The following is a 57,671-nucleotide window of genomic DNA, read 5'->3' as shown; positions in this document are numbered from 1 at the left end:
CGTTCATGCTCCTGCGTTCCGGTATTAGAAACAGTCTGATAGGTGATTTTTTCTAATTTCGATCTCAAATCAGAAAGTACTTCGGTTTTAAGGATTTGTATTTCGCTCATAATTCAGCAACAACAATAAATAATAACAAGTTTTTAATTTATCTATCTTTGCACAGTTTAGCTTATTGTTTTTCACTTTTAGATTGAATGCAATCAGCAGATATATCAAAAATTAAGACTAAGAGTTACAATAAATGAATTTCGTAGAAGAACTGCGCTGGCGTGGCATGCTGCAGGATATAATGCCAGGTACTGAAGATGAACTCAATAAAGGGATGACTGCCGGTTATATTGGTTTTGATCCAACTGCCGATTCTTTGCATGTGGGGCATCTTACCCAGATAATGACGCTTATTCATTTTCAGCGGGCAGGCCATAAGCCATATGCATTGGTAGGTGGTGCTACCGGTATGGTTGGCGATCCCTCAGGGAAATCAGCAGAGCGGAATTTATTATCCGAGGATATTCTTCAGCATAATGTAAGCTGCCTGGAAAAGCAATTAAGCAAGTTTCTTGATTTTAATTGTGGTAAAAACAGTGCCGAAATGGTTAATAATTACGATTGGTTTAAGCACTTCAGCTTCCTGGATTTTATCCGCGATGTGGGCAAACATATTACGGTTAATTATATGATGGCAAAAGACTCTGTGAAAAAACGCCTGGAAGGTGAAACAGGAATGTCTTTTACAGAATTTAGTTATCAGTTGGTGCAGGGTTATGACTTTTACTGGCTCTGGAAGAATAAAAACTGCCTGGTTCAAATGGGCGGATCAGACCAGTGGGGTAATATTGTTACCGGAACAGAGTTAATCCGCCGTAAGGATGGTGGTTCTGCTTTCGCAATTACTACGCAACTGATAAAAAAAGCAGATGGAACCAAATTCGGAAAAACCGAAAGCGGTGCTGTATGGCTTGATTCTAAAAAGACATCTCCATATAAATTCTATCAGTTTTGGTTAAATACAAGCGATGTGGATGCTAAGAGCTGGATCAGGATATTTTCATTGAAATCGCAAAAAGAAATAGAAACACTTGAAGCTGAACATGATCAGACACCTCACTTAAGAATTCTTCAAAAAGCGTTAGCAGAAGAAATTACACTTCGTACGCATGATGAAAATTCCTTAAAAACTGCACTTAAAACTTCCGATTTTCTTTTCGGAAACGGATCACTTGAATTTTTAAGTTCTTTAAGTGATGAGGAAGTGCTTGAGGTATTTGAAGGTGTTCCGCAATTTGTAATTTCAAAGGAAGAGTTGGCATCAGGATTAAACGCTGCCGACCTTCTTGCAGAAAAATCAAGCGTGTTTTCTTCCAAGGGCGAAGCCAGGAAAATGATACAGGGTGGAGGAGTTTCTGTAAATAAGGAAAAGGTGGCAGATGCTGCAGATGTTTTTGATTCGGGCAGGCTGATAAACGGAAAATTCCTGGTAGCACAAAAAGGTAAAAAGAACTATTTTCTCCTAATTGCGGAATAAGATAGCTATGTCGTCTAAAAAAATAGTTTCTCTGCTTCCTGCCGCCACCGAAATAGTTTGTGCTTTAGGATTGGAAGAACAGTTGATTGGCCGGTCTCATGAATGCGATTTTCCAGAAAACATATGTCTGCTTCCCGTTTGTTCAACTGCTAAATTTACTCCCGGTTCAGATAGTGTAGCTATCGACAGACAGGTAAAAGAAATACTAACTGAGGCGCTTTCCATTTATGATATTGACATTGAACTTATCAGGCAGCTACAGCCCGATATAATTATAACACAGTCTCAGTGTGAGGTTTGTGCAGTCAGCCTGGATGATGTAAGCCGGAAACTGGAAGGACTCCTTGAGAAAGATGTTGAAATAATTTCCCTGGAGCCTCACGTCCTTAATGATCTTTTTAAAGATATAAGGATGATAGCAAAAAGCCTTAATGTTACCGAAAAAGCAGAACAGTTAATTGAGGGGCTTCAGGAGCGCCTGGATTTAATTAAACATAAACTTAAATTTATAGAGCAAAAGCCCCGGGTTGCTTGTGTAGAATGGCTGTCGCCTTTAATGATAGCAGGTAACTGGACTCCGGAATTAGTTGAAACGGCAGGAGGGATCCCGGTACTTGCTGAAAAAGGAAAACATTCTTTTTATATAGATATTGCCTCCATTCAACAGGAAGACCCGGATATATTAATATTAATTCCCTGTGGTTTCTCTATCTCAAGGACACTACAGGAAATTAACCTGCTTTTAGAAATTCACGGATGGAATGAGCTTAAAGCAGTACAAAATAACCAGGTATATGTTGCCGATGGGAATCAGTATTTTAACCGTTCAGGGCCCCGTTTAGTGGATTCTGCAGAGATTCTCGCCGAAATTATTAATCCTAAGCAGTTTGTGTTCGGTTACGAAGGGCAAGGCTGGGTAAAATTTGGAACGAGTTAATTGGTATACTATTAAAATACAACAAACTGATCAATTTGCTGTGTTGTAAATTTTAAAGTATCCTCTTTAAATAAGTTCCCTTCCTCGTTAAACTCTTTATTTATGCTCGGAATATGTAAGCGGAGCGGCATTACATGCAGGTTTATATAATGGCAGATGCCGGTAAAATGATCAATCCCTCTGATATTTCCGTATTTTCCTGAAGATATACCTACCAAAGCAGCTTTTTTGCCATGAAAACTTTCGGGATATTTGCATGCATCAATAAAAACTTTTAATACCCCGGGGAAACTGCCATTGTATTCAGGGATTATAAACAGGAATTTATCGGTAGCGGTTACAATGTTCTGCATGGGCTGGAAATTTTCACGGCTCTTCATATACATTTCGGGATGTATTAAACCTTCAGGCAGGCTTGTTAAGGATAAAATTTCTGCTTCTACACCTTTTATTCTGAGTTGTTTCCGGTAATATTCAGCCAGTTTTAACGTATAACTATTTTCGCGGTTAGTAGCAGAAACTATAGTGATCATTGTTGATAAGATGTGTAAAATGAGCCAATGCAGCTCTCATAAAATTATTTAAAGTTCGTATCTTAGTCGATTATAAAAATCGCTTTAATACGAACAAAAATAATGATTTTGAGTGTTAAAGTCAGCTTAAACATTGATTGCAATTATATTTAGAGGATGAGTAAAATTATTGCGTTAGCCAATCAAAAGGGAGGGGTAGGAAAAACTACGTCATCCATTAACCTGGCTGCCAGTCTTGCGGTTTTAGAATACCGTACCTTACTGGTAGATGCCGATCCGCAGGCAAATTCAACTTCAGGCATTGGCTTTGATCCAAGGGCAATAAAAGAGAGTATTTACGAGTGTATTATCAATGAGTCAGATCCTCGTGCCGCTATTCAAAAAACAGATACACCATTTCTCGATCTGCTGCCTGCGCACATTGATCTGGTAGGTGCAGAGATCGAAATGATAAACCTGAACGACCGGGAGTATAAAATGAAATCGGTATTGAACCAGGTAAAAGATGATTACGATTTTATTATTATTGATTGTTCTCCCTCATTGGGTTTAATTACCATTAATGCTTTAACGGCTGCCAATTCGGTAATTATTCCCGTACAATGCGAATATTTTGCATTGGAAGGATTGGGAAAATTACTGAATACCATAAAAATTGTACAGAACCGTTTAAATACAGAACTCGAAATAGAAGGCATTTTATTAACAATGTACGATGTTCGATTACGGCTGTCAAACCAGGTGGTAGAAGAAGTGAAAACTCATTTTCAGGATCTCGTGTTTGACACCATTATTCAAAGAAATACCCGTTTGAGCGAGGCTCCGAGTTTTGGAGTATCGGTAATTATGCACGATGCCAACTGCAAAGGAGCGATTAATTACCTCAATCTGGCAAGAGAAATAATTAAAAAGAACGGTTTATTAAAACAGGAAACTGAAAATCAAGCTACCGCAAATACATGACGTATCAGAAGAAAACAGGGTTAGGAAAAGGGTTGAGTGCTTTACTTGATGATACGGAAGCTGTCCAAACCCCCAGAGTACAAAGTCCGGCAGAAACAGTTCATTCAATTGGATCTGTCAGCCATATTCATATCAATAAAATAGAGATAAATCCTTTTCAGCCACGAACAGAGTTTGATCCGCAGGCCTTGGAGGATTTAGCGGAATCTATAAAACTTCAGGGATTGATTCAGCCCATTACTGTCCGAAGGCTGGATAATAATGTGTACCAGCTTATTTCAGGTGAGCGGCGTCTCCGGGCATCCAAACTGGCGGGTTTAACGGAAGTTCCTGCTTATATCCGTACCGCCAATGATCAGCAGATGCTGGAAATGGCTTTGATTGAGAATATCCAGCGGGAAAACCTGAACGCCATAGAGGTTGCACTGAGTTTTCAGCGTATGCTGGATGAATGCAATCTGAAGCAGGAAGAACTGGGTGATCGGGTTAGTAAGAACAGGTCGACGGTTACTAATTACCTGCGGTTGTTAAAATTGCCTCCCGTTATTCAGATATCTATTCGGGATAATGAAATATCAATGGGGCATGCGAAGGCGCTACTGGGAGTTGAGGATGCTGATAAGCAGTTATATGTACACCAGCAAATCATCTCAAACGAACTCTCTGTTAGAAAAGCAGAGGAGTTAGTAAGAGAAATTCAAAAGCATGGCGTAAAAAAGAAGGAAAAAAAGCAGGAACCTGTTTCTTTTCAATATCAGAAGATACAGGATGACCTTGCTTCTAAATTTGCTACTCGTGTAAAGCTGAAGGTGCAGGGTAAAGGAAAGGGAGCTATCGAAATACCGTTCATGTCTGAAGAAGATCTCAGCAGGATTTTGGAATTATTAGACTGGTAATGACAGTACCTAAATTTTTACTTCTACTTATTTGTTTGGCAGCAGGTATGCCTGTTTTTGCTCAGACAGACTCAAGTGTAGTAAAAGTTGATACTGCAATGAGAAACCCGGGAACCCCTCAAAAAGTGACTGACTCCACAGCTATCAAAAATGATTCTTTACGGGTATTGCCAAAAAGGATTAAGAGTGCTGAATCTGTAAAGGTGAAATCAAAGAAAGACACCGTATTTAAAGATTCATCCCGGCTTGCGCTTGAAAAACTGCCACGTAAAGCGGTATTGGCTTCTGCAATCCTGCCGGGACTGGGCCAGATACGAAATCACCGGTGGTGGAAAGTTCCGCTAATATATGGCGGCTTTGTAGGAATAGGACTTGCAATTGATTTCAATAACCGCTATTACCATGAATTTTTAAAGGAAGTGCAGTATCGATCGGAGCATAAAGATGAGCCATTGAATCCGAAATATACTGCTTATCGAACGGAGTCCTTAATTCAGGCTAAAGATTTTTACCGTCGAAACCGTGATCTTAGTATCTTAGGCGGAGTTGCTTTTTATGCTGTTCAGATGATTGATGCATATGTAGACGCCAAATTTTTCAGATTCGATATCAGCGATGAAATTTCGCTGAAAATTTCCCCTTCAATAAACACACCTGGTTTTGCAAATGCTTATTTGCCCTCGCCTGGTCTAAAAATAAACTTATCTTTATGAATATAGCTCTTCTTGGGTACGGCAAAATGGGCCGCATAATAGAACGTTTCGCTCTCGACCGCGGTCATGAAATTGTTCTGAAAATTGATGCTTTTACTCTCGATCAATTAACCACGGAAAACCTGCAAAAAGCAGATGTTGCGATTGATTTCAGCACTCCCGATTCTGCTTTATCCAATATAGAAGCCTGTTTTGCTGCACAGGTGCCGGTAGTAGTAGGTACAACGGGCTGGTATGATCACATCACGGAAGTAAAAGCGAAATGCGAAGAAAGTAACAATGCACTATTGTACGCATCTAATTTCAGTGTGGGGGTAAACGTGTTTTTCTTTGTAAATAAAGTGCTGGCGAAGCTCATGAACCGCTACCCGCAGTATGATGTACAGGTGGAGGAAATTCATCATACACAAAAACTGGATTCCCCAAGCGGTACGGCCATCACTATTGGCGAAGGAATATTGGAAAAGATTGAGCGAAAAACCGAATGGGTGAATGACCTGGCAGGTGAAGGGGAGGATGTAATTCCCAAGCCGGAACAATTACTTATTGAATCGCATCGTATAGAAGATGTTCCGGGAACACATACGGTTATATACAGCTCGGAAGTAGACGAAATTGAATTTAAGCACAAAGCGCATAACAGAGCCGGCTTTGCACTGGGTGCCGTACTGGCAGCAGAGTGGCTCAAGGATAAAAAAGGATTTTATTCTGTAGCAGATATGTTTGACTTTAACATATAATCAGTAAAAAATGAATTTGAAATTCTGGAAGAAAGATAAAGACTCGACCAAAACAGTAAAGAAAAAAAGTAAGGGCAGGGAATGGTTTGACGCAATTGTTTTTGCTGTCATAGCTGCTACATTAATACGTGGATTGCTATTGGAAGCGTACACCATTCCCACAGGGTCTATGGAGAAATCGCTTTTAGTTGGCGACTTTTTATTTGTAAGTAAAATAAATTATGGCGCCCGTATTCCGATGACGCCTGTTGCTTTTCCTTTTGCCCATCATACCATGCCGGTGATTGGAACCAAAGCATACTGGGATGGAATTCAATTAAAATATCATCGTCTTCCCGGGTTAAGCGATATTAAACGAAACGATGTAGTAGTTTTTAATTACCCGATGGAAGCAGATTCTCCTTTTTACCGCCCGGTAGATAAAAGAGAAAATTATATAAAAAGATGCGTTGCAATTCCCGGAGATACATTACGAATCATAAATGCACGCGTTTACGTAAATGGAAAGCCTTCAGAAACGCCGCGGTTCGGACAAACGGATTATTATGTTCAGACAGATGGGAATGATTTTAATCCGGATGCGCTCGAAGATCTTCATATCGAAAATCAGCGGGCTTCTGCCGACGTCTATTACTTTACAATGACGGCTGAAGATGCTGAAATGGTAAAAAAATGGGCAAATGTTAAAGTGGTTCAGCCTATGATACGGCCGATGGGAGAGTACGATAGCCAGGTATTTCCGCATAATCCAGACTTCAAGTGGAATGCAGATAATTTTGGTCCCCTAATCGTTCCAAAAAAGAACTGGACAGTAAAATTAGACAGCACAACTTTTCCGCTTTATCAAAGGGCAATAGAAGTGTATGAGGGCAATAAAGTATCTAAAAAAGGACAAGAAATTTTTATCAACGGAAAGAAAGCAGACTCCTATACGTTCAAAATGGATTATTACTGGATGATGGGAGATAACCGGCACAATTCACTGGATTCCCGTTTCTGGGGTTTTGTTCCCGAAGATCATGTGGTAGGTAAAGCATTATTCGTATGGATGAGCTGGGGAAATCACGGAATACGTTGGAGTAGAATATTTATGGGAATACATTAAAATGTCAAGTAGAATAAGATAAGAGTATTCTTATCTTATTCTTTATTAAGCTCTATTTTTTGTAGTCCATAGCTGGCCGGCCCATTCAATACTTCGCCGTTAATGCCATAGCGGGCTCCGTGGCAGGGGCAGTCCCAGCTTTTTTCTACGTTGTTCCAGTTAACAATACATTTTGCGTGGCTGCAAACCGGATTTAATGCATGTATTTCTCCCGATGCGTCTTTATAAACGGCCAGCTTTTTTCCTTCATGTTCAACGACATTGCCACTATCGGGCAGCATTTCCTGCAAGGACTGTATAGAGCGCACAGAAAAACGGTCCGCGATAAAATGATAGGCAACATTGGCGTTTTCCTTTACAAATTCCTGGAATCCGGCAACCGGTTTGATTCGTCCCGGACTGAAAACTTTTTCAAATTCGCTTTCTCCGGTAAGTATAAGGTCAGTTAAAATTTTTCCTGCAATACTTCCATAAGTTATTCCGTTTCCGCTGTATCCGGTAGCTACATATACTCCTTCGTCTATTCCGGGTAGTTTTCCTATATAGGGCAAGCCATCGCTGGGTTCGTAGAATTGTGCTGACCAGCGATATTCAATATAGGCCTCTGGATAAAGTGTTTTTACATATTCCTCCAGGGTTTTAAAGGCTTCGCCTGGGCTGCCATGTCCGGTTTTATGATCGCTTCCACCCACAATCATGTAGCGCTGTTGGTTAATGAGCTGGCAGCGAAAATAATGATACGGTTGTTGCATATCATAAGCAAGGGCTTGTGGAAATGTAGTTTCGCCGGCTTTAAATGCAACAGCATAACTGCGGTAAGGCGCACAGCGGAAATGTAATAGATTAATTCCGGGAGGAATGTGTGTCGCATACACCACTTTACCTGCATTTATAGAAACCGAATCGCTTTTAGCAACATGAAATTGTCCCTCCGTTTTCAGGTCGCGAATAAAAGTATGTTCAAGGATGATACCACCAAGTTTTGCAAACTCATTTGCCAGACTTATGATGTACTTTAAGGGGTGAAATTTCGCTTGTCCTTCGTAAATAATTGCCTTTTTGAAAGGAGCGGGAACAGGTGACTCTGAAACTATTCGTACCGAAACCCCAGCCTGTACTGCAGACTCGTATATTTTTTCAAGCTCCGAGCCCTGATCATCTGTTTCAGCATACAGGTAACCGGGAAGGAACTCAAAATCGCAATTAATATTATATTCTTTTACCAGTTGATAAATCAGGTCAATTGCCTGTTGTGTTGCCTCTGCAACCAGTTCAGATCCCTCTTTGCCAAAATTACTTTCTATAGTTTTATAACTTGTATCTAAAAAAGTATTTATATGGGCGGTGGTGCCTCCTGTTGTGCCGTAACCTAATGTATGCGCTTCTGCAAGAATGCAGTTCTTTCCGGCCTTTTGCAGTAATAAGGCAGTTGTCAAACCTGTAATTCCCCCACCTATAATTAATACATCGTAAATAGTAGCAGGATTGAAGTTTGATGCATTTGAGCTCTCTAATTCCGGAACTCCTTCCTGCCAGATACTTCTTGTACTCGAATCTCTGTCAGTGTTTTGAGTTAACGTCTCATGATTTCTGATGATATTGTTTGAGGTTTCCATAGGATTACTTTGCACCTATTAAACCTTATTTTTATCAGAATAGTTTTAGCGTAAACAGGAGAACTGTAAAGGGGGATTTAACAGCAGCTTACGAATCTAACCGGGGAATATTTAAACGGGCAGCAAGATCATTCAAATCGTTTACTACAGCTTCGTATAAAGGTATTCCCTCTGTTTTGCGAATTTTTTCTGCTTCAAGCTCTGGTTCTCCGGGTATTATTACTTTTTGTTGTGGGTCTATTGGTTCTGCCCTCTTGAATCGCTCTATCCAGGTATCCATGTGGGTCTTAAATTCATCTAAAGGGCGAAATCCGTCAACACGCATTGCACCTAAAAAATGACCTATTCCCTGGCCTACAGGATCTTTCGGCGGTTCCAGAAATGCAACAAAAGGAGGAACCCAAGGGCCATAATTAGCACCCGAAAGTACAGCAGATAAGATATCAACTGTAGCACTTAATCCAAATCCCTTGTGGCTTCCATGCTCTCTATCACTTCCCAGGGGCAGTAAAGAGCCCCCGTTTTTCAAAGCATGTGGATCGGTAGAAGATTCGCCACTTTTAGTTTGAACCCAGCCTTCAGGTATTGATTTTCCTGTCCGCTGAGCTATTTCAAGTTTTCCATTAGCAGCCGAAGAGGTTGCCATGTCAATCACTACAGGAGGATAATTTCCGGCAGGAAAAGCATAACACATCGGATTAGTGCCCAAAAGACGCTCAGTTGTATGGGTGGGCGCAACAAGCGGGCTTGCATTTGTCATTGAAAAGCCAATCATTCCTTTTTCTACCGCTTTTAGTGAGTGATACCCAGCTATTCCAAAATGATTTGAATTTTTAACAGATACCCAGCCGGAACCATATTTTTCTGCTTTTTCAATAGCTATCCTCATTGCAAAAGGAGCTACTACCAGTCCCAGACCGCTGTCGCCATCCACAGTAGCGGTAGTTGGAGTTTCGTGTACAATCTTAATATTCGGGTTCGGATTAATTCTTTTTTTCTCCCATAAACGTACATATCCGCTTAGCCGGGCAACGCCATGCGAGTCAATTCCTCTCAAATCCGATGATAATAACACATCTGCAGCCTGATATGCATCTTTTTCGGGGCAACCTATTTTTATAAATATGGCTTCAGTAAATTTTCTCAGCCGGTCTTCTGAAAAGATTTGATAACTCATTTAGGTTCTAAAATAGTGAATTTAAAATCGAGAGGTTTAAAATATTGAGCAAGCTCGTCTATCAGGGTATCGCCGTACTTTACATAAAAAGAACTAAAATTTTCCGTCCGTTCCTGTAAACTGTTACCTGCGAAATATTTTTTGCGTAGGTTGTCAATTAAAGATAAGCTACCGTCATAATTCCTTTTTTCAGCTTTGATCAATTTTTTCTCGAGATTGCTGATAGCCTTATGCAGACGTACAGCAACAGCTTCTGTGCTTGGGCCAAGTGTCGAGTCAATTTTTGTAGCTTTTAGTTTTGCTTTTTCCAACACATCCTTCAGTTCCTGCCATTCTTCATCCAGGGTAAGTGTTTGAGTGCTGTTTTTTAGTACCCATTCTTTTTTGACTGATTCTGGATCTTTAAAAATATCGGCAAGAGTAAGATCTAAGCGATTTAATTTATCCTGTAATTTATCAGTTGCTATTAAGGCAGAATTACGCAGTACCAGAACAGGAAAGTCTATTCCATAAAAATCAAAATTCTTCTTTAATTGCAGCCAGTAAACAATTTCCGCACCTCCGCCAACGTAGGCTAAATTAGGCAGAATAAGTTCCTGGTAAAGAGGGCGCATAATTACGTTTGGACTAAAACGCTCCGGATGCTGCCTGATTTCTTTCGATAATTCCTCTTTAGAAAATTCAATCTCCGAGTTTAAGACATAATATTTCTCTCCCTCACGAACTATTCGTTCGCGGAAGTTATCGAGCAGGTAGAAAAAGTTTATTTCACGGGCATTAACCTGAGTTTTAAAACCTGCGTTTTCCAGTTCATTACTTGTGTCTGAAATCAGCCGGTAGCTGTTATTTTCTGTAATATCCTTTTCTATAAAAGGCGCAAAAAGCTGCTTTAACTGTTTATTGTCAGCATCGAGTATTATTAATCCGAATTCGCTGAAGAGTGTATTAACAAAATACCGCGTTGCATCTGCTAAATTTTTATGCTGCAGATAAGCTTCTTCTGCGAGTTTTGATAAGCGGGTGGCATTTTCAGAAATTCCCAATAGTTGCTGATATGCTTTTACTGTTGCGCTTATTGTTTCTGTACTTAACCTTCCCGTTGCTCCTGAAACTTCTGCGTCCCAGCTTAATTTTTGCCCTTGTACACTTGTATGATTAATTTCGGCGAAGTCATGATCTTCTGTTGCCATCCAATAGACAGGAACAAAATCTTTATCCGGAAATTTTTCCTTCAGTTCCTTTGCCAGATTAATGGCCGTAACTATTTTAAAGATAAAGTAAAGTGGCCCCGTGAAGATATTAAGCTGATGGCCGGTTGTAATCGTATAGGTAGAATCTTTAAGCAGTAAACTAAGGTTTTGATTTACTGCCTCTGATAGTTTAGAAGTTTTATCAAGCTCTTTATATTGGTCCTGAAGTACTTCAACCAGAACTTTTCGATCGCCTTTAAAGACTCTGTTTTCAATTGCCTGTTTTAACCCTTCAAACGTTGGCTGGTAAGCTATGAAAGGGAAGAGTTGCGGGCTTTGCTGTAAATACTGGATTACAGCAGGAGAAAAATAACCGGTATCTTTATAATCAATACAGCTTGATTTCATTTGCTGACGAAAATAGAATGAAAAACCGGAATTTTTCCAAAAGAGCCATTTATTTTACAATTCGTCCATACAGATCGAAATCTTCAGCTTTTTCAATCGTTACATTTACAAATCCTCCCGGTGGCGCATAATCTTTTGTTGCATCAATTAAAACCTCATTGTCGACTTCAGGAGAGTCTGATTCGGTTCTTCCTACAAAGAAATCTCCTTCTTTTTTATCGATTAATACTTTGAAAGTTTTGCCTACTTTTTGTTGATTAATATTGTACGAAATTTCCTGCTGTACGCCCATAATCTCTTCAACACGTTGTTCTTTTACTTCCTGCGGAACATCATCAATTAAACTGTGTGCATGTGTTTTCTCTTCGTGCGAATAAGTAAAGCAGCCTAAACGGTCAAATTTAGATTCAGCTACCCATTCTTTCATTTCCTGGAAATCCTGTTCAGTTTCTCCCGGATAACCACAGATCAATGTGGTGCGTAAAGCAATACCTGGTACTTTATCACGAATCTGGTTGACAAGATCAATTGTTTTTTGTTTTGTAATTCCCCGGCGCATGGATTTCAGCATTGCATCACTGATATGCTGTAGTGGCATATCAAGGTATTTACAAATGTTTGCTCTTTTATTCATCACATCCAGAATTTCCATTGGAAAACCGGCTGGGTATGCGTATTGTAAACGGATCCATTCAATACCGTCCACATCGGATAAATTGCGAAGAAGTTCATCCAGATTACGTTTTCCATAAATATCCAGGCCATAGTAGGTTAAGTCCTGGGCGATAAGAATCAGTTCTTTCGTGCCTCTGGAAGCAAGTGTTTTAGCTTCTTTCACCAACTCCGAAATTGCTTTCGATACGTGCTTGCCTCGCATTAGCGGAATAGCACAGAAAGAGCAGGGGCGGTTACAACCTTCAGCAATTTTGAAATAAGCATAGTGTGAAGGCGTTGTTAATAAACGTTCTCCAACAAGTTCGTATTTATAATCAGCTCCAAGTGTACTTAGGATATTTTGCAGGTCATTAGTGCCGAAAAATGCATCTACATTTGTAATTTCTGCTTCCAGTTCGGGTTTATAACGTTCAGAAAGGCAGCCGGTAACAATAACCTTTCCTACCTTTCCCTTCTCCTTTAGTTCACTGTATTGAAGAATGGTATCAATAGATTCCTGTTTTGCGTTGTCAATAAATCCACAGGTATTAATAACAATAATGTCGTCTTTTCCTACTTTTTCTGCTTCATGAGCTACATTCATTTGGTTGCCCCGAAGCTGGCCCATCAATACCTCCGAATCATACACGTTTTTTGAACAGCCTAAGGTAATTACGTTTACTTTAGGTTGTTTTACAGTATTCTGATTTAAAACTTTTGTTTTCATGCCTTTACCACACTTTTCAATACTTCCCTACACAGCTTGGGGTCTGTAATTCAATTATTATTTGTTATTAAATAAAGAGTTCACAAACTCTTTCCTGTCAAAAAGTTGAAGATCGTTAATGCTCTCGCCAACTCCGATATATTTAACAGGAATTTTAAATTCGTCTGAAATTCCAATTACCACGCCGCCTTTTGCAGTGCCATCCAACTTTGTTAATGCCAGCGCATTTACATCTGTTGCCTGTGTAAACTGCCTGCATTGTTCTACGGCGTTTTGTCCGGTTGAAGCATCCAATACCAATAGTATTTCGTGCGGAGCACCAGGAACTACCTTTTGCATCACATTTTTAATTTTGGTGAGCTCGTTCATCAAAGCTACTTTGTTGTGCAGTCTTCCAGCGGTATCAATAAGGGCAACATCATCACCGTTTGCAACGGCAGATTGTACTGTGTCAAACGCTACAGAAGCCGGATCTGACCCCATTGCCTGCGCTACAACACGTACACTAACTCGTTCACCCCATAACTTAAGCTGATCTACAGCGGCAGCTCTGAAAGTATCGGCAGCACCCAGCACCACTTTATTTCCAGCTTCTTTTAATTTATGTGCCAGTTTTCCGATAGTGGTTGTTTTTCCAACTCCGTTAACACCTACAACCATAATTACATAGGGCTTATGATTCCCGTATTCGAAATTTTCAAAATCGCTGCTGTTATTTTCGGCTAAAAGATTCTGAATTTCTTCCCGAAGAATAGAATTCAATTCGGTGGTGTTTATATATTTATCCCGTGCAACCCGTTCTTCAATTCGCTTAATTATTTTCAGGGTAGTATTTACACCAACATCAGAAGTTACGAGTATCTCTTCAAGTTCATCCAGTACATCATCATCAACTGTTGTTTTACCTACAACTGCTTTTGTTATTTTGGAGAACAAGCCTTCCTTGGTTTTTTCCAGTCCTTTCTCCAGTGCTTCCTTTTCCTGGGTTGAGGTGTCTTTTTTCTTGAAAAAATCGAATAATCCCATCTTAAATGCAGGTGATAATGTGTAATACGTTAGCAGTGTGCTTATCTACAAAAAAAGCCCTCCTGATTTATCAGGACGGCTCTTAAATATTTTAAGAAGAAAAATTATTGTCCTTCTTTTGCTGCAGCAATAGCATCTTTAACGTGATCGTTGTGTGCGATAGTTTCTTTGAAAGAATAAGCACCTGTTTTAGGTGACTTTACCATAGTGATCACTTTTGAGTATTCTTTGCCTTTACCGGTTTTCAGGGTTGCAATCGCTTTCTTTGCCATCTTATTTAATTATTGATGTTTATGACTAAATGACCGGATTATCTTATTAATCCTATCCTTCAATCACTCACTAATTATTTTATTTCTTTATGAACAGTTACTTTTTTAAGTACAGGGTTGTATTTTTTCAACTCCAGACGCTCTGTAGTGTTCTTTTTGTTCTTAGTAGTAATATAGCGGGACATACCTGGCAATCCGCTTTCTTTATGCTCGGTACATTCTAAAATAACCTGAACTCTGTTGCCTTTCTTTGCCATTTCCTATTTCTTTTCTAAATGGTTTGTATTAAATGTATCCTTTTTTAAGGAATTTACTAATAACAGCGCTAATGCCGTTTTTATTAATAGTTTTAATAGCTGAAGTGGAAACTTTTAAAGTAATCCATCTGTCTTCTTCAGGTATATAAAACTTTTTTACCTTCAGGTTAGGGTAAAACTTGCGCTTGGTTTTAACGTTCGAATTAGAAACGTTGAAACCGTTCATTGGCATTTTTCCTGTTAAATCACAAATTCTCGACATGACTATATAAGTGTATCGTTATTAAACTCTGTTTCTTAAAGAGTTTGCAAATATCTGAAATAATTTTTGATTTTCAAGCTGTTTCTTAAAATAATTATCCTTTTTGTGAACTAAATTTGAGTTTGTCTTTCGGGTTAAAAAATCATTTTCTAATTTACCCCGAAATTACCAATAAACCTAAAATGACCGAATTATATCAGCACGGGGAAAGCTCCGGTAAGAAAGGCCTATGGAGTGTCATCACTGCTTCGTCTGTAGGAACACTGATAGAATGGTATGATTTCTACATATTCGGAAGCCTGGCAACTATTTTATCCAGCCAGTTTTTTCCTAAAGAAAATCCTACTGCCGCATTTCTGTCTACGCTGGCCACTTTTGCTGCCGGGTTTATTGTAAGGCCGTTCGGTGCGTTGGTTTTTGGCCGCCTTGGTGACGTAATCGGAAGAAAATATACTTTTTTACTTACCCTGATTTTAATGGGAGGGTCTACGTTTGCCATCGGACTGATTCCCGGTTATGCTACCATCGGTTATCTTGCACCCATATTGGTGTTGTTGCTGCGATTAATTCAGGGTTTAGCCCTTGGAGGGGAATATGGAGGAGCTGCTACTTATGTTGCAGAACACTCGCCTGCACATAAAAGAGGATTTTATACTTCGTTTATTCAAACTACCGCTACTTTAGGCCTTTTTCTTTCGCTGGGAGTTATTTTAATTACCCGCCAAAGCGTTGGAGTAGAGAACTTTGAGAAAGAGTGGGGTGGCTGGCGGATCCCATTTATTCTCTCTGCGTTGCTTGTAGGAGTTTCCATCGTCATTCGCTTAAGAATGCAGGAATCTCCCCTGTTCTCAAAAATAAAAAAGGAAGGTAAACTATCTTCAAATCCGCTTAAAGAATCGTTTGGGCGTAAGGAGAATCTGAAAATGGTACTGCTGGCATTGTTTGGGGTAACTGCCGGGCAGGGTGTAATCTGGTACACGGGCCAGTTCTATGCTTTGTCTTTCATCCAGAAAACGATGAACATTGATTTTGTTCAATCCAACTATATTATTGCAATTGCGCTGTTACTGGCTACTCCTTTCTTTGTGATATTTGGTTCATGGTCTGATAAAATTGGCAGGAAAGGCATCATGATGGCGGGAATGCTGCTCGGTATATTGCTTTACCGACCTATTTATAAACAGATGTACAGCCTGAGTGATTTATCTTTAAAAACGGAGCTTCCGGAAAAGAAACAACTTTCAAGAACTACTGATCTGATGGATGGAAAACAAAGTGCTATCGTTACTACCACTACTCAGAAGGAATTTTCGGATGGTACCATTTATAAGGAAGAAAGGAAAGAAGTTCTGGCGAATCAGTCGGCAACAGCCGCTTTAAAACCAGAAATAAAAAAATCAATACAATTAAGTACAATTGATTTCTGGATTCTTATTGCTTTAATAGGAGTACAGGTACTGTTTGTAACCATGGTTTACGGACCAATTGCCGCTTTTTTGGTAGAGTTATTTCCAACGCGGATCCGCTATACTTCCATGTCATTACCTTATCATATAGGTAATGGCGTTTTTGGAGGCTTAACCCCTTTTATCGCAATCAGTTTAACTTCTATGTCGGGGGCAAGTCCTTTTGATGGTTTATGGTATCCTATTGGTATCGCTGCAATCAGTTTAATAATAGGGTTAGTATATGTAAAAAATGGCGTTCGTAATACAACGCACGATTAAGGTTATTATAATATGGATTCGATAAAAAAAATTTTGGGTCTTATCTGGATGCTGGCCGGAGCAGGATTGGGAGTATTCCTTCCTTTCAAAGCTATAACTGCACTAAGTACTGCAAATGCTTCTTCAGAAGATTATGTTTTCTGGATTGTCATTGTTGCTATTTTTATTCCGATTGTAGTGGGATTTATTCTTTTTGGCTATTACTCTTTTAAGGGCGAATACAATAGCCTTGAAAGTGGCACAAGGTGAAAGAATGAAAAAATATAAAAGCTATGAAGGTTAATAAGTGTTAATACCTATAGCTGATAATCAATTTGTTAACATATTAAACTAACTAACTAACTAACATATAAGATGAATCTACAGGTTACTTCATTTGAAGAGTATAAAAGGGCATATGATTTTAGTGTGGCGGAACCGGAGAAATTCTGGTCTGAAATTGCAGAAACTTTTAACTGGAGAAAAAAGTGGGACAAAGTTTTGGATTGGAACTTTAAAGAGCCGGATATAAAGTGGTTTTCAGGAGCCAAACTAAATATAACGGAGAATTGCCTGGATCGCCATCTGGAAAATCTGGCTGACAAACCTGCGATTGTCTGGGAACCTAACGATCCCGAGGAACATCACCGTGTTCTAACTTATAAACAGCTGCATGATAAAGTTTGTCAGTTTGCCAATGTTTTAAAGAATAACGGCGTGAAAAAAGGCGACCGGGTATGTATTTATATGCCAATGGTACCCGAACTGGCAATAGCAGTGCTTGCAACAGCACGTATAGGGGCAATACATTCAGTGGTGTTTGGTGGTTTTTCGGCGCAGTCCATCGCCGATCGGATTAAGGATGCGCAATGTGCCTTAGTAATCACCGCTGATGGAGGTTTTCGTGGTACGAAAAATATTCCCCTAAAGGAAGTTATCGATGACGCTTTGGTGCAATGCCCCAGCGTAAAACGTGTAATTGTTCTTACCCGAAGCCGTACTCCGGTATCCATGATCAAGGGAAGAGATGTATGGTGGGAAGATGAAATTAAGAAAGTAGAAACACAAGGAAACCCTGAATGTCCTGTAGAGGAAATGGACGCCGAGGATATGCTGTTTGTTTTATATACCTCCGGTTCGACAGGAAAACCAAAAGGAGTTGTGCATACCTGCGGCGGGTATATGGTGTATTCCGGCTATACTTTTGCAAACGTTTTCCGATATCAGCCCGAAGAAATTTATTTCTGTACTGCAGATATCGGTTGGATAACTGGGCATACCTATATCGTTTACGGTCCCCTATCACAGGGAGCAACCAGCCTGATGTTTGAAGGTGTTCCTACATGGCCTACAGCCGGCCGGTTTTGGGATATTGTGGATAAATACAAGGTTAATATTTTATATACTGCTCCCACCGCTATACGTTCGTTAATGGGATTTGGCGAGGCGCCTCTGGAAGGGAAAGACCTTTCCTCTTTAAATAAACTCGGGTCTGTAGGAGAGCCTATAAACGAAGAGGCATGGCATTGGTTTGATGAAAAGATAGGTAAGAAAAACTGCCCTATTGTAGATACCTGGTGGCAAACAGAAACGGGAGGCATTATGATTTCGCCGATTGCCGGAGTAACACCTACTAAACCCGGATACGCAACGTTGCCTCTGCCGGGAATACAACCGGTACTGGTGGATGAGAATGGAAAAGAAATTGAAGGTAACGGAGTAAGCGGAAACTTATGTATAAAATTTCCGTGGCCGGGAATGATACGAACTACTTACGGAGATCATGAACGCTGCAGACAGGCGTACTTTGCAACCTACGAAAATCTGTATTTCACAGGCGATGGCTGCTTGCGGGATGAAGACGGGTATTACCGTATAACCGGACGTGTAGACGATGTGTTAAATGTTTCTGGGCACCGTATTGGAACTGCTGAAGTTGAAAATGCCATTAACATGCATTCCGATGTAATTGAAAGCGCCGTGGTTGGTTATCCGCACGATATTAAAGGGCAGGGAATTTACGCTTATGTTATATTAAACCAGGCTTCTGCAGATGCAGAACTGACCCGGAAGAATATTCTTCAAACAGTAACACGTTTAATAGGAGCTATTGCCAAACCTGATAAAATACAGTTTGTTGAGGGTTTGCCAAAAACGCGGTCAGGAAAAATTATGCGAAGGATTTTGCGGAAAATAGCTGAAGGCGATACTGCTAATCTGGGTGATACTTCAACTCTGCTTGATCCTGCCGTGGTGGAAGATATAAAATCGGGAGCTCTTTAGTCAACTCCTGATAAAACTTCCGGCAGTTCCTGTTGTTGTAATAACACATCTATTCTTATTATTATGGACAAACTGGAATTAAAAGGTAACTGGAACGAGTTGAAGGGAAAAGTAAAACAAGCGTATGCCGATCTTACAGACGATGATCTTAAATACGAAGAAGGTCAGGATGAAGAGCTTTACGGACGCCTGCAAACTAAAACCGGAAAAACAAGAGAGCAGGTAATCGACTGGCTCAGAAGCTTGTAATTCCTACATTGCAAACAAGTTTTTTAAGCAACAATCTCGTTTTAAAACAAGGATAAATTAGTAATGATTTATCCTTGTTTTTTTTGATACAATTCCTTCAATTTTCAGTACGCAGAAGTTCAGAAGTAGTTCTAAATCCCGCTCTCCGCCATCTTAATTTAAAAGCACCGAAGATTTTTTTGATCATTGTCTGATTCCTCGATGAATAAGAATTAAACTATGAAGTCTTATTTTCTTTCTTGGAAAGCAAATAATAAATACGTATGGAAGATAAATCACGTTTTAAGAAGATTAGAAAAACGTGTTAAAGCCGCAGGAAATTTGCGTTATTTAAAATCGCTAACCTTTAAATATACAATGAAATTAAAAATTAGCATTACCCTTCTGTTATTGTCTTCTTTCAATTGTCTGATTGCAGATCCTATAGACCTTGTGAAATATGTGAACACGCTGCAGGGAACAAATTCAAAGTTTGAACTAACCAGGGGGAATACTTATCCAACTACTGCTTTGCCATTTGGTATGCATACATGGACACCGCAGACAGGAAAGAATGGCGATGGCTGGAAATACCAGTATCAGAGGGATTCTATCCGGGGTTTTCAGCAGGCGCATCAGTGCAGTTCGTGGACAAATGATTATGCTGTATTTTCCCTAATGCCCGTAACAGGAAAACTGGCGGTCGACCAGTATGAAAGAGCAGCAAAATTCAGCCATAGCAATGAGATTGCCAAGCCGAATTATTATAGGGTAAAGCTGGATAATAATATTACGACAGAAATGTCGCCTACCGAGAGAGGAGCCCATCTCCGTTTTTCATTTCCCCGTTCTCGAAGTTATTTGGTGTTGGATGGATATACGAATATGAGTATGGTAAAAATCATCCCTTCCGAAAGAAAGATTATTGGGTATGTTCATAATGGAAGAGGTTTAAAACCAAATTTTAAAAATTATTTTGTCATTGTTTTTGATAAGCCCTTTGTATCCTTTGGGACATGGAATAACCGGAATAATGAAGTTTTAAAAGGTAAACTGACTGATGAAGGAATGGGCAAAGGAGCTTATATTCAATTTAAAGACGGAGAGAAGGTTCAGGCTAAAATTGCTTCTTCTTATATAAGCCCCCAACAGGCCGAATTAACGCTCAAACAGGAATTAGGAAGTTTTAAATCCCTGGAAGATACCAAAGCAGCGGCTGCAAAAATATGGAACAAGCATTTAGGCAGAATACTCGCAGAGGGAGGAACTGAAGAAGAAAAAGCTACTTTCTACTCCTGTTTCTTCCGGGCAAGCTTATTCTCACGCCAGTTTTTTGAATATGATGAAAACGGGAATCCCTATTATTTTAGTCCCTATGACGGGCAAATACATAAGGGTTACATGTTTACAGATACCGGTTTCTGGGATACTTTTCGGGCGCAGTTTCCATTAAATACAATTCTCTACCCTACTATGCATGGCCGATACATGCAGGCTTTACTGGCAGCGCAGGAACAGTGCGGGTGGTTGCCGGCATGGTCCTTTCCCGGAGAAGGAGGCAGTATGATCGGAAACCATGCTATTTCTTTACTGGCTGATGCCTGGGTAAAAGGTATCCGTACATTTGATCCGCAGCAGGCGTTGAAGGCTTATCTTCATGAAGCTACTAATAAAGGCCCTTGGGGGCCTGCCAATGGCCGGGACGGATGGAAAGAATATTTTACCCTTGGTTACGTTCCTTATCCTGAATACAGGGAAGCAACCGCAAAGACTTTGGAATATGCTTATGACGATTTTTGCGGCTATCAGTTGGCAAAGAAAACAAATAATCCATACTACGAACAAATATTTGCCCGGCAAATGTTCAATTACAAAAATGTATATGATTCGTCGAGCAGGTTTATGCGTGGTAAAAATAAAAATGGAGAATGGTCTGCAAATTTTGACCCTGTTGAATGGGGTGGGCCTTTTACAGAAGGAAACGCATGGCACTGGCAATGGTCGGTATTTCATGACATACAAGGATTAATTAACCTGATGGGAGGTGAGAAGAACTTTACAGGAAAACTGGATTCAGTATTTTCTCAACCCAATGTATATAAGCCAGGTACTTATGGAGGGCCTATTCATGAAATGACCGAGATGGTAATGGCAAACATGGGTCAATATGCGCATGGTAACCAACCTATTCAGCACATGATTTATCTTTATAATTATGCTGGTGAGCCCTGGAAAGCACAAAGCCATGTACGTAATGTAATGGCAAAGCTTTATAGTTCCACTGAAAATGGGTATCCGGGCGATGAAGATCAGGGACAAACTTCTTCCTGGTATGTATTAAGTGCTTTAGGTTTTTACAGTGTTTGCCCCGGAACTGATGAATACGTAATTGGAAGTCCCGTATTCAAAAAAGTAACAATTACAATGGAAGATGGTAAAAAATTCGTCGTCGAGGCAAATAATAATTCGAAAGAAAATGTCTATATCCAGTCTGCCCGACTTAACGGGAAAAGTTATTCCCGTAATTATATCCGCTATTCAGATATAGTGAACGGAGGCATGTTGCGTTTTGAAATGGGAGATAAGCCAAACCTTCAGAGAGGAATAAGTAAGGAAGATAAACCTTTTTCGCTCTCGAAAAACTAAAAGCAATCTAGACGCAGCATTAAGACACATTTTCAGTTTTTAAAAAAAATGCAATTAATCCTTCCCACATTCTTTTCGTATTTTCGCCCTAAAAGGAAAAGAAGAATTATTTCGGATGAAGAAAGAGAAACCTGTTATTCTTGTAGTTAATGACGATGGGATTGATGCTCCCGGAATACGGGCATTGATCGGAGTGATGAAAGAACTTGGAAATGTAGTAGTAGTGGCCCCGGATGGGCCGCAATCGGGGATGGGGCACGCCATTACCATTGCAAAACCATTGCGTTTAGATAAGGTGGACTTGTATCCCGATGTAGAGATGTATAAAAGTTCGGGCACTCCTGTGGATTGTGTAAAACTGGCCGTTAACAAAATATTTAAAGGTAAAAAGCCTGATCTCTGCGTTTCCGGAATTAATCACGGCCTCAACCATTCCATTAATATCATTTATTCAGGAACGATGTCGGCAGCTGTAGAAGGAGCCATAGAAGGCATTCCTTCTATCGGGTTTTCTTATGATGATTTTTCATACGACGCTGATTTTTCAAAATGCCTTCCTTTTGTTAAAACAATAGCAAAGCAGGTTCTTGAAAATGGAATCAGCGCCGGTACGCTTCTTAACGTAAACTTTCCGAATGTCCCTCAAATTAAAGGAATTAAAATTTGCAGGCAGGCAAACGCAAAATACGCAGAAGAATTTGATGAGCGGGTAGATCCAAATAACCGCAGCTACTATTGGCTTACGGGTGTTTTTCAATTAAATGATCACGGCGAGGATACAGATGTCTGGGCGTTGAGAAATCATTATGTCTCACTTGTTCCCGTGCAATTTGATATGACTGCTCATTATGCCATGCAACAATTAAATAACTGGAATCTGGATGTTAAAGCGTGATAACGTTTGGTATGGCTTAATTCTGGGGCTGATATTCCCCGGAATTGCTTTTTTTATTGTTGAAGTACTCAAGAAGAACATCCGCGTTCTTCAAAAAGATGACTTGCTCTATATTGGTTGTATTGCGCTCAATTTATTGCTGCTGCGTTTTTTTGTTCGTGGCTATAAGGAGAAAACAGCAAAAGGAATTGTAGCATCTACTTTTGTATGTGCATTTATCTTTTTCTATTATAAAATGCATAAATGAGGTACTATTTAATTGCAGGCGAAGCATCCGGTGATCTTCACGGGGCCAACCTGATGAAAGCATTAAAGGCAGAAGATCAGGAAGCAACATTCCGTTTTCTGGGCGGAGATTTAATGCTGTCGCATGGAGGTGATCTGGTTAAACATTATTCAGAAATGGCCTTTATGGGTTTTGTAGAGGTGTTGTTTAACCTGAAGTCTATCTTAAAGAATCTTAGTCAAACCAAAGCTGATATTTTATCTTATAATCCCGATGCGCTTATTCTGATAGATTTTCCCGGTTTTAATCTTAAGATTGCTGAATTTGCCAAACAGCACGGCATAAAGGTTTTCTATTATATATCACCGAAAGTATGGGCCTGGAACCAGAAACGTGTGCTTAAAATAAAGAAAGTTGTTGATAAGCTTTTCTGCATACTTCCTTTCGAAGTGGATTTTTATAGGTCGTGGGGAATGGAAGTTGATTATGTAGGTAATCCACTGCTGGATGCTATTAAGGAACATCAGCCGGAGGCGGATTTTAAAGCAAATCATCATTTGGAGGAAAAACCTCTTGTTGCATTGTTGCCGGGTAGCAGGAAACAGGAAATTATTAAAATACTGCCCGACATGCTTCAGGTTGCCGATCGTTTTCCTGATTATGAATTTGTAATTGCCGGCGCTCCAAGCTTTAACGAAGAGTATTATAAGCAATTTACCGGAGGCCGTTCAATCAAAGTGCTTTTTAATTCAACTTACGATCTGCTTATTAATTCGGAGGCCGCATTGGTAACCTCTGGTACTGCCACACTCGAAACTGCGTTATTACATGTGCCTGAAGTAGTTTTATATAAAGGGAATCCGATAACCATCGGTATTGCCCGGCTTCTTATTAAGATCAGGTTTATTTCACTTGTAAATTTAATAATGGATAAAGAGGTAGTTAAAGAATTGATTCAGCAGGACTGTAATGTTGAAACAATAACTGCCGAATTGAATGATCTGTTAAATAATAAAAGCTACCGCAATGCCATGCTGTTAAATTATAAAGAATTATCGTCAAAAATGGGAGAGGCGGGGGCTTCACAACGAACCGCAAAATTGATAGTACAAGAACTGACAAACGCTAAGTGAACGCATTTATATTCGATTTAAACGGAACAATGATTGATGATATGACTTTCCACACGGAGGTCTGGTATCAGATCATGGTAAAAGAAAAGGGGGCACAACTCTCAAAAGAACAAGTAAAACAGGAAATGTATGGCAAGAACCGTGATGTACTGAACCGGGTATTTGGAGAAGGGTATTTCCTCGAAGATGAAATCGAAAAAATGTCACTTGAAAAGGAAAGACGTTACCAGGAACTGTACAGGCCTCATTTAAAGTTAATTAATGGCTTGGATTCATTTCTTGAAAAAGCATATCAGTGTGGTATCCCCATGGCAATTGGTTCTGCCGCTATTACATTTAATATAGATTTTGTGCTTGACGGGCTGCAAATCAGAAAATATTTTCCGGTTACAGTTAGTGCCGATGATGTACAGAACAGTAAACCAGATCCTGAAACATTTTTAAAAGCGGCCGCCGGGTTAAAAGCAAAACCGGAGCATTGCATTGTTTTTGAAGATAATCCGAAAGGAGTTTTGTCGGCTTCAAAAGGTGGAATGAAAAGTGTAGTAATAACTACAATGCATACAGAAGAAGAATTTGAAGGACTATCTGATGTTTTATTTTTTATAGAAGATTATACAGATCCCCGATTGCACAAATTGCTTGAATCTATAGTTTAGCTGCTATCATTGCCTGATTAACATTCACATTAACCTATTCAAAAATGATCCCCGAGAAAAATCTGTTTAAACAAACTGTTGATGGAAAAAATACCAATCTGTATATTTTAAAAAATGAACACAACATGCAGGTTGCCATAACCAATTACGGAGGCAGAATTGTTAGCATTCTTGCTCCGGATAGGGATGGTAAGTTGATTGATGTGGTTTGTGGGCATGGATCTTTGGCAGGATACCGTAAAGAAGACGATCCTTATTTTGGAGCACTTATCGGTCGCTATGCCAACCGGATATGTCGCGGAGAATTTGAGCTGAACGGGAAAGCATACCAGCTGGAAATAAATAATGGCCCAAATGCATTACACGGAGGTAGCCGAGGATTTCATGCACGTGTATGGGATGTGAAAGCTGTAACGGAAGATCAACTAGAACTTCATTATTTTTCTACTGACGGAGAAGAGGGTTATCCGGGAAACTTGCAGGTTAAAGTAATTTATACTGTAACAAATGAAAACGCACTGCAAATAGAATATCAGGCAGTAACGGATAAAGCCACGGTGGTCAATTTAACAAATCATTCTTATTTTAACCTGAACGGCGAAGGTGAAAACACTATCCTCGATCATATTTTAATGATTAATGCTGATTATTTCACGCCTATCGACGAAACTTCGATACCCCTTGGAAAACTGCATGAGGTGGCAGAAACACCCTTTGATTTCAGGGAGCCCAGAACCATAGGCGCTTTTATAGGAGACAAAGATGAACAGTTGCTAAACGGCCAGGGTTACGACCATAATTTTGTTTTGAAACACCATGGAAATACATTAGGTCTTTGTGCTACGGCGTATGGCCCCGAGACTGGTATTTTCATGGAAGTTGAAACTACACAGCCCGGAGTGCAGCTTTATACCGGGAATTTTTTAAACGGCAAAAATCAGGATGGAAAAGGAGGTAAAACATATCCTTATCGCTCTGCTTTTTGCCTGGAAACCCAACATTTTCCCGATTCTCCGAATCAACCGGATTTTCCTTCAACCGTTCTTAACCCTGGTGAAACTTTTAACAGCACTACGATTTATAAATTTTCATCACGACAGGTGTAACCTGGTATAAAAATGAGTCGTCATAGTTGCATGAAACGACAAATTTATACCCTGATACTACTTTTTGTTATAACTATCCCGGTTTTAAAAGCTGAAGAAAAAAGGATTCTTACCAGCGATGGTGTAGAACTTTTTGTCACTGTAAAAGGAAAGGGAATTCCTTGTTTGTATATCCATGGTGGTCCTGGTTCAGGAGCCTACTGGCTCGAAGCTTTTAGTGGAAATATGCTTGAACAGCACATGCAGATGATTTACCTGGATCAGCGTGGTGTAAGCAGGTCATCCAGCCCGAAAAATAAAGATTATTCGATGGACAGGATGCTTAAAGATTTTGAAGAAGTACGCAGTGCCTTAAATATTGATAAATGGATAGTACTTGGGCATTCGTTTGGAGGTGGGATACAAACGGCTTACGCAGCCAAATATCCGAATGCGGTGAGCGGGATGATTATGCTGAACACTACCATTAATATAAGTGAATCGTTAAAGGGTACTATCGAATACACAAAAAATCATACGAAGGGCCAGGACTTCTCTTTTGTAAATGATACTACGCTTAAACCCATGCAAAAAATGGGCAGGTGCATGAATTTATTGGGTGAAAACGTATATAAATTATTTTACCGCGAAAAATCATCTTCCGATACGATGGATTCAGTTATGAACCGCATTGAAAACTGGAATGGCGATTTTTCTTCCAGCGTAAATGATTACCCGGAGTACTTTCAAAATTTTGCCCCATTGACAGTTTCAATAAAAGTTCCTGTACTTGTATTTAGCGGTAATACCGATTATGCCATTGGCCCGGAACACTATAAACTAATGAAATTTAAAAAGATGATGCTTTACAAAGCAGATGTTGGCCATCTTCCATTTATTGAAGCTAAGCAGGATCTTGAAACTGCAATTAATGCTTATCTAAAGAAGTATTTCAAAGTTAAATTAACATAGAACAAACGTCTGTAAATCCAGGGCGGTTTCTAACCTGTTCCGGCAAGACTTATATATATAGAAAAAGCGGTATAAATACCGCTTTTTCATTTTAAAAATATAGTATGAACTATTATAACACCGCAATCTTAGTGTCTGCTTTTATAAAATTTTCAACAGCCGTATCTATGTTTAAGTAGGAAGAATTATAAGTATCTGACGGGCCATTAATAAACAAACAGGTATTATCTTTAATGGTATCTATGATCTGGTTTGTAAATTCAACAGGAACAGCCGGACATCCGTAGCTTCTTCCCAGTCGGCCGTGCTGATTGATAAAACCTTGGCTTACATATTCTGCTCCATGCACAACCACAGAACGGTCTAGGGCATTTGTGTTAAAGTTTGTATCCATACCGTCCAGCTTTAACGAACGGCCGTGTTTGCCATAATAAATATCGGTAGTAACATAGAAACCAAGACTGCTTTGATGAGACTCAGCCACATTTGAAAAATCCGTCGCCATATCCTCGCCGCTTCCTTGTCCGTGAGCAACTAAAGTATTAAACAAAAGTTTTTTGTTCTCCAGATCTATGATCCATAAACGTTTAGTGCGGCTTGATCTGTTAAAATCAACAATAGTTACAATTTGTCTGTTCGCTGATAAAAGGTTTTTGCTTTTCAGGTTGTAATATCCCGTTACTGCTTTTCTGAAAACTTTCCCGTCTAAATTGCTGCTGCTTAATCCCGCTTCTGTATAAATATTGTTTATATAATCTGTAAAAAGCTGAAGGTTTGAAGCTTCATGTTTTTTATTAATTTCTGTATTGTTGATAGTAACACCTGTAGTTTTGGTGTTATCGGTTTTATTAAAATCGGCGGGAACCCAGCTCAAAGCTGATACTCCCAGTAAAAACATAGTTGCACAAATTCCTGCTAGTGACTTCCTTCTCATAAATGTTTTACTTAAGTGATTGATAACGTTTTTAATTGGTAGAAAATTATACGTGGGCTGTAGAATTTTGTTATACAAATATACTGAACATCAGGGGTTAAAATATCTGTAAAATGTCAGGAAATCCTTTTATTGAACCAGTAAATTACAGCCCCGGATATCACTGTTATCAAATCGCCCGGATATTTCAAATGTTTTTCCCGTGCATTTTCCTAAGTCCTGAGTTGCTATAAAAGAACAGGAATTGATATTTGCAAGGTCGATAATATTAATCCCGCCCGTTTTGCCTTCTAGCAGAAATGTAAACGGATCGTTAATGTCTCTTACCAGTACCTGCATCCATGGCGGACATTCAAAAATTCCTTTTCCTTTTGAATATGCCTGTGAGAGGAGCTCGGTCATTCCGTATTCAGAATGAATGGCATTAACACCGAAACCTGCACACAATATATTATGAAGTTCTTCACGGATCATTTCTGTGCGTTTTCCTTTCATGCCTCCTGTTTCCATCACAATAAGTTCCAGGAAATCAATTCGAAAGTTTTCAATAAAATCCAGTAGAGCATATGTTACACCGATTAAAATGGTTGGTTTTTTCTCTGTTTTTAAAGTGAGCAGGGTTTGAAAAAGGTCATCGTGATTATACAGAAAATACCCGCTTTTTTGATTTTCGCTTTTCTCAATCAGGTCATCCACCATGTAAATAAGCGACGAACCTTCCCTTTCCTGGTACGAGGGAAGTAAAGCCAGTATGGTATAAGAACGTATATCTCCGTAAAAATATTTAAACCCTTTTCTGAAGCTTTTTTCATAGATGCTTACATCCGCCACCAGATGCCTGCTCTGAGTCATTCCGGTCGTTCCGGAACTGGAGAATACTATTTCAGGTTTATTGTTTTCTGTAATTATATCCTGCGTTTTAAAAAATTCTACCGGAAGAAAGGGGATTTGTGTTATTTCATTTACCGACCATGGATCGATTCTTAGCCCTTTAACAAATTCTTTATACACCGGGCAATTAGATACCTGGTAGTTGAAGACTGATAAGGCTGCTTCTCTGAATTCTTCCGAAGATTTAATTGAAAATACCTGTTCTGTTTCCGCATTCACGGGGCAAATATAAGAAGGATTGGTAATCAATCACGACTGATGGCATTGCGAAAATAAAACCCCGCAAGAGCCGAAAAGCCTGCAGCTACTCCGCCTATAATTCCGGAAATAAGAAGCATAATAATCCAGTTAAATGAAAAATCCGGCAGCATAAACATTTGCCCTACACGATTGGCCAGGATATTTTCATTAGGAAGTGTTTTTACTAATCCCATCACTATCCACAACACAAATATTGCGGAGAAGCCAGATCGAAATGCGTGGGCGCCGTTGTAAGCTTTCCAGGCAGCGAAACCGAAAGCTACCGGCCCTATTATCCACCAGGGTAAAAAGAGCTGGAGAATGAGGGACGCAAAAAGTATTAAAATGAATATCATGATTTTATTTTAATAGTGATAACGACATTGTAGGATGATGATGGAATCATTTTCTACTTTATAAACCAAGCGGTGCTCCAGATTTATTCTTCTCGACCACCATCCGGCAAGATTATGTTTCAGTAATTCCGGTTTTCCGGTTCCTTCAAACGGTGTACTTTCTATTTCTTTTATTAACGAATTAATCTTTTTAAGCAGTGTTCTGTCTATGCCCTGCCAGTATAAATAGTCTTCCCATGCCAGACTAAGAAAAATAATTCTCATTCCTCAATAAGCTTTCTTTCCTGTCCTGCTCCTTTTTCATATTCTTCAATCCCTCTTAATAATCGAATTGCATTTTGAGGATTTTTAAGCAGATAAAAGGTTTCCTGCATGCTTTCATAATCAGACTTAGAAATTACAACCACATCCTCACTATTAGGCCTGGTAACAAAAAGTGGAGTGTGATTTTCAAGCACTCTGTCCAGAAAAGATTTCATTCGCTGTCTGAAAGCGGTATATGTTGTTATTTCCATCGCACTTTTTATAAAGATAACAATAAAAGTACAGAATGTTGTACGTTTATTTTATTTCTTTTGGATGATCCAATGAGTTTTTATTTGCTGCGGCTTTTCATCCGGAGAATGAAGAAAAACAAGCTCGTCTAACTTTCCGTTTGCCCAGGTGCCGATCATGTCGTTATAATAAAAGCTGCCCGGGTTACCCGATTGCCCTCCGGGAAAAATACCAAATCCTTTGGGCTCTTTTCCTAAGGCAACTACCATTCTCCAGGATGGCCCGTTGCTTTCGCCTAATGCATTCACCGAATATTTTGAGCCGCCTATTTTTAAAATTTCAGATCCGAAACCTTTTATTTTTGCCAGATGCGGCACGTTGCTGCCTTTTGCATTTCCCCATTGCCATTCTTTGCTTATTGGTCCGAAACGTCGTTCCAGGCTATCGACAGCAAGTTTAAAAGATGCAAGCACATCATCTTCCTTTGTTTCTTTATGGGGCGTCTTTATATTGTCGAACCAACGTGCGTCCGGCTCATTCAATACCATTTCAACCGTTCTGTCACGCGATGGATAACGCATGGGTGTTTGTTCCGAACCAAATTCATCGTCCCATATCCTCTTAAACAGATCTTTATTCCAGATATCAAAAATACTTGCTCCGATTTCACTTGCATTGAAAAAACGATTCCATTTTTTTATGATATGCAAAGCTTCACGTTCAGAAGCGTTAAGTTTTTCGGGATTGATCGAGCTGATTAAATTTTCAAGAACGTTTTCAGCTAAAACGCTGTAGGCATCATTTTGTAAAATCCGTAAACTGTCGGCAGTAGCTTTACTCATAACAGTAAGTCGGTTATTTATGCGTTTTGCACGCTCATAACCTGAAAATTCCCAATTAATATAATACGGATAAGAAGGATCTGTGGAAGACTGATTGGCAGAACTTACAAAGCCGCGGGGAGGATTTTTTACTGTAGGGTTTTGGTCTGCCGGAATGCGTCCGTGCCAGTCATTTTGAGGAAGGCTTCCGTCAAGGATAAATTTACCCTGATCTTTATATTTTAAGGGAAAATAGCCGTTGGGAGTTATTGCAATATCATTATCAGCGCTTGCAAAAACGAAATTCTGAGCCGGGGCAGTGTAATAGGTTAATGCTTTTCTGTAATCATCGTAGTTTTGAGCCCGGTTTAATAAATAAAAAGTATTCAGATCTTCAGAAGGAAGATGCGCTACCCATTTTAAAGCATCACCAACCGGAACATTTTTAACTTTAGCAAAGTTTTCAGGTTTTTGTTTTTCAAGATACACAATAGGCCCGTGATGGGTGTATAATACCGTATCCTGAACAGTTTTCCCGCCTCTTATGCTAATTGTTTCTATTCGTTTTTTTAACGGATTCCATTTGTTGTTATACCAGTATTCCTGTTTGGCATTGTCTTTAAATTGAACGGAGTACCAATCTAAAACATCTGCTCCAACATTCGTTACTCCCCATGCAACCTGCTGGTTAAATCCTATAATTACACATGGAGCCCCCGGAATGGAAACCCCATATACATTAACACCAGGTGCCGTCATTTGTACCTGGTACCAGATAGCGGGTAATGTTAAGTCGAGGTGCGGATCGTTTGCAAGTATCGGAAAACCAGTTGCCGATTTACTGCCGGCAATTGCCCAGTTATTGCTTCCAATACCTTCTTCTTTTTGTTTTGTTTTGTGATAACTTGTCCTGTCCGGAACGGAAGGTGCTTCCGGGATCGGCAGCGGTTTGAAATTCCATTTAGTGCCGGTAGGAATCACTGGATCTTCCCGAAAAGGATAATCGGGAAAAAGGTCTTTTACTACATCTGCACCATATTTATTCAGCACATTGGTCATGTACAGCTCATCAGAGCCGCTGGTCAACGTGGCTGACATCAGTTTAAGCAGCAGTGCCGTATTCAGGGTTTTCCATTCTTCAGGTTTGTAATCCAGTATTTTAAATTCGATAGGATAATCTTCCGGCTTTAGCGAATGTATGTAGGCATTTACCCCATCAGCGTATGCTTGTGTAATTGCTTCAATTTTTGGATTTCTTTTTAATGCCTCTATCATTTTTTCAGCCCCAAAAGTCATTCCCAGGCGCCTTTGATATTTGTCAAGCTCCAGCGCTTTTTCGCCTACAACTTCCGAAAGTCTGCCCGCTGCAAATCGTGTCTGAAAATCCATTTGCCATAAACGATCCTTTGCAGTAACGTATCCCTGGGTGAAATACAAATCGTAATCATTCTGAGCGAAAATGTGCGGTATACGATGCTGATCGAACAAAATCTTTACGTTTCCCTTTACTTCCGGAATTTCAATTGTGCGTTCATCCTTATTTCCTGATTCTGCATTCTGCCAGAATCCACCGAAGGGATTTAAAAACTTTCCGGCTGGAGGAACACTGCCGATTTTAGTATTTAAAGTTATCAGAAGGCCAACAGCAAAAAGAGCGAATAAAACAGCTTTAGTTGTTTTCATTACAGAATGTGATTTCCGAATCTAAGTAAAGCAAAACTTTTAAGTTGACAAAAGGGGCAGAGACATTCGTTATTTAATTCTGTTTATATCTTTTGTAACTGTGAATAAATTTATACGAATAAAGCTATGCTATTTTGTAGATTTAGTGCTTTAAATTTTGCTGCTTATTGAACATCTGCTGGACGATGAGCTTTAGTATAAGATAAATAATGGAAGAAGAGAAAATTACCGCTGCTCAGGAATTACCCAAACAAGAATTTAGTATAGAAGAATTAGAAGAAGGAATTCAACACGTAAATAATCCGGTTATTGGCTTAAAACCTATAGAGAAGAATTACTTAACCAGTGTTACCGGATACGTTCAGAATAATAACAGTTTCGTTTTTACCGATGGCGAAGCCAAGGTTGCAGTGCGGGTTATCAGTGATGAAATAATTCGTGTGCGACTGGCTCCGCATGGAGTTTTTCTGGAAGAATTTTCATACGCTGTACCGCATCCCGATCAAAAAGTAACCGTGTTTTCTTTTGATGAAGATGCAGAAAGCTACCGGGTAGAAACCAATACAATCACCTGTATCATTAGAAAAAAAGACTTTCATATTTCATTTGCTGATAATACCGATCAGATTATAAATGAAGATGAGGTGCCCATGCATTGGGAAGAGAATGTGGATTTTGGGGGGTATTATGTTTATTGTACCAAAAAATGCCAGCCCGACGAAAGCTTTTTTGGATTAGGGGATAAAACCACTTCTTTTAATTTACGCGGCAACCGGCTGGTTAACTGGAATACGGATACGTACTCCTTTGCAAAAGGCCAGGACCCGCTTTACCGTTCCATTCCTTTTTATGTGGGAATAAATAAAGGTACTTCTTACGGGATATTTTTTGATAATACCTTTAAATCTCAGTTTGATTTTGCCCATCAGGAATCTGATAAAACTAGTTTCTGGGCTGATGGAGGCGAATTACAGTATTACTATATCCATGGGCCTAAGATGATGGATGTAGTAAAAAGGTACCATACATTGACAGGAACTCACCCGATGCCGCCTCAATGGGCGCTGGGTTTTCATCAGTGCCGCTGGAGCTATTATCCTGAAAATAAGGTTAAAACAATTGCTGCCAATTTCAGGAAACGTAATATTCCCTGCGATGCCATTTATCTGGATATAGATTACATGGATGGCTACCGCTGCTTTACGTGGAATAAGAAATACTTTCCCGATCCGAAAAGGATGATGAAAGAACTTTCGGATGATGGCTTTAAAACAGTGGTAATTATTGATCCGGGTATCAAAGTAGATGGAAATTATTGGGTTTTTCGTGAGGGACGGGAGAACAAATATTTTTGCCGCAGGAGCGATGATTATTTTATGGAAGGACATGTTTGGCCCGGCCGGTGCCAGTTTCCAGATTTTACAAACCCTGAAGTCAGAGAATGGTGGGGTGGCCTGTTTAAAGAACTGCTGGAAGCAGGAGTTGCAGGAATCTGGAACGATATGAACGAGCCTGCTGTTTTTGGCTCTGGAACGTTCCCCCTTGATGTGAGGCATCAGTATGATGGCTACAGAGGTTCCCATCGTAAAGCACACAATGTTTACGGGATGCAGATGGTTCGTGCTACGTACGAAGGATTAAAAAAACTTCATAAAAACAAGCGTCCTTTTACTATTACAAGGGCGGGATATTCAGGCGTGCAGCGTTATTCTTCTGTGTGGACAGGTGATAACGTAGCTTCGTGGGAACATTTAAAATTAGGCTCTGTTCAATGCCAGCGACTGGCGGTATCGGGTATTTCGTTTTGTGGAACAGATATTGGCGGTTTTACCGGCGAACCGGATGCAGAACTTTTTACCCGCTGGATTCAATTCGGAGTTTTTTCTCCTTTAATGCGTGCTCACTCTGCAGGCGATACACGGGAACGGGAGCCCTGGAGCTTCGGCCCGGAATGGGAAGCAATTAACAGGAAGTTTATTGAATTGAGATACCGGCTGCTGCCTTATATTTATTCCGCTTTCTGGGAAAATCACCGGTATGGGTTTCCAATTTTGCGCCCGGTTGTAATGATCGAGCAGGAGGAAGTGGCTAACCATCACCGGGAGGAAGAATTTACCTTTGGAGATAAGATATTAGTTTCGCCGGTATCGCAACCGGGGCAAACAAGCAAAGTAGTTTACCTCCCCAAAGGTAACTGGTTTGATTACTGGTCGCACCAGCTTATGGAAGGTGGAAAAGAGCATACCGTAGCAACCCCGATAGACAGCATGCCGATTTTTGTGAAAGCAGGATCTGTTATTGCAGAATGGCCTTTAATGCAGTATGTAGGCGAAAAGGAAATTGATGAACAGATCTTCCAGGTGTATTATTCTGATTACGAAGTCAATTCTTTTTATTTTGAAGATCATGGCGATACATTTGCTTACGAACAGGATATTTATACCGAAAAGAAATTTGTAGTGAACGGAACTGAAAGTTCTATGAATATTCAGCAATCTGCAGAAGGTTTATTTACTCCACGTTACGAAACATACGAGTTAAAAGTGATAGGACTACCTTTTAAACCTTCCAAAGTTATTATCGATAAAAAAGAAACACAACAGGATCTTAATTTCGATGAGCTTGGAAGAGTAAGGATAAAAGCCAACAAGAACTTTAAAGAAATCCAGATACTGAAGTAGGCGTTTTAGCGACCGTTATTAATTTTTAACTGATTCCCCTCCGAAAGAGGGGAATTTCTGTTTATACTTGTTCATAATAATTTATCCAGAACTCATGCTGTAATAAATTGTTACAACTAAACCACCCTAAAACCGGTATCAAATGAAGCGAAAAGAGAAAGTTACTCCTCCTGTAAGTGAAAAACAACCAGTTGTTCCCCTTTCACGATTTACCGAATTTGATATTTTTTTATTTAAAGGCGGTAAACATTACAAGCTTTACGAAAAGCTGGGCTCTCATGTGATGGAACATGAAGGAGAAAGGGGAACTTACTTTGCAGTTTGGGCTCCTAACGCCCAACAGGTTTCAGTTATTGGAAATTTTAATGGCTGGAACAGGAATGAGCATAAACTTTTTGTAAGGTGGGATGGGTCGGGAATATGGGAAGGTTTTATTCCAAATACCGGCAGCGGAGAAGTTTATAAGTATTTTATTTTAACACATAACGGCGAAGAGCTGGAAAAGGGTGATCCTTTTGCATTGCGATGGGAAGAAGCACCGCTTACTGCTTCTATCGTTTGGGATACCTGGTATGAATGGGACGACAAAGAATGGATGCAGACCCGTAAAAATAAGAATGCGCTTGATAAGCCTTTTTCAGTTTATGAAGTACATTTAGGGTCGTGGGCACGAAGCCCGGAATCTCCGGATATATTCCTGAGTTACAAATTCATTGCCGACCGCTTGATCCCGTATGTAAAAGAAATGGGCTTTACGCACGTGGAGTTTATGCCGGTTATGGAACATCCTTTTTATCCTTCATGGGGATACCAGATTACGGGTTTTTTTGCGGCTTCTTCCCGTTACGGAACTCCGCAGGACTTTATGTACCTGGTGGAGGAACTTCACAGAAATAATATAGGTGTAATCCTTGATTGGGTTCCTTCCCATTTTCCGGGTGATGCTCACGGAATTTACAACTTTGACGGTACACATCTTTATGAACATGCGGATGAACGTAAAGGGTTTCATCCCGACTGGAAATCCTATATTTTTAACTACGGGCGAAACGAAGTAAAAGCGTTCCTCATCAGCAATGCGCTTTTCTGGTTAGACCGGTATCATGCGGATGCGCTTCGTGTAGATGCAGTGGCTTCCATGCTTTACCTGGATTATTCACGTAAAGAAGGTGAGTGGATTCCAAATGAACACGGCGGAAGGGAAAACCTGGAAGCTATTACTTTTTTAAAGGAGTTTAATGAAGCGGTTTACAGCCACTTTCCTGACGTTCAAACCATTGCTGAAGAGTCAACATCCTGGCCCGGTGTTACCAAACCCACGTTTGCAGGAGGATTAGGATTTGGTATGAAATGGATGATGGGATGGATGAACGATACCTTGAAATATTTTCAGCAGGACCCTATTTACCGGAAATACCATCACGGGCAGATTACTTTCAGTACTGTTTATGCCTTTACAGAAAATTTTATGCTGCCACTATCGCATGATGAGGTAGTACACGGTAAGAAATCGCTCGTTTACAAAATGCCCGGCGATGAATGGCAAAAGTTCGCCAATCTTAGGCTGTTGTTCACTTTTATGTTTACTCATCCGGGTACCAAGCTGTTGTTTATGGGCGATGAATTCGGGCAGACTTCCGAATGGAATGTGAACCAATCGCTCGACTGGCATTTGCTTGAATATGCTCCCCATATGGGTGTATCTGAATTAGTAAAAAAACTGAATAAGTTATACTGTACAGAACCGGCCCTGTTTGAAAAAAGCTTTTCGCACGAAGGTTTTGAATGGATAGATGTGGGAGACGCAGCAAATTCGACACTTGTTTATAGCCGGAAAGGGAATCTGTCTGAAAATGACCTTGTAATTGTACTAAACCTGACTCCTGTACCAAGAAATAATTATCGTTTTGGAGTTCCTTTTGGGGGGGAATGGAAAGTGATTTTTAATTCGGATGAACACCAGTTCTGGGGCAGTAATTCCGAAACACCTTACAAATTACAGTCAGAACCTGTTCAATGGATGAATAAGGAGAATTCAGTAGCGCTTAATCTGCCACCATTAGCAGGAGTGATATTGAAGAGGGGATATTCTATTTGATTAAAAGATGGTTTTATCCTGCGGAGAAGAAGAGGATAATAGTTTAGTATCTGGATTTATACGAAAAGAGATTCACTATAAATAATACTTACCTATGAAAATACCGGAGAAATACCTCCCGCTAATGCCTTATCTTATTCTGAATAATGCCGCTGCTTTTTCGGATTTCGCAGTAACTGTTTTTAATGCAAAAGTGCAGTTGTTGGTTCCTGGAGAGCATAGTAAAGTAATGCACGGTGAATTACGCATTGGGGAAGCAGTTGTGATGTTTGCCGATGCAACGGAAAAATGGAAAGAAAAGCCGTCGGGAATGTATCTGTATGTTCCTGATGTAGATAGTACCTATAACCTTGCACTCATAGCCGGTGCTGAAAGCCTCATGCCTCCCGGCAAACATGAATATGGATATACAGCCGGTTTTGAAGATCCTTTTGGAAATCAATGGTGGATAGTAGAGCCTGAAAAGGATTAGAACTTTTTCTTAAATTGCTGTCAGCTTTCTACAATCTAAGAATTAATGACAGCATCCGATATTATCAGGCTTCGTTTAATAAATCAGCAAATAGGCGGAACATTATTTCAGAAACCGGCAGAAGTAGTAACCTGGCTGGGTGCAATGCAGGCACAGGAATATGCTATGGCAAAATGGGCAATCAGCCTGCGTTCGCCAAAACTGAAAGATGCAGTTATTGAACAAGCATTTAATGAAGGTGAAATTCTTCGTACTCACCTTTTGCGTCCTACCTGGCATTTTGTAAGCCCTCAGGACATTCGTTGGCTGCTTGCGTTAACAGCTCCCCGGGTAAATGCTGCCAATGCGCACATGTACCGCAAGCTTGAACTTGATACCGAGCTTTTTAACCGCACTAATACGATCTTAGTAAAAGCACTTGAAGGCGGAAATCAGCTTACACGTGAAAAGATACGCATACTATTTGAAGAACAGAAAATCAGTGCTTCAGGAACCAGATTAGCCTGTATATTAATGCGGGCTGAACTTGAGGGAATAATTTGCAGCGGGGCCAGGCAAGGCAAGCAATTTACCTATGCGCTGCTCGAAGAAAGAGTTGCTCCTGCCCCGAGTCTGCATCGAGAAGAAGCTTTGGCAGAGCTTTCAACGCGTTATTTTACAAGCCGTGGGCCTGCAACAGCAGAGGACTTTGCATGGTGGTCTGGCTTAACTGCAAAAGATGCAAAGGCTGGAGTTGAAATGCTCGACTCCAACTTCCTCAATCTAAAAATTGAAAATAAGTCGTATTATTATAAACCACCCTTAGAGGTGTTTAAACCACAGAGTACGTTCTTAATGCCCGATTACGATGAATATGTAATTGGCTATAAAGACCGCAGCAGCGTATTCGAAGAAAATTCAGAAAGAGGAAGGGGTGCAATGATATTTAATCATACCTTGATTGTTGAAGGTAAAAGTGCCGGAACCTGGAAAAAAACAAGTAAAGGTAAAGCTGTGGAAGTGGAAATATTTCCATTTGCTCCCTTAAATAAAACAGGTATTGGAGCTGTGAATAAGGCTATTAAACAGTTTTATGAATTTTGCGGTAATAATCAATCAGCACAATAGGTAATGAAATCACAGGAAGTGGAAAAATCAGCCAGGATAAAAAGAATAGTTACAACCTATAACCAGATCCCGGTTATATTCTGGTCTTTGCTGAATTTAATCCCCTTGGGCTATTTTTGCTATGGTTACATGGATTTAAAGATCCTTTACGTGCTGTTAACAATAAGCATCCTTTCCGGATTCCTTCCTCATTCCTTCTTCAAAGCCCTGCAACTTGGTAAAAGCAGTACTGTTTATAACAGAATAGGAATCAGAATAGTTAAAAAATATACGCAGGACGGGGATCTTGTTAACAAGTTTGTAAGGAGAAAATTTCCAGAATATAAAGTCCTTGATAGCAGGGAATCTCTACGAAAGCCCTACAATAAAACGTACTTTTATGAAAAAGTCCATTTTATAATGTTTCTGTTTTTCCTGTTTGCAAGCGTCTATGCCTTGGTTAAGGGCTTGTATGTCTGGGCTTTGCTTTTAACCGTTAATAATCTTATTTTTAATATATATCCCATATTTCTTCAGCAATACAACAGGATAAGAGTTAACAGAATTTTGGGTAATAATAAGTAAACATGCTTTCATGAAATCCCTGTATCTTTTTTCAATTCTGTTGATTTTTCTGCTTATCGAAACAGGTTGTGCTGTTAAGCCGCCTCATGAAAAAAGGAGTTTACGAGAACCTGACCTGGTAGAACTAATCAAACTGGACAGTACAATAAAACTTGATATTCGATATGCCACTTCAAATAACTTTGCAGGCCGCCCCGTTTATTCTGAAGCCAGAGCTTTCCTTCAGCGTGATGCTGCAGTTGCAGTGGTGCGGGTAAATAAAGAATTGAAATCCCTGGGTTTCGGTTTACTGGTTTTTGATGGTTATCGCCCGTGGAGCGTTACGAAATACTTTTGGGATATTACGCCCAGGGAGAAACATATCTTTGTTGCAGATCCTAAAATCGGCTCGGTTCATAATCGCGGCTGTGCTGTTGACCTGAGTTTATACGAAATTGCTACGGGCCGGGAAGTTCAAATGCCTGGAGCGTATGATGAAATGTCCGAACGTTCTTATTCCGCTTATACCGGCGGAACAGAGACACAACGCAAAATGAGGGATTTGCTACGATCTAAAATGGAAGAGCAGGGATTTAAAGTACTTCCACATGAATGGTGGCACTTTAATTATAAAGATTCTTCAGAATACCGCATTGGAAACATTCCTTTTTCAGATATTAAATAATCTTATCAGTAAAAAGATTTTCCTATCTTCATCTAACCAATTTATCCTGTCGCCGATGATCTTTCGGTCTTTAACATTTGCCTGTGCACTTTTTGCCTGTAGTTCTGCACGGGCACAGTCAGACTCTTTGTACTTTTCATCAGCAAAAGATAACCTTGTTGTGCTTTATACTAAAGCAGTAAACTCCCCATCTCCACTTTATACCGGTTTTGAATACGAAAACCAGAGAAAATCCTACTTAAAAGGCCATCCTTTTTTTAAAAGTGATAAACAGCAAACCGGAAGTGTTTTTTATAACGGCCATCTGTTTACATCCGTGCCTTTGCTTTATGATATGGTACAAGACCAGATTGTAGTAACAAATCCCGCAACCGGTATTCAAATCCGGCTGGTAAAAGAAAAAGTAAAACGATTTTCTATTGGCTCGCATAACTTTAAATACCTCTCCTTCAATGATCTCGCTGTTGCTGATGGATTTTATGAAGTAGTATATGATAATAAAGTGAAAGTGTTTGCCAGAAGATCAAAAATATCACAGGAGAGAACAACAGACATTGGACTGGAAGGAAAGTATGCAGAAAGCAACCGGTATTTTGTATTGAAAAATAATGATTATCAGGAAGTGAGTGACAGAAAAACGCTGTTAAACTGTTTTGAAGACAAGAGAAAAGAGCTGAAGCAGTATGCAAGAAATAGTAATTTGAAATTTAAAAACGATATCGAGACAGATATTGTGAGGCTGGTAACTAATTATGAAACTCTTGTAAGTAACTAAGGTGATTATGGCTCGTTTTTTCCGGTTTGTTTTTTTATTCCAAACTATCTTTTTAAGCCTGAGCGCTTTTGGGCAAAACAATGAGCCTAAATTAACTTTTGATTTCAACCATCTCAAATTTGAGCAGGTAGTGACGGAAATTGAATCAGCAACTTTGTATCGTTTTTATTTTGATGAGGCGCTAACCGACGGCCTGGAAGTAACTATACAGGTAAAAGAAAAAACCTTGCCCGAAATATTGCAGCTTATCTTTAAAAATACAGCTATAAAATTTGCTATTGATGATCAGAGTCGTGTTTTTATCACCAGAGGGCAGGCCCTTTCTCTGAATCTTCCCGGTGATTTTTTTGATACATCCTCCAGTGGGACAGATAAAAATGAGTTAGTGCCCATAGCAGGTAATCCTGCAATAAAAAGATCTAAAAGCACAGCAGAAATAAAACTTTACGAGATTGGCAATAAAGGGAAAGCCGGTAGTAATGCTTACGCAACATTAAGCGGTTATATTAAAAATGCAAATACCGGAGAAAGAATTCAGGGAACTTCGGTTTATACCGAAAACCCGTCTGTTGTAACGGCCAGCAATCATAACGGTTTTTATTCTCTTAAACTTCCTGTAGGCCGTAACGAATTAAAAATTAAAGCAGGCGGACTGAAAAATACAAAGCGGCAAATCATTATTTATTCAGACGGGAGACTGGATATTGAACTCGAAGATGAGGTTACTTCGCTAAAAGAAGTAATAGTGCGTGCCGACAGGGATAAAAATGTAAAGGGAGTACAAATGGGTGTGGAAAAACTTGATGTCAAAACCATTAAACAGATTCCGACTGCATTTGGCGAGAGTGATATCCTTAGGGTTGTATTAACGCTTCCGGGAGTTAAATCGGTAGGCGAGGGCAGTACGGGAATGAACGTACGCGGTGGAGCTGCTGATCAGAACCTTGTTTTATTTAATGGCTCTGCTGTTTATAATCCGTCACATTTATTTGGCTTTTTCTCCGCCTTTAATCCTGATATTATGAAAACAGTGGAGTTATATAAAAGCTCTGTTCCTGCAAAATATGGCGGACGACTTTCTTCTGTGCTGGAGGTAGATTCACGAGACGGGAATAAAAAGAAATTTTCAGGAATGGGAGGAATCGGGTTACTTACAAGCAGGTTAACGCTTGAAGGCCCTATAAAAAAAGACAGAACTTCCTTCCTGATAAATGGACGCTCCACCTATTCAGACTGGCTGTTAAAAATTGTTCCTGATGCTACTTTTAAAAAAAGTGCAGCTTCTTTTTACGATGTCAATGCGCAGATAAATCACGATATCAATGAAAAGAATACCTTGTACATGAACGCTTATTTAAGTCATGATCGTTTTCGGTTGGGAGCCGATACAACGTACAGTTACGCAAATAAAAACGGGATATTAAAATGGAAGCATATTTTTAATAATAAACTTTCCGGTGTTTTTTCCGGCGGATTTACTAACTACTCTTATAACGTGGCCGATGATGATAATCCCGTTACTGCTTCCCGATTAAAATACACTATTAACCAAAATAATTTTTCTGCAAATTTCAATTACTTCCCCAATACAAAACATACGGTTGAATTTGGCCTGAGTGGTATTTTTTATAACATTTCTCCGGGATCAAGAAAACCCCTTGGTGACGCGTCACTTATTGCAACTGATATTCTGCAGAAAGAAAGAGCTCTTGAATCAGCCATGTTCGTGTCAGATCAGATTACTATAAGTCCTCATTTTACCGTATATCTCGGATTACGTTATTCCCTTTATAATGCTTTGGGCCCGAAGGATGTTTATCAGTATTTACCGGGTGCATCTAAAACAGTTTCTACTATTACCGACACGTTGAAATACAGCAATGGAGATATTTTGAAAACCTACCATGGCCCTGAGTATCGTTTTTCGGCTAATTACACTCTTTCTCCGTCATCTTCAGTAAAAGTTAGTTACAATCGCCAGCGCCAATACATTCACATGCTTTCCAATACGGTTACTATGTCGCCTACCGATATCTGGAAATTGAGTGATTCGCACATACGTCCTCAGCTTGGCGACCAAATTTCGTTGGGCTATTATCATAATTTTAAGTCTAATACCATTGAAGCATCTGTTGAAGGTTACTATAAAAAGATGAAGGATTTTGTTGATTATAAAAACGGAGCAGTTTTAATATTAAATCATCACATAGAAACGGATATAATAAATGCAGAAGGAAAGGCTTATGGAGTTGAATTTCTGATAAAGAAATTGACCGGGAAACTGAATGGTTGGTTAGGATATACTTACTCACGTTCCCTGGTCCGGGTAAACGCCGAAACGGCTTCAGATATAATAAATGAAGGTCAGTTTTATCCAAGTAATTTCGATAAACCCCACGATCTTACATTAATAAGCAATTACCGGTTTAATCAACGGTTTAGCGTTTCTTTTAATTTTACATATACTACCGGCAGGCCTATTACCCTGCCGCTTGCTAAATATTATGTAAATAATTCAATCCGCATATTGTATTCTAACCGCAACGAATATCGTGTTCCGGATTATTACAGGGCTGATATTGCGCTTAACCTGGAAGGAAATCATAAAGTGAAAAAACTGGCGCATAGTTCCTGGACTTTAGCAGTGTATAATTTAACCGGTCGAAAGAACCCTTTTTCAGTTTTTTATAAAACGGAAGAAGGTAGGATAAATGGCTATCAGCTTACTATTTTCGGTAAGCCTATTCCAACGTTAACTTATAATTTTAAATTCTGACTTAAATGGATAGTAAAATACTGTATCGGTTTTTATCAGGTTTTATTTTACTAATCTTCAGCTATTGTGTAAGTCCTTATGATGTTGAAGTTGTAAAAACAGATAACAGTTTTTTAACAGTAAACGGTTTTATAAACAGTAAAGGAATTACAGAGATTACGCTTTCGCGGACACTAAACCTTTCTGATAGCGGAAAAGCTACTCCCGAAAGTAATGCACAGGTATTTATTGAAGATGAACAGGGTGAAAAAAGCAGTTTAAACGAAACAGGAGCAGGAACTTATTTGTCAGCTTTATTGACTCTTGATAAAACCCGGAAATACCGTTTGTCAATAAAGACCACTAACGGGAAAGAATACGCTTCTGATTTTGTACCGGTATTGGAAACTCCTGAGATTGATAGCATAAGCTGGAAAGTGCAAAGCGATGGACTTCAGATTTATGTGAACAGCCACGATACAAAAAATGCAACCCGTTATTACAGGTGGGATTATGAAGACACCTGGGAATTTACTTCTCTGTATAACTCCGTTCTGATGTATGTACCCGATACGGTAGTAACCCGGACGGATGATATTTACCATTGCTGGACAAGCGACCGCTCAAATGAGATTGATATAAGTAATTCCTTAAAACTGGAGCAGGATATTATTTCTGAATATCCATTACACTTCCTCCCGTCAAATTCTGTAAAACTCCGGTATAAATACAGTATTCTGGTTAAGCAATACGCTCAAAGCGAAGAAGAATACCAGTATTGGGAAACTTTGCAGAAAAATACGGAAAACATAGGTTCCATGTACGATCCGCTTCCTTCCCGGCTTTTAGGAAATATCCATTGCCTTACCAATCCGGATGAAACGGTTATAGGTTTTACAGGCGCTTACGGAGTTACTGAAAAAAGGATTTTTATTTCAAATGAGCAATTGCCTGCGGAATGGGAATATCAAACAGGGTATGAGGATTGCGACGAGCCTATGAAGATGTTCTTAAGCCAGGTAATGCCTTACATTGAAACCGGTCAGTATATTCCCATTTATCCTTTTTTCTCTCCTGCGCCTTTTTTTGTGTTGCAGGGCTATTATATAGGCACAAAAGAATGTACAGACTGCCGCCTTCGGGGAACGAATGTAAAACCTACTTTCTGGCAATAAAGTATTTAACAAGTGAATAGAAATTTTATCTCAGCAGTAATTAATAAATTCAATCGGAAATCGGTTGGCTGCTTTCTTTTTCTAATTTCTTTTATAGCTTGCCTTGATTCTTTCGGACAGACCGATTCTTTAAAAACTATTGCCGGGAGGTTTAACGATTACCGCAGCAAAGAACTGCAGGAAAAGATTTTCGTTCATCACGACCGACCTTTATACCTTTCCGGTGAAACGGTCTGGCTTAAAATCTACTGCGTCGATGCTACTTTTCATAAGCCATTAACCTTGAGTAAAGTTGCGTATGTTGAAATTTTGGATAAGAGTCAAAATCCGGTTTTACAGGCGAAAGTTGCACTGGATAACGGCTTTGGAAAAGCAAGCTTCGATATACCGGAAGAGTTAAGTTCCGGTTATTACACACTCAGGGTTTATACCAGCTGGATGAAGAACTTTAATCCTCAATTTTATTTTCATTCTACTCTCACCATACTGAATACCACAAAAAAACTGGGGCCCGAATTTAGAAAAGAGGATACTGAGTATGATGTTCAGTTTTTCCCGGAAGGCGGTAATCTTGTTAACGGTTTAACCAGTAAGGTTGCTTTTAAAGTGAGCAATTCCGAAGGTAATGGGGTGGATTTTAATGGCGAGCTGAGAACTAAGAACGGGAAAGTCATAACCGGTTTTAAACCATTGAAATTTGGTATGGGACACTTTTTCTTCACTGCCGTGAACGGGGAAGAGTACCAGGCAATCCTCACATTGCCTGATGGAAAAGAAATAGTAAAAAAGCTGCCCCGCGTTTTTGACAAGGGATACGTTATGAATCTGGAAAACCTGGATAAAACGCAGCTACAGGTAACAGTTCGCTCAAACAATCAAACTCATTTAAACGAACCGGTTTATCTCCTTGTACATACACGTAATGTAATTGCTTTAGCAAAAGGAAATTTATTGGAACAAGGCAAGGCAATTTTTAATCTGAATAAAAAGGATTTAGATGAAGGTATTTCACATTTAACAGTTTTTAATAGTAAAAACCTGCCGGTTTGCGAGCGTTTGTATTTTAAAAGGCCGGCAGAAGTGCTGGCAATTTCCGCTAAAACAGATCGGGTTCAATACAATGTGAGGAAAAAAGTTGTGCTTGATATTGAAACATACGGAAAGCAAAACAAGCGTTCTCCTGCAAATTTATCTTTAGCCGTTTATAAAATAGATTCACTTCAATCGGATGCTTCCGCAGATATAACAAGTTTCCTTTGGTTAAACTCCGATTTAAAAGGGCATATAGAAAACCCGCGATATTATTTAAAAAATTCTTCGCCGCAGGCAGATTCAGCTTTGGATAATCTGATGCTTACGCAAGGTTGGAGCAGGTTTAAATGGTATAATGTGCTTTCCGATAAGAATCCGGAATATGAATTTATGCCTGAAATAAACGGCCATTTAATTACAGGGAGAATTACGGATACGCAAACAGGCAAAGCGGCTCACAATATTACAGCCTATTTGTCTGCGCCTGATAAAAAGATAGCGCTTTATAATTCCACAAGCGACGAAAATGGCATTGTAAGATTTGAAACACAGGATTTTTATGGATTTAAGGAATTGATTGTACAAACAGATCTGCGCAAAGACAGCACCTACAAGATCGAACTATTCGATCCTTTTTCAGAAAAATATAGTAAATACGGACTGGAGAGAATAGATGTAGGAGAAAATCAGAAAGCCTTATTGGTTAAACGAAATCTTGGCCTGCAAACTCAAAACGCTTATTTCAATACATACAAACAGCAGTTTAAGATCCCGGTTACAGATTCCGTTCCTTTTTACGGAAAGCCCGATGAGCGTTATTTTTTAGATGATTACACCCGTTTTAAAACACTTGAAGAAGTGTTGCAGGAATATGTAGAAGGGGTTGAAGTTAGAAACCGGAAAGATGGTTACCACATCTGGGTTTATGACCGGCTGAATAAAAGAAATTTCCTGAATGCACCGATGGTATTACTGGATGGAATACCTGTTTTTAATATAAACCCGCTAATGGCTGTAGATGCGCTTAAAATTCAACGCCTGGATGTGCTTACCAATAAATTTTTTCAGGGAAATGCCGCATATGAGGGTATTGCAAGCTTTAGCACTTACCGGGGTGATCTGGCCGATTTTAAAATTAATCCTGCAGCATTGGTAAAAGAATATGAAGGATTACAATTGGAAAGAGAGTTTTACGCTCCGCAATATGATACTCCCGAATCTTTAAAAAGCCGGCTTCCCGATTTGCGAAACCTTCTTTACTGGTCACCGGAAATTAAAACCAAAGGCGAAGAACAAAAAGTGTCATTTTATACCTCTGATGAAACAGGCAAATACCTGGTAGTTATACAAGGGATAAACGCGGATGGAATGACAGGAGCAACTCAAGCCACGTTTGAAGTAAAATAGCAGAATAAGTATTATTTTTTTAAAAACCCGATAACTGCTTTTGAAAATTCAGGAGTCTGACTGGCGTGATCATGATCACCCGGCGTTGTTTCAATTTCCGATCCGGGGATTAATTCAGAGAGTTCTTTTGCAGAACCATTATCACTATCCTGATCACCGGAAATTAACAGCACCGGAATTTTAATTTTTGCTAATTCTGCGGGAGAGGTGCTGGGTTGTTCCTTTTGCTGAAATGCAAGTGATTGCTGATCTAAACCCCGTTGTTTTATTGATTTTATAAATCCCTCCAGTTCTTTTACAGGTTCGCCGCTCAATGCTTTGTAGAACATAATTCGCCGGGGCCACTGCGGGTCGGTAAAGCCGGTACCCATACCACCAAGCACGGCTTTGTGTACATTGTTGTCAAGCACCAGCACACGGGCAGTAATTATCGAACCTCTGGAGTAACCGACAACATCATAATTTTTAATTTTTAAATGGTTAGCAAGGCCGATGATATCTTTGGCTTCTGCATCATTTTCATATCCCTTAGCACTTGTCGGTTTATCGGATTTTCCATTTCCTCTTAAATCCAGGCTTATTACCTTAAATCCATTAGTAATTAAGTCCTGATATAAAGCGCCGTGTTTCCAGCCCTGGCTTGTCCCGGTAAACCCATGAACCAAAATTACCGGTTTGCCTGTTCCCGCAACTTCATAATAGATTTTTGTTCCATCAAACGAAGTAAAGTAAGCGGTAGTAACTTTTTCACTGGTTATTGCGTTTATAGTTTCAGAAAAACATGCCGAATTAATTATCAGCAGGACGCAAAGAAGAACGATTTTTTCTGGAATAGACTTAAGCATAAAATAAATGTATACATTATTCTGTAATTTCTAAAAATGTCAGATTTATTTAAAAGATGGGGAATCTTTTCTAAGCATATAAGAAAATTCTTATCTTGAAATAATCGGCAATTTGATACATCATGAAAAATATAAAAATAGCAACAGCACAGTTTGAAAATAAGAGCGGAGATAAAGCATATAATTTGCAAGTAATTGATCAGCTTTCAGAAAAAGCAGTAAAAGAGGGTGCACAGGTAATTGCTTTTCATGAATGCTCGGTAACGGGATACACTTTTGCCCGTCATTTGTCTAAAGAGCAGATGCTGGATATAGCAGAATATATTCCTGATGGTGACAGTGTTGCTAAACTTACGGCAATTGCAAAGAAAAATAATATAGCAGTTTTAGCAGGCTTGTTCGAAAAGGATAAAGAAGATAAGCTTTATAAGGCATATGTATGTGTAGATAAAAACGGACTGGTTGCTAAGTACAGAAAACTTCACCCGTTTATTAATCCGCATTTAACTCCCGGCGATCAATACTGCGTTTTCGAACTGCTTGGCTGGAAATGCGGTATATTGATCTGTTATGACAATAATATCATTGAGAATGTACGGGCTACTAACTTGCTTGGCGCTGATATTATTTTTATGCCGCACGTTACTATGTGCACCCCTTCAACACGCCCCGGTGCCGGTTTTGTTGATCCGAAATTGTGGTACAACCGTGAGAATGATTCGACTTCCTTAAGACTCGAATTCGATGGACTGAAAGGCCGCGGATGGCTGATGAAGTGGCTGCCGGCTCGGGCATATGATAATGCCGTGTATGCGGTGTTCTCAAATCCTATCGGGATGGATGATGACCAGCTGAAGAACGGTTGCTCGATGATTCTGGATCCTTTCGGGGATGTTATTGCGGAATGTCGTAAGTTGGATAACGACATCGCGATAGCAACCATTACACCTGATAAATTATACGACGCTGGGGGCTACCGTTATAAAAAAGCAAGACGACCCGAGCTTTACCGTGAAATTATTGGACAGGAACACGAGCCTGAGCAGAAAGTAGTTTGGTTAGAGAAAGAGGAAAAAGAAGAAGAAAAAAATGTCTAAAAGTATTCATTAAACAGATAAAACGTTTTTAAATGATAATGCTTTCATTTTTGCATTTTTAAAATTGTAGCAACCGGATGAAAATAAAACATACCCTTGCAGTAATAATAATCTCCACGTTACTTTTTGCATGTAAAAAAACGGAGGAAATTCCTGATACTCCTCAAAATCTTTTAATAGGTACCTGGAAAATTGACAAAGAGTCTTCTGCAGCAACTGAAATTTCCGGGGAAGAAATAGAGCTTGAAAACAGTGTATTGCCTGCTTATCTTAAATTTACCCGCGACGGGCAGTACCAGGTTTGGGATACCGATCACTGGAAGATATCTGATTACGAATTTGCTGATCCCCATCATCTGAAAGTTGCTTCGTTTTCTGCCGATACGATAACTTATAATATTATATACCTGGACAAGAAAAAGCTGGTTCTGCAAGTTACAAGAACCGGTGTTGGCGGGCAAAGCAATTCACAAACCATAACAGGCTACCGTAAATAATTTTTAATTTTTCCTGGCGGCAATCATCATATGCGGACTTAATGCCAGCAATGATCTGTCGGTTTCGGTCATTCGCAGTAAATTCATTATAAGTTCTTTTTTTGCCGGATCAGAACGGGTTTCGAAATAATTTTTATCAAGCCAGATCATTCCTTCAACCGCAAATATATTGATAACTTCCAGTCCGGATTCTATAAATTCTGCTTCCAGCTCCGCTGGCCTGTGGTAATAAGCTTCCGGTAAAATTCCCGGCAAATTTTCTGGCGCATGGTGCCGACCTGAAATTAATTCCTCTTTACACATTTCAAAAAAAGAAGAATCATGAATAATTCCGTTCAGCAAACCTGCAAGGGTAGAGGCTGTATAATTTATCGAGAAACCCAATACAATGCCACCTTTTTTCAAAACTCGTTTAGCTTCCTTTAAAGCGTCTGTGCGGTCTTTTCTATTTTGCAAATGGTATAACGGGCCATGTAAAATCAGTAGGTCCGCAAAATTATCCGGTAAGTCAAGCTTACGAGCCTCTCCTAAAATGCATTTAAAAGAGTTTTTTAATTTCTCTGCTCTTTTACTTGCTTGTTTTATGTGTTTTAAAACCGGGTCAACGAGGTGTACTTTATATCCTTGTTTTGCCAGCCATTCAGAATATGCCCCCGGCCCGCCACCTACATCAATAATTACACCTTTGGAGGGAAGAAAACGGGTTATCAGCTCTTTGTTTCTTTCAAATTCAAGCGGACCTAACCCGAGCTCTAATCTAATCTCTTCTGATGTTTGAGAATAAAATTCTTCAATTGTATAACTGATTAATTTAGGAGATTTCATCGCTGCAAATGTAGCAAGATAAAGAATCTGTGCTCAAAACGAAGTGCATACTTCTTGTTTAGTGTAACGGGTTACTGGCTCTCCCTGTGGTATCGGTATAAGATATGTTACTTATTTAAAAGGCGCTTCAAATTTTGGCTTCGGAAGTGAAAGGTGGATATGGTCAACTTGATTTTTTTTGTAAAATTCCACAATCTCTTTTTGAACACTTTCATCAGGTAACATATCCTCATGCGAAGCATATTCAACAAGAAGATGCTCAGCGTTTGTAAACGACTTTTTAACTTCTACCGCATTAGATGGAGGCGTATTACTGTCCATGGTGCCGCTAATAAATAATGTACTTATACTGCTGGAGAAGGACTTTCTGAAATTATCTCCCAAATCGATATCCCCAAAATAATTCTTTGTATAAATGTCGGGTGTGTTCATAGAATTTCCTAACAATGCCGTTTTACCTTGTTCTTCTATTACCGCATACCGTTCTTTGGTTGCTCCTGATGCTGTGCGCATTACACCAATACCTGAGCTATAATCACTGTTGAATTGGTTATACCGCTTTTCAACATACTCCTGTAACAAACTATAATTGCCTTTATCTATTCCGTGCAAAAGAGCAGGAAAATAAATGAAGTCATAAGAATCCCCGGCATCAAGTCTCAGTATCATCTGAAGCCCAAACTTGCCAACAGCAATATCAATCATTTCATCAGCTTTCTTGTCTTTAATCTGTACATGTACCGGTTCTTTTTCAAGCTTAGCCAAAACTTTTTTTAATAGTGCTATCATATTGGGTACTTGTTTATTGATAGCGGTATCCTGAGCGGCTAAATCAGAAATTTTTTGAAGCTGTGCGTCATATGCAAAAGGCAAATGGTGCATGTCGTTTAACCCAGATGTGCCAATCAACACCATTTGATTAATGAAGTCGGGATATTTTCGTGCAGCCGCTAGTGCAAGATGGGTTCCATAACTGACTGCAAGCAGATTAATTTTAGGCACACCTAATGCTATTCTTATATCATTCAGGTCATCGGCATTCTGAATTGTATTGTACCCTCTGATATCAATATTTCTTACTTTAAAAGTGTCTGCCCCGGCCTTTGAAATGAGATCCGATACTTGTATTATTTTGTCTTTTGATAAAAAGATATCTTTCTTATCAGACAATGGTACTTTGTAAATCAAAGAAGGTAAAGAACTACCCGAACCGCGTTGATCAAGTAAAATAATATCATGGTCTTGCTGCAATTGAAAGATTAGCTTTTGAAAATAATCCTCCTTTATATAATTGATGCCGGACTGTCCGGGTCCGCCTGCCAGAAATAAAATTGGAAAAGACGGATTTTGGGCTTTTGCTTTTAGTTTAAGAAGGGATAACTGGATAGAACGGGAAGTTGCAGATAGTCGATTCTCGGAGACACTGATTTTAGACAGGCTATAGGTAATGCTGTCACCTGTATATGCCTTCATCTTAAATTCACGAAAGATTAATTTTTGTTTTGAAGTGTCTGTTTGGGAAAAACATAACACAGGTATCAACAATAGAGTAAAAGTAATAAATCTACTAATCATTGGAATTATTGCTGCAATCGGTACAAGCTTGTTTTAGCTAACGGCAAACCTTTACTAATTTAACAGAAAGATCTGAAAAGACATAGAGCTTTACAACCAGCAAATAGTAAGAAGTTGATCTTTTAATTCAATGCACTTATTGCTTAAATCATATCATTCGATACTGGAGGCCTTTTAATTCCATATTTCATTCATCTCGGTCAATATAATTGGTTTGCCGTCGGTAACAACAATGGTGTGTTCGTGTTGCGCCATAAATCCTCCTTTATTACCAACCATTGTCCAGCCATCCTCCAAAGTTTCTGCATAGGTGGAAGTCGTTGAAATAAATGTTTCGATAGCCACCACCGAATTTTTCCTGAATCTGGTAAGATTGAACTTATCTTTAAAGTTTGCAATTTCAGATGGCTCCTCGTGCAAACTTCTGCCTACTCCATGTCCTGTGAGGTTTTTGATTACTTTGTAGCCACGTTTCTTCGCTTCCGTTTCTATCAGATGTCCAATGTCCGAAATACGAACTCCGCCTCTTATATTGAAAATTGCTTTATGCAAAATCTCTTTTGAAGCATTTACCAGTTTTTGGTGTTGATGTATATCTTCGCCAAGCACAAATGAGTTCCCGTTGTCCGACCAAAAGCCGTTAAGTTCGGCTGAAACATCAATATTTACCAGATCGCCTTCCTGTAGTATTCTGTTATTGGAAGGAATGCCGTGGCAGAATTCATTGTTCACGCTGATACAAGTCCAGCCGGGAAAACCATAAGTCAAATAAGGTGCTGATTTTGCGCCAAAATCTGCAAGTATTTTTGCACCGTAGTTGTCTAATTGCTTTGTTGATATTCCTGGTCGAGCATAGTCACTCATTTCCTTCAAAGTGCAGGCAACGGCTTCGCTTGCTGCTTTCATGCCGATCAGTTCCGTTTCTTTTGATATTGACATTTTTGTTTTACCTGTTTGTTTATGTTTTTAGATAGCACAGTTTATTTAATATGCTATTTATATCATGAATACAACAAGGTAGTGATTTAAGTTGTAATAATTGAGGACGAAAACCGCAAACCTCTAACCTGAAAACTGCTGTATCGACAGTTTAAACCTCTATTTACAACTCATTTTTTAGTGTTGACTAAAGAATTCAAGCATTGTTGTCAAGGATTTTTCACTATGCATTGCTTCGCCATTTTCAAGCGATTCTTTTGCTGCGGCTGATGCCCTCTTACGCATAGATGTTTCATAAGCAGATATGGCTTCCTGCAAAGTTTTGTATTTGTCTGACGTTAAACAGTCGCTTAATTCCAATGCGTCACGCATAGCCATATTCACACCTTCGCCTGCAAAGGGTGGCATAACGTGAGCCGCATCCCCAAGCATTGTTAGGTTTGGCAAGGCTTCCCAGGTTTGGTCTAAAGGCATACAATATATCGGACGTGGTACGAAAGGCGTTACTGCGTTTTCAAATAGTTCGTGCCATGAGTTGCTCCATTCGGAATACTCTTTTTTAAACCATTCAAGCAACTGTATTTTATCAGAAAAGTTTAAGCCACTATTTTCCACCCAATTTTCAGCTGCTTTGAAACTTGCATAAAAACCAATTTCGCCATTACCTTTTTGTCCCATTAGTATATTCTTTTTATTCCCGAAAGCCATTATTTTTCCGCCATTCAGTAATGCTGAAATTTTAGGTACCGTATTTTTTGCATCATAAATATTGCCTTCAAGCATTGTTACGCCCGAATAAAAGGCTTTTATGTTGGTAATGTACGGGCGGATTTTTGAGTTGGCTCCGTCTGCTGCAATAACAATGTCTGAGTAAACAGAATTTTTGCTTTTGAAATGTAACAGCCAGCCGCCATTTTGTTTGTCCATTGAAATAAAATGACTATTCCAAACAACTGTTTCGGCTTGTAAAGACTCCAAAAGTATTTTTCGTAATGCGCCCCGATCTATTTCCGGGCGAAAATGAGGGTTGCCAAAATTTTCTTCCACTTTCGTTTCGTGGTCGCTATAAAACACTTCTGCATTTTCATTCATTATTTTCTTTCGGTCTGCTTTTGGCAGAAAGTTGTTTTTGAAATCGTTTAACAGATTTGCTTTAATCAGGGCAGCCAAACCCGAATCGTCGTGTAAATCCAGCGGTGAGCCTTGCACACGTGCATGTTTGTTTAAATCACGTTCATATACTTTTACGTTTGCGCCTTTAAGCTGTAAGAGTTTGGCTAATGTCAGTCCGCCCGGACCTCCACCAACAATAGCTATTTTTTTGTTTTGCAGTTTCATCCCCAATACTTTTTTAACGGCACAAAGCTACTTCGGTGCAAGTGTAGAAAATTGTATAAATCGGTCGTTTTGATTTCGCTTCAGTTCTTTTGGTGAAACACCCGAAAGTTTTTTTACTTCTTTGATAAAATGCGATTGATCAGCAAAATTTTGCTGTGGAAATAATTTGCCGTCTTTAATATGATTAAACGAAGCACGAAAACGAAGAATATTACAATATGCTTTTAGTGAAATTCCAAACTGCTGATTAAAATAACGGTTGATTTGCCGGCTGCTCCAGAACACTTTTTCTGAAAGTTCATTTACCGCCAATGCTCCATTTGATGAATAAATAAGGTCAAAAATTTTTTGTTTTCTGTTATCAATTTCTTTTGGTATCAGCGCTTGAATTTTTCGTGAAGCCTTGTTGCAAAACAGGTCAAAGTCGTGTAAGTCGGTTTCATTAAAATTCCAAAAGTCAACAGGTAAATGCTTTGCGTAGTTCAACAAATTGGAAACTGGATCTTGAAAAATATATTCTGTTGCAAGCAGTTTGAAACTTATAGCAAACATAATTGTCTTAGCAGTCAATGTTGCCTGGTCTGCTTGTGTTTCAAGACCCGAAAGTGTGATATGAAAAGGTTCTGTTGCTGATTGAGAGAAAAACAAGTCAATCCTTCCGTCCGGTAAAATTACAACGTCTTTATGGCTGTCTGAATGATTTTTTAACAGCCAGAAATTTTCTACAAAGTCAGCAAGAGACTTGTCGGGTTTGATGAATTTATATTCGAAATCACTGGCCATTATAAAGCACGTTCGTGTTGGGTTGCACTAATGTAATTAAAAAGCAGAAAACTTCGAGCAGTACGTTACACTGGCAATACAAAGCACTTTTCCGCCATTAAGCCCAAATTGCTGTTAGAGGCGAGTTTTTACTGAGGAATTTTTTCTACCAGTATTTCATTTCCTGCTTTGTCGAAGTATGTACAACTCATTTTGTCCATACAAATTTCCCACCTCTCAATTCCTGTGTCAGCACACATTTTAATGAAAGTAAGAAAGTCTGTTTCTCCTTGTTGATGTGCTATTAACTCTGCTTTAAATTTTTCCTTCTTTGCCGTGTCAGCAATCAGTATCGGGTCATACTTTGCTGGCACTTTTGCGGTATAGCCTTTCGCACCGTAATAGTCAATATGCCCATCTCTAACATAGGCTCTGTAATGCGTAACACCTAACGACTTTATTTCCTTGATGTAAGAGGGAAAGTCGGCACCTGATTTAACCTTGCTGTGAGCAGCTTTGATTTGTTCTACTGTAAACATTGTCTTTTAAATTCGATTTGATAAACGATTTGTTGAATTACAATGCAAAGGTGTAACGTCAAACACACCTGTAATTGTAAAAATTCGTTTTCTATCAGAGGCGTTTGAAATTTTTAGGGGTTTGTCCAGTAAAAATTTTGAAGTTCTTGATGAAGTGTGCCTGGTCAAAGAAATTGTTCTCGAAGCAAATTTCAGTGAGTGATTTTGTTTCGTTCAAATTGTCAAGAACAGTATTAAATCGAATAATTGAGGTAAATTTTTTAGGTGTTGTCCCGACAACCTTTCTAAATCGTTTCTCAAACGGACTTTGACTAATGAATAATTTTTCGTTCAGTTCTTTTATTCTAATTGTGCCTTTACTTTGATAGATCAGCTTAACAGCTTCAACAATTAATTTATCTGTCTGAATGTCTTTAAATTGCGATAGTAAAAACTGTTCAACTACTTTTATTCGTTGCTTGTCTGTGGATGCCATTAACAATTTTTCTTCTACCTGACTTATTTGGGCCTTGCCAAAGATGTCGTCAAGCGAAAGGCTTAAATTAAAAAGTTCATTTGCAGGATTAGAAGAAAAATGCCTAAAACCGATTTCGGTAAAGTAAATTAATATTGTGCCGATGTTTGCCGAACTTTTGAAGATTTTGTAGCTGTCAGAAATACCGGTAATTCCTGCCGACTTTAATTTGCTAATAACCTTGCCTTCAACTGATGAAAGTTGTCCCTTATACTGAAATCCAATAACCAGTCCGGAAGTTGGAAAAACCTTGTATTCGCTTTCAACGTCATTCTCCGATACCACGTAATATTTTATGTAGTCCTTTAATTTCTCTGTCGGAAAATATTTGTCAAATTTCATTTCCGTTTGTCAGTGTGAGTGATCGGTAAAATTGCTTATAACGGTTAGTGTTTAAAGGCTGTTGCGGCATTAATAGCACGTCGCTTCCAAGCTAACACTAATTTAATAGAAAGCACTAAGATAACATAAACCGCGTCAGCCGCAATTGCAACAGAGCCCGTGTTATATGCGGTTTTTCTTCTGTCCTTAGAGTTTGATGGAAAGCTCCAAATGCCCACCTAGTCCCAATTCTACAATTTTTTTTAAAGTCGAAAGTCGCACCTCTTTGATGTTATTTTCAATCTTAGAGATATACCCCTTGTTAGTTCCACATTTTTCGGCAAGCTCTTCCTGGGTCATACCTTTTTCAAGTCTAGCTTGTTGAAGCAGAACTCCAAGCTTAAAAGTCTCAAAGCCTTCTTCAAGTTTATCCCGTTTAGCACTCCCCTTCATTCCGTACTGCTCATCTACAAACTGGTCTAAGGTTTTTAACTTACTTTTCTGTTTCATACTCCTTCTTAATTTTAAGCGCTCGTTCAATTTCTAACTTTGGCGTCTTCTGGGTTTTCTTTTGAAAACCGTTCGTCAGCACCATAAGTTTGCCCTCATCTAAAAAGCAAAATATTCTAAAGATGTCACTGCCAAGCTTTACTCTTATTTCGTAAAGCCCGTCTGTACCCTCCATGTGCTTTAAATACTCTTGGGGTACTTGCTGTATGGTTTCAATGAGTTTAAAAGTCCAGATGATTTTGTCTTTTACCTTTTGTTTCTGTTTGATAAAGAAGTCAGTAAAGTATTCCTTGTACAAAATCACTGTTCTGATTTTCTCATTACTTATATGGAACAAAGATAATCAAAGTTGTCCAAATGAACAACTGCATCTGTGGAGTATGTTTGATAGATGTTGTTTAGTGGCGTTAAAATCGCATATAACGTTGAGTGTTTATATTGTGCCCGCTTAAAAGCACCTCCGTTTCGAGCTGCACTAAAGTAACTAAAAAGCAGAAAAGTTCGAGAACCACGTCACTCGGGCATAATTTAAACATGGTGTTAGCTGAAGTTCTTTTATTTAAGTATTAGTACAGGTATCTCCCCACTGATAAAATAAATCCTATTACTCCAATGATAATCACTATTTTCCACATGTTCTTGGAAGCTAACGGTTCTTTGTCTTTAGCAACTTTTAAATAAAATCCACCTAATATTAATGCAAGTGAAGAAAATGATTCTTTAAGTAATTGTTCGAGTTCTGGCCCCATTTGAATAAGTAATTGAATAAAGATTTAGTTATGAGGTTAGTTTTTTTGGAATTTCAGCTAACGTTTAGGCTTGGTGATTTCTATGATTCAAGCAACTAATTTATTGTAATTTTTTTCATATTTTCTATCTTGTTTTACACAGGCAAATACTCGTAGTATTAGCTTGTTCCTTA

General features: G+C 39.2%; 57 protein-coding genes (1 of these 57 running past the window's edge). 30 read left to right on the top strand and 27 right to left on the bottom strand.

The genetic code is table 11. The features are described 5' to 3' along the window. Positions 1–110 carry the beginning of an NUDIX domain-containing protein gene (locus tag ACLCDL_RS14255; RefSeq protein WP_423149035.1) on the bottom strand. It extends 463 nt beyond the left edge of the window, so only the first 110 of its 573 coding nucleotides appear in the window; the start codon lies at positions 108–110; the stop codon falls past the left edge of the window. Between the two features lie 134 nt (positions 111–244). Here ACLCDL_RS14255 and tyrS point away from each other — a divergent pair, with 134 nt between their 5' ends. Together tyrS and ACLCDL_RS14245 are read left to right on the top strand one after the other, a co-directional pair. Then, a complete protein-coding gene (gene tyrS / locus ACLCDL_RS14250; protein ID WP_423149034.1) occupies positions 245–1,528 on the top strand; it encodes a tyrosine--tRNA ligase in 1,284 nt (427 codons plus the stop codon). Between the two features lie 7 nt (positions 1,529–1,535). Continuing rightward, the gene (locus ACLCDL_RS14245) at positions 1,536–2,465 is read left to right on the top strand and encodes a cobalamin-binding protein (RefSeq protein WP_423149033.1); all 930 of its coding nucleotides are present in this window, start codon (positions 1,536–1,538) and stop codon (positions 2,463–2,465) included. Positions 2,466–2,476: 11 nt separating this feature from the next. On the opposite strand, the gene ACLCDL_RS14240 is transcribed toward ACLCDL_RS14245, so the two are convergent. Beyond that, complete coding sequence (locus tag ACLCDL_RS14240; RefSeq protein ID WP_423149032.1) at positions 2,477–2,998, bottom strand: NADPH-dependent FMN reductase; 522 nt, start codon at positions 2,996–2,998, stop codon at positions 2,477–2,479. Positions 2,999–3,154: 156 nt separating this feature from the next. On the opposite strand from ACLCDL_RS14240, the gene ACLCDL_RS14235 reads away from it, so the two are divergent. From ACLCDL_RS14235 to lepB, 5 genes are read left to right on the top strand one after another with little or no spacing between them, the layout of a single operon-like run. Continuing rightward, a complete protein-coding gene (locus ACLCDL_RS14235; RefSeq protein WP_423149031.1) occupies positions 3,155–3,961 on the top strand; it encodes a ParA family protein in 807 nt (268 codons plus the stop codon). Next, positions 3,958–4,857 (top strand): ParB/RepB/Spo0J family partition protein, encoded by a 900-nt coding sequence (locus ACLCDL_RS14230; protein ID WP_423149030.1) that lies wholly within the window; start codon positions 3,958–3,960, stop codon positions 4,855–4,857. The genes ACLCDL_RS14235 and ACLCDL_RS14230 overlap by 4 nt, the downstream gene beginning before the upstream one ends. Next, positions 4,857–5,570, top strand: a complete 714-nt coding sequence (locus ACLCDL_RS14225) for a DUF5683 domain-containing protein (RefSeq protein WP_423149028.1) — start codon at positions 4,857–4,859, stop codon at positions 5,568–5,570. Before ACLCDL_RS14230 ends, ACLCDL_RS14225 begins: the two co-directional genes overlap by 1 nt. After that, positions 5,567–6,310, top strand: coding sequence for a 4-hydroxy-tetrahydrodipicolinate reductase (gene dapB / locus ACLCDL_RS14220; RefSeq protein WP_423149027.1), 744 nt, complete (start codon positions 5,567–5,569; stop codon positions 6,308–6,310). Before ACLCDL_RS14225 ends, dapB begins: the two co-directional genes overlap by 4 nt. Positions 6,311–6,320: 10 nt before the next feature. Continuing rightward, a complete protein-coding gene (gene lepB, locus ACLCDL_RS14215) occupies positions 6,321–7,415 on the top strand; it encodes a signal peptidase I (RefSeq protein ID WP_423149026.1) in 1,095 nt (364 codons plus the stop codon). Positions 7,416–7,450: 35 nt separating this feature from the next. Here lepB and ACLCDL_RS14210 read toward each other — a convergent pair whose 3' ends face one another. The 8 genes from ACLCDL_RS14210 to rpmB form a co-directional block, all read right to left on the bottom strand. Beyond that, positions 7,451–9,031: an FAD-dependent oxidoreductase gene (locus ACLCDL_RS14210; protein WP_423149025.1), complete on the bottom strand. Its 1,581-nt coding sequence runs from the start codon at positions 9,029–9,031 to the stop codon at positions 7,451–7,453. 88 nt (positions 9,032–9,119) lie between these two features. Further along, on the bottom strand, positions 9,120–10,208 hold the full coding sequence (locus tag ACLCDL_RS14205) for an Ldh family oxidoreductase (protein ID WP_423149023.1): 1,089 nt from the start codon (positions 10,206–10,208) through the stop codon (positions 9,120–9,122). Continuing rightward, a complete protein-coding gene (bshC, locus tag ACLCDL_RS14200; protein ID WP_423149022.1) occupies positions 10,205–11,806 on the bottom strand; it encodes a bacillithiol biosynthesis cysteine-adding enzyme BshC in 1,602 nt (533 codons plus the stop codon). Before bshC ends, ACLCDL_RS14205 begins: the two co-directional genes overlap by 4 nt. Before the next feature lie 49 nt (positions 11,807–11,855). Further along, the gene (gene rimO / locus ACLCDL_RS14195) at positions 11,856–13,187 is read right to left on the bottom strand and encodes a 30S ribosomal protein S12 methylthiotransferase RimO (RefSeq protein WP_423149021.1); all 1,332 of its coding nucleotides are present in this window, start codon (positions 13,185–13,187) and stop codon (positions 11,856–11,858) included. Between the two features lie 57 nt (positions 13,188–13,244). Further along, positions 13,245–14,213, bottom strand: a complete 969-nt coding sequence (gene ftsY / locus ACLCDL_RS14190) for a signal recognition particle-docking protein FtsY (protein WP_423149019.1) — start codon at positions 14,211–14,213, stop codon at positions 13,245–13,247. 104 nt (positions 14,214–14,317) lie between these two features. After that, positions 14,318–14,485 carry a DUF4295 domain-containing protein gene (locus ACLCDL_RS14185; RefSeq protein WP_423149018.1) on the bottom strand — a complete coding sequence of 56 codons (168 nt, stop codon included), beginning with the start codon at positions 14,483–14,485 and terminating at the stop codon, positions 14,318–14,320. Between the two features lie 74 nt (positions 14,486–14,559). Continuing rightward, positions 14,560–14,742: a 50S ribosomal protein L33 gene (rpmG, locus tag ACLCDL_RS14180; RefSeq protein ID WP_423149017.1), complete on the bottom strand. Its 183-nt coding sequence runs from the start codon at positions 14,740–14,742 to the stop codon at positions 14,560–14,562. A gap of 28 nt (positions 14,743–14,770) precedes the next feature. Next, the gene (rpmB, locus tag ACLCDL_RS14175; RefSeq protein WP_423149016.1) at positions 14,771–15,004 is read right to left on the bottom strand and encodes a 50S ribosomal protein L28; all 234 of its coding nucleotides are present in this window, start codon (positions 15,002–15,004) and stop codon (positions 14,771–14,773) included. A gap of 182 nt (positions 15,005–15,186) precedes the next feature. Here rpmB and ACLCDL_RS14170 point away from each other — a divergent pair, with 182 nt between their 5' ends. From ACLCDL_RS14170 to ACLCDL_RS14120, 11 genes are all read left to right on the top strand, one after another. Next, positions 15,187–16,731: an MFS transporter gene (locus ACLCDL_RS14170; RefSeq protein ID WP_423149015.1), complete on the top strand. Its 1,545-nt coding sequence runs from the start codon at positions 15,187–15,189 to the stop codon at positions 16,729–16,731. Positions 16,732–16,743: 12 nt separating this feature from the next. After that, positions 16,744–16,980, top strand: a complete 237-nt coding sequence (locus ACLCDL_RS14165) for a DUF6814 family protein (RefSeq protein WP_423149014.1) — start codon at positions 16,744–16,746, stop codon at positions 16,978–16,980. 105 nt (positions 16,981–17,085) lie between these two features. Continuing rightward, positions 17,086–18,993 carry an acetate--CoA ligase gene (acs, locus tag ACLCDL_RS14160; protein WP_423149013.1) on the top strand — a complete coding sequence of 636 codons (1,908 nt, stop codon included), beginning with the start codon at positions 17,086–17,088 and terminating at the stop codon, positions 18,991–18,993. Between the two features lie 63 nt (positions 18,994–19,056). After that, entirely contained in the window at positions 19,057–19,242 is a 186-nt protein-coding gene (locus tag ACLCDL_RS14155) for a CsbD family protein (RefSeq protein WP_423149012.1), read from the top strand. Positions 19,243–19,599: 357 nt separating this feature from the next. Further along, positions 19,600–21,867 carry a GH92 family glycosyl hydrolase gene (locus ACLCDL_RS14150; RefSeq protein WP_423149011.1) on the top strand — a complete coding sequence of 756 codons (2,268 nt, stop codon included), beginning with the start codon at positions 19,600–19,602 and terminating at the stop codon, positions 21,865–21,867. 115 nt (positions 21,868–21,982) lie between these two features. After that, complete coding sequence (gene surE, locus ACLCDL_RS14145) at positions 21,983–22,762, top strand: 5'/3'-nucleotidase SurE (protein ID WP_423149010.1); 780 nt, start codon at positions 21,983–21,985, stop codon at positions 22,760–22,762. Beyond that, entirely contained in the window at positions 22,749–23,009 is a 261-nt protein-coding gene (locus ACLCDL_RS14140) for a stationary phase survival protein SurE (protein WP_423149009.1), read from the top strand. The genes surE and ACLCDL_RS14140 overlap by 14 nt, the downstream gene beginning before the upstream one ends. After that, entirely contained in the window at positions 23,006–24,121 is a 1,116-nt protein-coding gene (gene lpxB / locus ACLCDL_RS14135) for a lipid-A-disaccharide synthase (RefSeq protein WP_423149008.1), read from the top strand. The genes ACLCDL_RS14140 and lpxB overlap by 4 nt, the downstream gene beginning before the upstream one ends. Beyond that, entirely contained in the window at positions 24,118–24,780 is a 663-nt protein-coding gene (locus tag ACLCDL_RS14130; RefSeq protein ID WP_423149007.1) for an HAD family hydrolase, read from the top strand. Before lpxB ends, ACLCDL_RS14130 begins: the two co-directional genes overlap by 4 nt. Positions 24,781–24,824: 44 nt before the next feature. Further along, entirely contained in the window at positions 24,825–25,886 is a 1,062-nt protein-coding gene (locus tag ACLCDL_RS14125; RefSeq protein WP_423149006.1) for an aldose epimerase family protein, read from the top strand. 30 nt (positions 25,887–25,916) lie between these two features. After that, on the top strand, positions 25,917–26,837 hold the full coding sequence (locus ACLCDL_RS14120; RefSeq protein WP_423149005.1) for an alpha/beta fold hydrolase: 921 nt from the start codon (positions 25,917–25,919) through the stop codon (positions 26,835–26,837). A 112-nt stretch (positions 26,838–26,949) separates the two neighbouring features. On the opposite strand, the gene ACLCDL_RS14115 is transcribed toward ACLCDL_RS14120, so the two are convergent. The 6 genes from ACLCDL_RS14115 to ACLCDL_RS14090 form a co-directional block, all read right to left on the bottom strand. Then, positions 26,950–27,771, bottom strand: coding sequence for a murein L,D-transpeptidase catalytic domain family protein (locus ACLCDL_RS14115; protein ID WP_423149003.1), 822 nt, complete (start codon positions 27,769–27,771; stop codon positions 26,950–26,952). Between the two features lie 129 nt (positions 27,772–27,900). Then, entirely contained in the window at positions 27,901–28,881 is a 981-nt protein-coding gene (locus ACLCDL_RS14110; RefSeq protein ID WP_423149002.1) for a LuxE/PaaK family acyltransferase, read from the bottom strand. 26 nt (positions 28,882–28,907) lie between these two features. Further along, positions 28,908–29,258: a hypothetical protein gene (locus tag ACLCDL_RS14105; protein WP_423149001.1), complete on the bottom strand. Its 351-nt coding sequence runs from the start codon at positions 29,256–29,258 to the stop codon at positions 28,908–28,910. A 9-nt stretch (positions 29,259–29,267) separates the two neighbouring features. After that, entirely contained in the window at positions 29,268–29,522 is a 255-nt protein-coding gene (locus ACLCDL_RS14100) for a Txe/YoeB family addiction module toxin (protein ID WP_423149000.1), read from the bottom strand. After that, positions 29,519–29,773 carry a type II toxin-antitoxin system Phd/YefM family antitoxin gene (locus ACLCDL_RS14095; RefSeq protein ID WP_423148999.1) on the bottom strand — a complete coding sequence of 85 codons (255 nt, stop codon included), beginning with the start codon at positions 29,771–29,773 and terminating at the stop codon, positions 29,519–29,521. The genes ACLCDL_RS14100 and ACLCDL_RS14095 overlap by 4 nt, the downstream gene beginning before the upstream one ends. A gap of 51 nt (positions 29,774–29,824) precedes the next feature. Beyond that, positions 29,825–32,257 carry a penicillin acylase family protein gene (locus tag ACLCDL_RS14090; RefSeq protein ID WP_423148998.1) on the bottom strand — a complete coding sequence of 811 codons (2,433 nt, stop codon included), beginning with the start codon at positions 32,255–32,257 and terminating at the stop codon, positions 29,825–29,827. A gap of 209 nt (positions 32,258–32,466) precedes the next feature. Here ACLCDL_RS14090 and ACLCDL_RS14085 point away from each other — a divergent pair, with 209 nt between their 5' ends. The 10 genes from ACLCDL_RS14085 to ACLCDL_RS14040 all read left to right on the top strand — a co-directional run bounded on the left by ACLCDL_RS14085 (position 32,467) and on the right by ACLCDL_RS14040 (position 46,987). Next, positions 32,467–34,938, top strand: a complete 2,472-nt coding sequence (locus ACLCDL_RS14085) for a glycoside hydrolase family 31 protein (RefSeq protein WP_423148997.1) — start codon at positions 32,467–32,469, stop codon at positions 34,936–34,938. 142 nt (positions 34,939–35,080) lie between these two features. Then, positions 35,081–37,036 carry a 1,4-alpha-glucan branching protein GlgB gene (glgB, locus tag ACLCDL_RS14080; protein ID WP_423148996.1) on the top strand — a complete coding sequence of 652 codons (1,956 nt, stop codon included), beginning with the start codon at positions 35,081–35,083 and terminating at the stop codon, positions 37,034–37,036. Between the two features lie 94 nt (positions 37,037–37,130). Then, positions 37,131–37,508 (top strand): VOC family protein, encoded by a 378-nt coding sequence (locus ACLCDL_RS14075; protein WP_423148995.1) that lies wholly within the window; start codon positions 37,131–37,133, stop codon positions 37,506–37,508. Positions 37,509–37,553: 45 nt separating this feature from the next. Continuing rightward, positions 37,554–38,615 carry a winged helix DNA-binding domain-containing protein gene (locus ACLCDL_RS14070; RefSeq protein WP_423148993.1) on the top strand — a complete coding sequence of 354 codons (1,062 nt, stop codon included), beginning with the start codon at positions 37,554–37,556 and terminating at the stop codon, positions 38,613–38,615. 3 nt (positions 38,616–38,618) lie between these two features. Continuing rightward, complete coding sequence (locus ACLCDL_RS14065; protein WP_423148992.1) at positions 38,619–39,179, top strand: glycosyl-4,4'-diaponeurosporenoate acyltransferase CrtO family protein; 561 nt, start codon at positions 38,619–38,621, stop codon at positions 39,177–39,179. A gap of 10 nt (positions 39,180–39,189) precedes the next feature. Then, a complete protein-coding gene (locus tag ACLCDL_RS14060) occupies positions 39,190–39,843 on the top strand; it encodes a M15 family metallopeptidase (RefSeq protein WP_423148991.1) in 654 nt (217 codons plus the stop codon). Further along, entirely contained in the window at positions 39,767–40,618 is an 852-nt protein-coding gene (locus ACLCDL_RS14055; RefSeq protein ID WP_423148990.1) for a hypothetical protein, read from the top strand. The genes ACLCDL_RS14060 and ACLCDL_RS14055 overlap by 77 nt, the downstream gene beginning before the upstream one ends. 7 nt (positions 40,619–40,625) lie before the next feature. After that, positions 40,626–43,394 (top strand): TonB-dependent receptor, encoded by a 2,769-nt coding sequence (locus ACLCDL_RS14050; RefSeq protein WP_423148989.1) that lies wholly within the window; start codon positions 40,626–40,628, stop codon positions 43,392–43,394. 5 nt (positions 43,395–43,399) lie between these two features. After that, positions 43,400–44,548 carry a DUF4249 domain-containing protein gene (locus tag ACLCDL_RS14045; RefSeq protein WP_423148988.1) on the top strand — a complete coding sequence of 383 codons (1,149 nt, stop codon included), beginning with the start codon at positions 43,400–43,402 and terminating at the stop codon, positions 44,546–44,548. A gap of 12 nt (positions 44,549–44,560) precedes the next feature. Next, positions 44,561–46,987, top strand: a complete 2,427-nt coding sequence (locus ACLCDL_RS14040; RefSeq protein WP_423148987.1) for an MG2 domain-containing protein — start codon at positions 44,561–44,563, stop codon at positions 46,985–46,987. Between the two features lie 11 nt (positions 46,988–46,998). Here the strand turns inward: ACLCDL_RS14040 and ACLCDL_RS14035 are convergent, their stop codons facing one another. Then, positions 46,999–47,832 (bottom strand): alpha/beta fold hydrolase, encoded by an 834-nt coding sequence (locus ACLCDL_RS14035; RefSeq protein WP_423148986.1) that lies wholly within the window; start codon positions 47,830–47,832, stop codon positions 46,999–47,001. Between the two features lie 122 nt (positions 47,833–47,954). Between ACLCDL_RS14035 and ACLCDL_RS14030 the strand changes: the two genes are divergently transcribed. After that, the gene (locus tag ACLCDL_RS14030) at positions 47,955–48,929 is read left to right on the top strand and encodes a nitrilase family protein (RefSeq protein WP_423148985.1); all 975 of its coding nucleotides are present in this window, start codon (positions 47,955–47,957) and stop codon (positions 48,927–48,929) included. A 77-nt stretch (positions 48,930–49,006) separates the two neighbouring features. Then, positions 49,007–49,426: a hypothetical protein gene (locus ACLCDL_RS14025; RefSeq protein WP_423148984.1), complete on the top strand. Its 420-nt coding sequence runs from the start codon at positions 49,007–49,009 to the stop codon at positions 49,424–49,426. 3 nt (positions 49,427–49,429) lie between these two features. Here the strand turns inward: ACLCDL_RS14025 and ACLCDL_RS14020 are convergent, their stop codons facing one another. The 10 genes from ACLCDL_RS14020 to ACLCDL_RS13975 form a co-directional block, all read right to left on the bottom strand. Continuing rightward, positions 49,430–50,251, bottom strand: a complete 822-nt coding sequence (locus tag ACLCDL_RS14020; protein WP_423148983.1) for a class I SAM-dependent methyltransferase — start codon at positions 50,249–50,251, stop codon at positions 49,430–49,432. 111 nt (positions 50,252–50,362) lie between these two features. After that, on the bottom strand, positions 50,363–51,724 hold the full coding sequence (locus tag ACLCDL_RS14015) for an alpha/beta fold hydrolase (protein ID WP_423148982.1): 1,362 nt from the start codon (positions 51,722–51,724) through the stop codon (positions 50,363–50,365). Positions 51,725–52,000: 276 nt separating this feature from the next. After that, positions 52,001–52,765, bottom strand: coding sequence for a type I methionyl aminopeptidase (map, locus tag ACLCDL_RS14010; RefSeq protein WP_423148981.1), 765 nt, complete (start codon positions 52,763–52,765; stop codon positions 52,001–52,003). 177 nt (positions 52,766–52,942) lie between these two features. Then, the gene (locus tag ACLCDL_RS14005; protein ID WP_423148980.1) at positions 52,943–54,103 is read right to left on the bottom strand and encodes an FAD-dependent oxidoreductase; all 1,161 of its coding nucleotides are present in this window, start codon (positions 54,101–54,103) and stop codon (positions 52,943–52,945) included. A 27-nt stretch (positions 54,104–54,130) separates the two neighbouring features. Then, on the bottom strand, positions 54,131–54,886 hold the full coding sequence (locus ACLCDL_RS14000; protein ID WP_423148979.1) for a DUF6597 domain-containing transcriptional factor: 756 nt from the start codon (positions 54,884–54,886) through the stop codon (positions 54,131–54,133). A gap of 128 nt (positions 54,887–55,014) precedes the next feature. Beyond that, positions 55,015–55,404: a DUF1398 domain-containing protein gene (locus ACLCDL_RS13995; protein ID WP_423148978.1), complete on the bottom strand. Its 390-nt coding sequence runs from the start codon at positions 55,402–55,404 to the stop codon at positions 55,015–55,017. A 94-nt stretch (positions 55,405–55,498) separates the two neighbouring features. After that, the gene (locus tag ACLCDL_RS13990) at positions 55,499–56,260 is read right to left on the bottom strand and encodes a helix-turn-helix domain-containing protein (protein WP_423148977.1); all 762 of its coding nucleotides are present in this window, start codon (positions 56,258–56,260) and stop codon (positions 55,499–55,501) included. Between the two features lie 186 nt (positions 56,261–56,446). Further along, the gene (locus ACLCDL_RS13985) at positions 56,447–56,749 is read right to left on the bottom strand and encodes a helix-turn-helix domain-containing protein (RefSeq protein ID WP_423148976.1); all 303 of its coding nucleotides are present in this window, start codon (positions 56,747–56,749) and stop codon (positions 56,447–56,449) included. Beyond that, entirely contained in the window at positions 56,733–57,053 is a 321-nt protein-coding gene (locus ACLCDL_RS13980) for a type II toxin-antitoxin system RelE/ParE family toxin (protein WP_423148974.1), read from the bottom strand. Before ACLCDL_RS13980 ends, ACLCDL_RS13985 begins: the two co-directional genes overlap by 17 nt. Before the next feature lie 262 nt (positions 57,054–57,315). Then, positions 57,316–57,498, bottom strand: a complete 183-nt coding sequence (locus ACLCDL_RS13975; protein WP_423148973.1) for a hypothetical protein — start codon at positions 57,496–57,498, stop codon at positions 57,316–57,318. Between the last annotated feature and the right edge of the window lie 173 nt (positions 57,499–57,671).

The sequence above is a fragment of the Rubrilithobacter danxiaensis genome (assembly GCF_047272945.1).
Classification (GTDB): Bacteria; Bacteroidota; Bacteroidia; order Sphingobacteriales; family Sphingobacteriaceae; genus Rubrolithibacter; species Rubrolithibacter danxiaensis.
The sequence above is the reverse complement of the archived record's forward strand: the minus strand, read 5'-3'. Positions and strand labels throughout refer to the sequence as shown.

Bases quoted from the DNA above. Each gene is read 5' to 3' on its own strand.
- tyrS (WP_423149034.1), top strand. From the start codon at position 245: ATGAATTTCGTAGAAGAACTGCGCTGGCGTGGCATGCTGCAGGATATA.
- ACLCDL_RS14245 (WP_423149033.1), top strand. From the start codon at position 1,536: ATGTCGTCTAAAAAAATAGTTTCTCTGCTTCCTGCCGCCACCGAAATA.
- ACLCDL_RS14240 (WP_423149032.1), bottom strand. From the start codon at position 2,998: ATGATCACTATAGTTTCTGCTACTAACCGCGAAAATAGTTATACGTTA.
- ACLCDL_RS14235 (WP_423149031.1), top strand. From the start codon at position 3,155: ATGAGTAAAATTATTGCGTTAGCCAATCAAAAGGGAGGGGTAGGAAAA.
- ACLCDL_RS14230 (WP_423149030.1), top strand. From the start codon at position 3,958: ATGACGTATCAGAAGAAAACAGGGTTAGGAAAAGGGTTGAGTGCTTTA.
- ACLCDL_RS14225 (WP_423149028.1), top strand. From the start codon at position 4,857: ATGACAGTACCTAAATTTTTACTTCTACTTATTTGTTTGGCAGCAGGT.
- dapB (WP_423149027.1), top strand. From the start codon at position 5,567: ATGAATATAGCTCTTCTTGGGTACGGCAAAATGGGCCGCATAATAGAA.
- lepB (WP_423149026.1), top strand. From the start codon at position 6,321: ATGAATTTGAAATTCTGGAAGAAAGATAAAGACTCGACCAAAACAGTA.
- ACLCDL_RS14210 (WP_423149025.1), bottom strand. From the start codon at position 9,031: ATGGAAACCTCAAACAATATCATCAGAAATCATGAGACGTTAACTCAA.
- ACLCDL_RS14205 (WP_423149023.1), bottom strand. From the start codon at position 10,208: ATGAGTTATCAAATCTTTTCAGAAGACCGGCTGAGAAAATTTACTGAA.
- bshC (WP_423149022.1), bottom strand. From the start codon at position 11,806: ATGAAATCAAGCTGTATTGATTATAAAGATACCGGTTATTTTTCTCCT.
- rimO (WP_423149021.1), bottom strand. From the start codon at position 13,187: ATGAAAACAAAAGTTTTAAATCAGAATACTGTAAAACAACCTAAAGTA.
- ftsY (WP_423149019.1), bottom strand. From the start codon at position 14,213: ATGGGATTATTCGATTTTTTCAAGAAAAAAGACACCTCAACCCAGGAA.
- ACLCDL_RS14185 (WP_423149018.1), bottom strand. From the start codon at position 14,485: ATGGCAAAGAAAGCGATTGCAACCCTGAAAACCGGTAAAGGCAAAGAA.
- rpmG (WP_423149017.1), bottom strand. From the start codon at position 14,742: ATGGCAAAGAAAGGCAACAGAGTTCAGGTTATTTTAGAATGTACCGAG.
- rpmB (WP_423149016.1), bottom strand. From the start codon at position 15,004: ATGTCGAGAATTTGTGATTTAACAGGAAAAATGCCAATGAACGGTTTC.
- ACLCDL_RS14170 (WP_423149015.1), top strand. From the start codon at position 15,187: ATGACCGAATTATATCAGCACGGGGAAAGCTCCGGTAAGAAAGGCCTA.
- ACLCDL_RS14165 (WP_423149014.1), top strand. From the start codon at position 16,744: ATGGATTCGATAAAAAAAATTTTGGGTCTTATCTGGATGCTGGCCGGA.
- acs (WP_423149013.1), top strand. From the start codon at position 17,086: ATGAATCTACAGGTTACTTCATTTGAAGAGTATAAAAGGGCATATGAT.
- ACLCDL_RS14155 (WP_423149012.1), top strand. From the start codon at position 19,057: ATGGACAAACTGGAATTAAAAGGTAACTGGAACGAGTTGAAGGGAAAA.
- ACLCDL_RS14150 (WP_423149011.1), top strand. From the start codon at position 19,600: ATGAAATTAAAAATTAGCATTACCCTTCTGTTATTGTCTTCTTTCAAT.
- surE (WP_423149010.1), top strand. From the start codon at position 21,983: ATGAAGAAAGAGAAACCTGTTATTCTTGTAGTTAATGACGATGGGATT.
- ACLCDL_RS14140 (WP_423149009.1), top strand. From the start codon at position 22,749: ATGTTAAAGCGTGATAACGTTTGGTATGGCTTAATTCTGGGGCTGATA.
- lpxB (WP_423149008.1), top strand. From the start codon at position 23,006: ATGAGGTACTATTTAATTGCAGGCGAAGCATCCGGTGATCTTCACGGG.
- ACLCDL_RS14125 (WP_423149006.1), top strand. From the start codon at position 24,825: ATGATCCCCGAGAAAAATCTGTTTAAACAAACTGTTGATGGAAAAAAT.
- ACLCDL_RS14120 (WP_423149005.1), top strand. From the start codon at position 25,917: ATGAAACGACAAATTTATACCCTGATACTACTTTTTGTTATAACTATC.
- ACLCDL_RS14115 (WP_423149003.1), bottom strand. From the start codon at position 27,771: ATGAGAAGGAAGTCACTAGCAGGAATTTGTGCAACTATGTTTTTACTG.
- ACLCDL_RS14105 (WP_423149001.1), bottom strand. From the start codon at position 29,258: ATGATATTCATTTTAATACTTTTTGCGTCCCTCATTCTCCAGCTCTTT.
- ACLCDL_RS14100 (WP_423149000.1), bottom strand. From the start codon at position 29,522: ATGAGAATTATTTTTCTTAGTCTGGCATGGGAAGACTATTTATACTGG.
- ACLCDL_RS14095 (WP_423148999.1), bottom strand. From the start codon at position 29,773: ATGGAAATAACAACATATACCGCTTTCAGACAGCGAATGAAATCTTTT.
- ACLCDL_RS14090 (WP_423148998.1), bottom strand. From the start codon at position 32,257: ATGAAAACAACTAAAGCTGTTTTATTCGCTCTTTTTGCTGTTGGCCTT.
- ACLCDL_RS14085 (WP_423148997.1), top strand. From the start codon at position 32,467: ATGGAAGAAGAGAAAATTACCGCTGCTCAGGAATTACCCAAACAAGAA.
- glgB (WP_423148996.1), top strand. From the start codon at position 35,081: ATGAAGCGAAAAGAGAAAGTTACTCCTCCTGTAAGTGAAAAACAACCA.
- ACLCDL_RS14075 (WP_423148995.1), top strand. From the start codon at position 37,131: ATGAAAATACCGGAGAAATACCTCCCGCTAATGCCTTATCTTATTCTG.
- ACLCDL_RS14070 (WP_423148993.1), top strand. From the start codon at position 37,554: ATGACAGCATCCGATATTATCAGGCTTCGTTTAATAAATCAGCAAATA.
- ACLCDL_RS14065 (WP_423148992.1), top strand. From the start codon at position 38,619: ATGAAATCACAGGAAGTGGAAAAATCAGCCAGGATAAAAAGAATAGTT.
- ACLCDL_RS14060 (WP_423148991.1), top strand. From the start codon at position 39,190: ATGAAATCCCTGTATCTTTTTTCAATTCTGTTGATTTTTCTGCTTATC.
- ACLCDL_RS14055 (WP_423148990.1), top strand. From the start codon at position 39,767: ATGAATGGTGGCACTTTAATTATAAAGATTCTTCAGAATACCGCATTG.
- ACLCDL_RS14050 (WP_423148989.1), top strand. From the start codon at position 40,626: ATGGCTCGTTTTTTCCGGTTTGTTTTTTTATTCCAAACTATCTTTTTA.
- ACLCDL_RS14045 (WP_423148988.1), top strand. From the start codon at position 43,400: ATGGATAGTAAAATACTGTATCGGTTTTTATCAGGTTTTATTTTACTA.
- ACLCDL_RS14035 (WP_423148986.1), bottom strand. From the start codon at position 47,832: ATGCTTAAGTCTATTCCAGAAAAAATCGTTCTTCTTTGCGTCCTGCTG.
- ACLCDL_RS14030 (WP_423148985.1), top strand. From the start codon at position 47,955: ATGAAAAATATAAAAATAGCAACAGCACAGTTTGAAAATAAGAGCGGA.
- ACLCDL_RS14025 (WP_423148984.1), top strand. From the start codon at position 49,007: ATGAAAATAAAACATACCCTTGCAGTAATAATAATCTCCACGTTACTT.
- ACLCDL_RS14020 (WP_423148983.1), bottom strand. From the start codon at position 50,251: ATGAAATCTCCTAAATTAATCAGTTATACAATTGAAGAATTTTATTCT.
- ACLCDL_RS14015 (WP_423148982.1), bottom strand. From the start codon at position 51,724: ATGAAGGCATATACAGGTGACAGCATTACCTATAGCCTGTCTAAAATC.
- map (WP_423148981.1), bottom strand. From the start codon at position 52,765: ATGTCAATATCAAAAGAAACGGAACTGATCGGCATGAAAGCAGCAAGC.
- ACLCDL_RS14005 (WP_423148980.1), bottom strand. From the start codon at position 54,103: ATGAAACTGCAAAACAAAAAAATAGCTATTGTTGGTGGAGGTCCGGGC.
- ACLCDL_RS14000 (WP_423148979.1), bottom strand. From the start codon at position 54,886: ATGGCCAGTGATTTCGAATATAAATTCATCAAACCCGACAAGTCTCTT.
- ACLCDL_RS13995 (WP_423148978.1), bottom strand. From the start codon at position 55,404: ATGTTTACAGTAGAACAAATCAAAGCTGCTCACAGCAAGGTTAAATCA.
- ACLCDL_RS13990 (WP_423148977.1), bottom strand. From the start codon at position 56,260: ATGAAATTTGACAAATATTTTCCGACAGAGAAATTAAAGGACTACATA.
- ACLCDL_RS13985 (WP_423148976.1), bottom strand. From the start codon at position 56,749: ATGAAACAGAAAAGTAAGTTAAAAACCTTAGACCAGTTTGTAGATGAG.
- ACLCDL_RS13975 (WP_423148973.1), bottom strand. From the start codon at position 57,498: ATGGGGCCAGAACTCGAACAATTACTTAAAGAATCATTTTCTTCACTT.